Here is a 57,671-nt window from a genome sequence, read left to right on the forward strand (position 1 = left end):
TTCTGGCCCTTGGGGTTGTAGATTTTCGCGGTCGGGAAGAACGCGTCCATGCCGAAGGTGCGTGATTCGTCCGGGACGACGGGCACGAACCGGGCCCCGAAGTTTTTGTCCCGCATGAGGTCTTTCAGGAGCCGGACGAAGGCCATGGTGGTCGCGGCTTGTTGTTTGCCGGAGCCGCGTTTGGCGACCTCGTAGGACTTGGCTTCGGGCAGGGTCACGGGGGTGTGGGTGCGGCGGCGTTCGGGGACGAAGCCGCCCAGTTCTGCCCGGCGTTCCATGAGGTATTTGATTTCCGGGGCGTCCATGCCGGGGTGGTAGTACGGGGGCCGGTAGAGGTCCGCGTCGAGCTGGTCATCGCTGATGGGGATGCGCAGGTGGTCACGGAAGGCCTTCAGGTCCTCCATGGTCAGCTTCTTCATCTGGTGGGTCGCGTTGCGGCCCTCGAAGTGCGGGCCCAGGCCGTAGCCCTTGACGGTTTTGGCCAGGATCACGGTGGGTTTGCCCTTGAACTCGGTCGCTGCCTTGTACGCGGCGTAGACCTTGCGGTAATCGTGCCCGCCGCGTTTGAGGCCCCAGATCTGCTCATCGGTCAGGTCAGCGACCATGTCCTTGGTCTGCGGGGACTTGCCGAAGAAGTGGTCCCGGACGAACCCGCCGGACTCGGCCTTGTAGGTCTGGTAGTCACCATCGGGGGTTTCGTTCATGATTTTCACCAACGCCCCGTCCTGGTCCGCTTCCAGCAGGGAGTCCCATTCCCGGCCCCAGACGACCTTGATCACGTTCCAGCCCGCACCGCGGAAGAACGCCTCCAACTCCTGCATGATCTTCCCGTTGCCGCGGACGGGACCGTCCAGGCGCTGGAGGTTGCAGTTGATCACGAAGTTCAGGTTGTCCAGGTTCTCGTTCGCCGCGAGCTGGAGCAGGCCGCGGGATTCGGGCTCGTCCATTTCCCCGTCGCCCAGGAACGCCCAGACCTGCTGGTCGGAGGTGTCCTTGATGCCGCGGTTGTGCAGGTACCGGTTGGACTGGGCCTGGTAGATCGCGTTCATCGGCCCGATGCCCATCGACACGGTCGGGAATTCCCAGAAGTCCGGCATCAGCCGCGGGTGCGGGTACGAGGACAGGGCATGGCCCTCCCGGGACTTTTCCTGGCGGAAACCGTCCAGGTCCTCCTCCGTGAGCCGGCCTTCCATGAACGCCCGGGCGTACATGCCCGGGGACGCGTGTCCCTGGAAGAACACCTGGTCCCCGCCCGAGGGGTGGTCCTTGCCGCGGAAGAAATGGTTGAACCCGACCTCGTACAGGGTCGCCGCGCCGGCATAGGTGGAAATATGCCCGCCCACCCCGATATCGGCCCGCTGCGCACGATGGACCATGACTGCGGCGTTCCACCGCATGTACGCACGGTACCGGCGCTCGAACTCCTCGTTCCCCGGGAATTCTGCTTCCTGGTCCACCGGGATCGTGTTCACATAATCAGTGGTCGTCACCATCGGCACACCCACCGACCGGGCACCGGCACGCTGCAACAACGAACGCATAATGTACTGGGCACGCTCCGTGCCCTGCTCCGCGATCAACGCATCAAGGGACTCAATCCACTCCGCGGTCTCTTCCGGATCACGATCAGGCAGCTGGGCAGTCAACCCGCTGAGGATGTGTGAGGTCTCTTCTCCTGCAGCCACGTCCAACCTCTCTTCATTGAATGTCTGGGCGCTTGCTCTGTGGGGGCGCTCAAGGAATTTCGTATTGTGAGAATAAAATTCTGCAATTCGAGATTACGTCTGCCGATGGGCAGCGTCAACACGGATTACGTAACCGCAACAGTCAACTGGGAAAGGCCGGGTCATTCAACCAAATGTGACCCTCCATACACTTGTGACGCCTTGACGTGACGTGACCTGGGTCATAGAGTACTTTCACTATTCAATAACTTGTTTCCGCTTTGTGGAAACAGTACGAAGTGGAGATCCACGATGCAGACGACTTCATCAGTCGGCGTCACTGAGACTCCGGAAGACAAAACAGCAGGTGGGCCCAACCACCCGGCCGTGGGCAACACGGACCTTTGCGCTATTGCTTCCGAAGCCGCAGGCCGTACCATCAGCCCCAGTCTTTACAACATCGACCTCGCACCCACCAAGGCTGCAGGCCGTAAGTGGACCAGCTACAGCATCTTTACCCTCTGGGCCAATGATGTCCACAGCCTGGGTAACTATGCCTTCGCCATTGGTTTGTTCTCACTCGGACTGGGCGGCTGGCAGATCCTGGTGGCACTGGGAATCGGGGCTATCCTGCTCTTCGCCCTCTTGAACTTCTCCGGATTCATGGGCCAGAAGACCGGCGTCCCCTTCCCCGTCATGAGCCGGATCAGCTTCGGCATCCGGGGCGCCCAAATCGCCAGCCTGGTCCGTGGCGCCGTGGCTGTCGCCTGGTTCGGTATCCAGACCTACCTGGCATCGGTGGTACTTCGCGTGATGCTCGTCGCCATGGCCCCTGGCCTCAAGGACCTGGACAGCAACTCCATCCTTGGCCTTTCAACGCTGGGCTGGCTCTCCTTCGTGGCCCTCTGGATCGTCCAGCTGGTCATCGTCAGCTTCGGCATGGAAATGATCCGGAAATACGAGGCCTTCGCGGGTCCCATCATCCTGGTGACCATGGCTGCGATTGCCGTCTGGGTCTTCATTGAGGCCGGGGGCGCCATCCAGTGGAGCGGCATCAAGGGACTCGAAGGCGCCGACATGTGGCTCACCATCTTCGCCGGCGGGGCATTGTGGGTTTCCATCTATGGAACGTTCGTCCTGAACTTCTGCGATTTCACCCGGTCGTCTGTTTCCAGGAAGTCCATCGTTAAGGGCAACTTCTGGGGCATCCCCATCAACATGCTGGTATTCGGTGCAATCGTGGTGGTGATGGCCGGTGGACAGTACAAGATCAATGGCACAGTCATCGAGAGCCCGTCGGACATCGTCCAGAGCATCCCCAATACCCTGCTGCTGGTCCTGGCTTGCCTTGCCTTGCTGATCCTGACCATCGCCGTGAACCTGATGGCAAACTTCGTAGCACCCGTTTATGCACTGACCAACCTCTTCCCGCGGCACCTGAATTTCCGTAAAGCGGCGTGGGTCAGCGGCATCATCGGCCTCATCATCCTGCCGTGGAACCTCTACAACAACCCGATCGTCATCGTTTACTTCCTCGGTGGCCTGGGCGCACTGCTCGGCCCGCTGTTCGGAGTGGTCATGGCTGACTACTGGCTCGTCCGCCGTGGCAAGGTCAACGTCCCGGAGCTCTACACCGACGATCCCAAGGGCGCGTACTTCTACAAGCGGGGCGTGAACCCCAAGGCCATTGTTGCCATGCTCCCCGCGGCCGCCCTGGCTATTGCAATCGCCTTCATCCCGGGATTGGCTGCAGCGGCGCCGTTCGCCTGGTTCATCGGAGCCGGTGTAGCCGCGCTTACGTACTTTGCCGTGGCTGACAAGAAGCAGGCCCACGACGACGTCTCCGGCGAACCGATCGCCGTCGCCAGCACCCACTGATATAGAGGAAACCATGCGCATCCTTGTCGCAAACGTGAACACTACGCAGTCCATGACCGATTCCATCGCCGCCCAGGCCAGGGCTGTTGCGGCCCCCGGCACTGAGATCGTTGGCATCACTCCGCGCTTTGGCGCCGACTCCTGCGAGGGCAACTTCGAGAGCTACCTTGCCGCGATCGCCGTCATGGATGCAGTGGTCAACTATCCCGAACCCTTCGACGCCGTTATCCAGGCAGGCTACGGCGAGCACGGCCGCGAGGGGTTGCAGGAGCTCCTCGATGTCCCGGTGGTGGATATCACCGAGGCCGCTGCCAGCACTGCGATGTTCCTTGGCCACAAGTACTCCGTGGTTACCACGTTGGACCGTGCCGTCCCCTTGATTGAGGACCGCCTCAAGCTTGCCGGGCTGGAGGCACGATGCGCTTCCGTCCGCGCCAGCGGTATGGCTGTATTGGAACTTGAGGAACATCCGGACCGCGCGGTCGAAGCGATTGTTGGCCAGGCCGAGCAAGCTGTCCTCCAGGACAAGGCCGAGGTGATTGTCCTGGGCTGCGGCGGCATGGCCGGCCTCGACGAGCAGGTCCGGCAGCGGACCGGCGTGCCCGTTGTTGATGGAGTGGCGGCCGCCGTCACCATCGCTGAGTCCTTGGTCAGGCTCGGCCTCACCACCTCCAAAGTCCGCACCTATGCCACGCCGCGTCCGAAGACTGTCATAGGCTGGCCGATAACAGCAGCCCGAACCATCGCAGAGCAGCCCCCTGCGGCCCAGCCCGTAGAAGCAGCGCACTGACGCTGCTTGCAGCAGCTGTGTTGAAGGCGATTCCCCGAAAGGCCACCACATGACTGACCCACGCCCGCCCGCAGACCCGAGGGTCGCCGTCGTGACCGGTGCCGGTTCCGGCATTGGGAGGGCCGTTGCGCGGCTCATGCTTGCGGAGGGTTACCGCGTGGCGTTGGCGGGGCGTCGCGAAGCGCAGCTGCTGGAAACCGCGGACAACCATCCGGACGCCCTGGTGGTGGCGTGCGATGTGACAGAGCCCGACGCCGTCGCCCGCCTTTTCGCTGAGGTTCGCCAGCGCTGGGGCCGTGTTGACGTGCTGTTCAACAATGCAGGCATCTTCGGGCCAGCCGGCGATGTTGGCGAGATCGACGTCGACGGGTGGGAGGCCACCCTGCGCGTCAATGTCACGGGTTCCATGCTGTGTGCCGCCGAGGCCGTGAGGACCATGAAGGCCCAGGAGCCGCAGGGTGGCCGCATCATTAACAACGGCTCCATTTCTGCGCATTCACCCAGGCCCAGGTCGGTTGCGTACACGGTGACGAAGCATGCGATGACGGGCCTGACCAAGAGCATTGAGCTGGATGGCCGGGACTTTGGCATCACGTGCGGGCAGATCGATATTGGAAATACCCGAACCGAAATCATGGACACCATCGGCGTTGGCTCAGGTGCGTTGCAAGCCGATGGCAGCCGGCGCGTGGAGCCGATGTTTCCCGTGGCGGAAGCTGCCCGTGCTGTGCTGATGATGGCAAATATGCCAGCATCGGCAAACGTTGGTTCCCTCGTGGTAACGGCCGCTGGCATGCCGTTCATAGGCCGCGGATAGTCCACGCCAGGCCTGAGTGTGTTGTCCTGACCCTTTTGCTTCAACCGTGCCCACGGCACGCCCATTTCCCGGGGCGTGCCGTGGGTTTTTCCTTGTCAATAGAGGTCAGGAAGCCACGACGCCGCGGCTTGGCAACCAATTGTGACTTTCCGCAATATGGAAATTCAATTTCCCCTTGCGGAATGATGTGAGCAGGCTTACATTTGAAAACAACCCCCAAGTGTGGGGCTGTTCCCAACTGATTGGTTCAGATCAATGAAGATCCCAGACTCTGCGGCGCTGAAGGCGAGTTCGGCCCCGCTGAAGAAGAAGCCACTGTACAAGTCGCTCTTTTTTCAAATCCTGATCGCCGTCGTCGCAGGTGTGCTCATCGGTCATTTCTGGCCGAACCTCGGGTCCACCCTCCGGCCGCTGGGTGATGGATTCATTCAACTCATCAAGATGATCATCGCCCCGCTGATTTTCCTCGTGATCGTCACGGGCATCTCCGCAGTCGGCGACGTCAAGGCGGTCGGAAGGGTCGGGGTCAAAGCACTCCTCTACTTCACCTGCGCCACCCTCTTCGCCCTGGTCTTCGGACTCATCGTGGGCAACATCGTTCAGCCCGGCGCCGGCCTGAACATCGATCCCTCCACGCTTTCCCAGGAAGCCGTGGACGCAAAGACCGGCCACGCCGTTCCCAAGGACGCCGCTGCCTTCCTGCTGGACGTCATCCCCACCAGTGTGATCGGCGCCTTCGCCAACAACAGCCTGCTCCAGGTGCTTTTCTTCTCCGTCTTCTTCGGCGCCGCGATCGTGGTCATTGGCCGCCAGCGCTGCCTGCCCGTGATCAGCCTCATGGAGACCGTCCTGGAGCTGATCTTCAAGATCATGTCCTGGATCATGAAGGTCGCTCCGATCGGTGCCTTCGGCGCCATGGCCTTCATCATCGGCCAGTACGGGCTTGGCACTCTCGGCACGTATGCGCTGCTGATCGCATCCTGCTACGGAGCCGCGATCGTCTTTATCGGCCTGCTGTTCCTGGTGGCCTGGGGCTTCGCCCGTGTTCCGCTGTGGCACTTCCTGAAATACACCCGCGAGGAATTCCTGCTTGCACTCGGCACGGCCTCCACTGAAGCGGTCATGCCGCGCATCATGACCAAGTTGACCAACGCCGGCTGCTCCCGGGCAACCACCGGCCTGGTGGTTCCCACCGGCTACTCCTTCAACCTTGACGGCGCAGCGATCTACCTTTCCATCTCCCTGCTGTTCCTGGCCCAGGCGTTCGGCCATCAACTGGACCTCGGTCAGCAGCTGGCTGCGCTGGGTGTGCTGCTCTTGACCTCCAAAGGCATGGCGGGCGTCCCGGGCTCATCGTTCCTGGCCCTCTCGGCCACGGCTGCCGCCCTTGGCATCTTCCCGGTTGCCGGCGTAGCACTCCTCCTCGGAGCCGACCGCCTCATGGACTCCATGCGCGTCGTCGTCAACCTGCTGGGCAACTGCGTAGCCACCTTCGTTGTAGCCAAGTGGGAAGGCCAGTTCGACCGCAGCGTCATGGTCCGTGCCTTCAACGGCGAGATTACCAACGAGGATTCAGCCATCATGCTGGGCCAGGAGGAAGTGTTCGAGGAGCAGGAGCTTGAGCGCCTCAGCGAGGGCCACCACCCCTCACCGAAATTCCGTGGAGGTCCCACAGCGGACGAAATCCCGCAATTCGAGATGAGCAAGCCAGGCCAACCAACCACCCCGGTTTGCCCCGACTAACTCCATGGTTTGTGTACGGCCAATGCCCTTAAGACACGGTCTTGAGGGCATTGGCCGTACACAAGACCCGTCAGAGGGGAAGCAGTTCCGAGAGGTCCGCGCGCAGTCCGGACGCGGCAACGCGGCCAGCCGAAACGGCGTCTCCCCACGAGATCCGGCCGGTAACCAACTCAAGCCAGGTGGCGGCGTCGCACTCTATGACGTTCGGGGGAGTGCCGCGGGTGTGGCGGGGCCCCTCCACGCACTGCGTGACGCCGAACGGGGGAACGCGGACCTCCACCGAATTGCCGGGCGCGCGGGCGGTGACTTCCTCAAGTGAGTAGCGGACCGCCGTCGCAATCAAAGAGCGCGACGGCGGGGTCGCGTCTTCACCCGAGTGTCCGACGGCGGATTGCCAGGCTGCCAGCGCAGCGCGGCCCTCGTCGACGTCAATACGGCGTCGTGCAACTGCCATGGATTCTTTCCTTATTAAATAGGTGACTCAGTCGAGCATCGCGGATACGGCGTGGCCCAGGCGGATCTTGCCCACCGGACGTCCGCCGCCCAGCACGGGTTCCACGACGCGTTCCAGGACGTTGGAAACCGCGGGAATGTCCACCGCGCCACTCACGGCAAGAAGTGTCAAGCCCACCAAGGAAGTAGCGCGGAGGTTGCCGTCCAGCATCTTGACCGCCACGGTTGCGCCGGTGGACGTGGCGAGGACCAGGATGCCTTCGGCGCCGATCTTGGCCAGGATGTCCAGCTCTTCCATGACGATCGTGTTTGATTCGCCCTTGCCCTGGACCGCCCACGGGTAGTCCAGCATGGAGGTGGCGATGGTGGCGGCGCGTGCGTTCGAGGAAGAATCGCCCGGTGACTTCGCCAACCGCGAATACGCCCGCGCCAGTCCGGTGAGCGAGATCGCCGCAACGGGTGCACCGCAGCCATCGATGCCCAAGTGCGAGATCGTTTCGCCGCTGTATTCCTCGATGACGGACCGCACACGCTGCTGCAACGGATGATTCGGCTCAAGGTAACTGCGAAGGTCCCAGCCGTTTTCCGTACAGGCCCAGAGGAAAGCCGCGTGCTTCCCGGAACAATTGAAGGCAAGCCTGGTCTGGCCGCGCTCTGAACGGACCAGCCAATTGCGGGCGGTTTCGTCCTGCGGCCAGGCCGTGGGGCACTGAAGCTGATCCTCGCGGACGCCTGCGGCTTTGAGCATTCCCTCCACCACGTCCATGTGGTCCAGTGAACCGGTGTGGCTTCCGCAGGCGACAGCCACCTGCGCGCCCCTGAGCGGGACGCCGGACTGCATGGCAGCGAGGGTTTGGAATGGTTTCAGGGTGGAGCGGGCCAGGATGGGAGCATCGATGTCACCCAGCCGGGTTACCACGCTTCCGTCGCCGGCAAGGACAACGGCAGCACCGATGTGCCGGGACTCTATAAAGCCACTGCGTTCGATGACTGCCAGTTCGACGGCGGACTCAACGTTGAACGTTTCATGCGAACTCATGGGCATGAGCCAAGTCTAGGGCGCGAGCACTGTGTTCCCCGGTCACATGCGAGGTCCGGGCGCGGTCCCGGATCCGGTCATCCGTTGCCGGGAGACGACACAGCTTAGGCCCCGCGCCCTACACAAAGTACCCTTGAAGACTGTGAAGGTACTCGTCATTGGCCCAGGCGGCCGCGAACACGCCATTGTCCGCTCTCTGCTTGAAGATCCCAACGTTTCCGAGGTCCACGCGGCTCCGGGCAACGCGGGCATCAGCAAACTCGTTCCCACGCACGCAATTGACGGGAACAGCCCGGAAGCGGTGACCGCGCTCGCCACCAAGCTGGCCGTGGACCTGGTTGTCGTCGGTCCGGAGGCTCCCCTGGCCGCCGGTGTGTCCGACGCCGTCCGTGCCGCCGGGATTCCGGTCTTCGGACCCAGCAAGGAAGCAGCCCAGCTCGAAGCGTCCAAGGCCTTCGCCAAGCAGATCATGGCTGAAGCCGGCGTTCCCACGGCCATGGCCCGCGTTGCCACCAATGCAGAGGAAGCCGCCGATGCCCTGGCTACGTTCGGGGCTCCGCACGTTGTCAAGGACGACGGCCTCGCCGCAGGCAAGGGCGTTGTGGTCACCAACGACCGCGAGGAAGCACTCGCGCACGCCCAGGCCTGCTTCGACGCCGGTGGAACAGTTGTCATCGAAGAGTTCCTCGACGGCCCCGAAGTTTCCCTGTTCGTCCTCTGCGACGGCCGCACTACCGTTCCCCTGTCTCCGGCGCAGGACTTCAAGCGCATCTTCGATAACGACGAAGGCCCGAACACCGGCGGCATGGGTGCCTACACGCCACTCGAGTGGGCTCCCGAAGGCCTGGTCCAGGAAGTTATCGACCGCGTCGCCCAGCCCACTGTGGATGAGATGGCGCGCCGAGGCACACCCTTCATCGGTGTGCTCTACTGCGGCCTTGCACTCACTTCGCGCGGCACCCGCGTCATCGAGTTCAACGTTCGCTTCGGAGACCCCGAGACGCAGGCAGTGCTCGCCCGGCTCAAGACTCCGCTCGGTGCGCTGCTTCTGGCAGCTGCCAAGGGCGAACTGGACACCGCAGAGGAGCTGCGCTGGTCCAAGGACACAGCAGTCGCCGTCGTCGTGGCCGCCGAAAACTATCCTGATACTCCCCGCACGGGCGATCGCATCCGTGGCCTGAAGAAGGTGGATGAGCTCGAAGGCGTCCACGTTGTCCACGCCGGCACCAAGCTGGATGAGGAAGGCAAAGTGGTTTCGGCCGGCGGCCGCGTCCTCGCCGTGGTCGCGCTCGGTTCCGATCTGGTGGAGGCCCGCGAAAAAGCGTACGACGGCGTGGAGTTGGTTCAGCTGGAAGGCTCACAGTTCCGCACGGATATCGGAGGCAAAGCCGCCCGCGGCGAAATCCGGGTGCCCTACGCAGCAACCGGAACCATCCCGAAAGTACAGGCCTGAGCATGACTGATTCGCTCCCCACGGGCGGTTTCAAAACCGAGACCCTGCAGCTTCCCGGATGGACGCACGTCTATTCCGGCAAGGTTCGTGACCTCTACGTTCCCACCGATGAATCCATCACGGAAAAGGTCGGCCAGGAATGCGTACTGGTGGTTGCCAGCGATCGCATCAGTGCTTACGACCATGTCCTGAGCAGTGAAATTCCTGACAAAGGCCGCATCCTTACCCAGCTAAGCCTGTGGTGGTTCGATCAGTTGGATGTTGAGCACCACGTGCTGGCGTCAACCGTAGAGGGTGGCGTTCCCGCGGAGGTTGAGGGCCGGGCCATGATCTGCAAGAAGCTGGAGATGTTCCCGGTGGAGTGCATCGCCCGTGGCTACCTCACCGGTTCCGGGCTGGAGGAGTACAAGCACTCCCGCACGGTCTGCAACATCCCGCTTCCCGAGGGGCTTGTTGACGGTTCCCGCTTGGAGAAGGCACTGTTTACGCCATCTGCCAAGGCCGACGTCGGGGAGCACGACGTCAACATCACTTATGACGACGTCGTGGCCATAGTCGGGGACGACATCGCCGCCCGTCTCAGCGAACTCACGCTGAAGATCTACACCCGCGCCGAGGAGATCGCCCGCGAACGCGGCATCATCCTCGCCGATACCAAGGTGGAGTTCGGCCTCGACACTTACACAGGCATCATCACGCTCGGAGATGAAGTCCTCACCCCGGACTCCTCCCGCTTCTGGGACGCCGCCACTTATGCGCCGGGCAAGTCGCAGCCCTCCTATGACAAGCAGTATGTCCGTGACTGGCTGACCTCGGCCGAGTCCGGCTGGGACAAGTCCTCGGACACGCCTCCGCCGGCCTTGCCCGCTGAAGTCGTGGAGCGCACCCGTGCCCGCTACGTGGAAGCGTACGAGAAACTCACCGGGCGCACGTTCGCCTGAACCTTCCCCCAACTGGGTAGCAGATAAGGCCGTTTTGAGCTCTCAAAACGGCCTTATCTGCTACTTACTTGGGTTAGCTGGCTTCGGAGTGCGCTTCCGGGTGTGATGCAGCGGCGCGGCGTTCCGCCAGGCGGATCTCCAGGACAGCATCCATGGCTTGCTGGACCCGGTCCGAGGCGCCGGCTGCACTGAAGTCGTGCTGGGCCTCTTCCAGGTAGTGCAGGGCCTCCGTGGTTTCACCCGCTGCCTTCAAGGACTTCCCCAGCAACAGCGAGACCTCTCCTGCCGTGTGGCGGGCCAACACCTTGCGGTCCTTGTAGATCTCGCGAAGCTTGTCCACCGCGGCCGGAATATCGCCCGTCAGGTACAGCCAGCGGGCGCGGATGAAGGCTACTTCAAGCTGATCCGTTTTGTTTCCCCCGACAATGGACAACGCCAGCTCTGCACGTTCAATCGCGGACAGGGTTTCGGGCTCAACAATGCCGGAGGACAACCTGACGGCTGCCGATGCCTTGTTGAAACGGGCCCACAGCTCGATGTCGTTGGCGGGGGAGAGCAGCTTCGCCGCGCGTTCGTGGTGCTTGATGCCCTCCACGTAGTCGTGCCGCATGAAAGCAACGTTGCCCACTACCCACGCGACCTCGCCGGCCAGTTGGGACATGGAGTGCTCGTCCATGTGCTCGATCATGGTCAGGCAGTACTGCCATGCTTCATCCAGCTTGCCGCTCTCCGCGAGGGCGCCGATCAGTGCGCGGTGCGCGCCGATTATCAGCGTGGATCCCTTGGGCAGCTGTTCGGACAGTTGCACGGCCTTCTTTGCATGCTCGACGGCGGTGGCCAGCTGACCCTGTCCGTGACAGACTGCGGCAAGCATCTGCCATGCCCGCACGCCAAGGCCCGCGGATTCCGTGGCCATGGGATGTTCCAGCAAGTGCTCAACAATTTGTTGGCATTCCTTGAGCTGGCCTTGCTTCATCACGCATTCGGCCTGCATGTAGGTCATGTTCCACCAGGCGCTGTTGTTCTTCGCCTCGAGGGCGATCTGCGCCGCAGTGGCTGCGTGGCTTGCTGCGAGTTGGTAGTCGCGCAGGTCCCATGCTTGCCGGGCATACAAGCCGGCGAGCACGTACTCTGCATCGCTCACCGAAACGGGCTGGCTCCAGGCTTCCAACGCCTTGGGCGCCAACTCAAGCCTGCGTGCCAGCTCCTCGATGACCTCGGCAGTCGGCTCGCGTCGACCTGTTTCAAGCAGCGAAATGTAGCTCGGGGAATACAGGTTTTTGCCCAGTTCTGCCTGCGTCAACCCGCGTTCGAGCCGTTCGGCACGTAGCTTCTCGCCGAATCCGTTTCCCACGGGGCCCTCCTACAGGTGTCTTTTGACCTAAACCTTGACAGTCTCTGTGGAAAACATTTTACAATGTATGTCAACAGGGACCGTGCAATTTCCGTAACGAATCCGACTCGCATTGGGGAACAATATGTTCAAGAAAATGGCTGCTTCTGTGGCCTTGGCAGGCGCTCTCGCTTTTACGGTTGCGGCTCCCGCAGTCGTCTCTGCTGCTGCAGCGGCAGATTCCGGCTCGGTAAGTGCTATTGGTAACTGGCCCGATCCTATGAGGTCCACCACCACGGCACCTACCAAGTCAGGTGACACGACGTACACGACGTCGTCCATCGGCAACTGGCCGGATCCTATGTAAATCAGTAACTACTGAGGAAAACCCCGGAGCGTGACGAGCGATGCTCCGGGGTTTTCTTTTGCCCGGGAGTGCTCCGGCGACACCCACATTCGTCCAGGAGCCGGCAACGGGCAGGCGACACCCGGATTTGGGAGTCGCCGTCGGGGACGCGTGGCGCGGGTGAAGATGCGCGACGTGGTGGAAGCGCGTCGTGGGTGGCGGCTCCGGGCGATCCGGCGGATCCGGGCAAACAAAAATGGCGCCGATTTCTCGACGCCATTTTCGTATTTGGTCGGGATGACAGGATTTGAACCTGCGACCTCTTCGTCCCGAACGAAGCGCGCTACCAAGCTGCGCTACATCCCGTTCCGCTGCGAAAGCAACTGTTCAAGGATAGCTGAATCGCTGCGGGATGCGAAATCGAGAAGGCGGTGTCGCTCCTCACACGAGCGAGTCCCTCCATGCACCATGAAGCCGCGCAAACCGGCCGCCACCTGTGATCAGCTCGGCCGGTGTTCCATCCTCGACAATCCGGCCGTCGTGGACCACCAGCACCCTGTCTGCTGTCTCCACAGTGGAGAGACGGTGGGCGATGATGATGGCAGTGCGGGCAGCATTCTGACCGGCGACACCCTCCAGAAGATGCGCAAGCCCTGCCTGGACCATCCGCTCCGAAGGAATATCCAGCGACGACGTTGCTTCGTCGAGAATCAGGACGGCCGGCGCGGCGAGGAAAGCCCTGGCGAAGCCGATAAGTTGGCGCTGCCCCGATGAGACCCGCCCACCGCGCTTATTGACATCCGTGTCATATCCTTCGGGCAAGCTCAGGATGAATTCATGGGCGCCCACTGCTTTAGCGGCAGCCTCTATTTCGGCTCGGGAAGCTTCAGGTCGTCCCAATGCGATGTTCTCCGCCACGGAGCCACTGAAGAGGAAGGCTTCCTGGGTCACCATGACCACTGCGCGGCGTAGGTCGGTGGTAGCGAGGTCGCGAAGGTCAACTCCGTCCAAAGTGATGGCGCCGGACGTGACGTCGTAGAAGCGCGCAACGAGTTTGGCCAAGGTGGACTTACCCGCGCCTGTCTGCCCGACCAGGGCAACGGTTTGGCCAGCCGGAATGTGGAGGTCCAGTTTGGGCACAACCACCTTGCCATCGCTGTACCCGAACTGCACACCCTTGAAGTCGATCTCTCCGCGTGAACTGTTCAGCGGCACAGGGTTCTTCGGAGGCCGGACGGTAGGCACTTCCTCCAGGAGCCCGGATACTTTTTCCAATGCCGCCTGTGCGCTCTGGAAGGAGTTGTAGAACATGGCCATCTGGTCCACCGGCTGGAAGAAGCGCTTGGTGGACAGGATGAGGGCCAGGAGGACGCCCACGGCGAGGTCTCCGCTGAGCACCCTGAACCCGCCGAACAACAGGACTGCAGCCACACACACGTTGCCGATCAGAACCAGTCCCGGCTGGAAGATGCCGTTCAGGTTGATGGAGCGCACGGTGTTCTTGCGGTAGTCCTCAGCCAACGCACCATAGCGGTCAGCGTTCTCACGCTCCTTGCGGAAGGCCTTCACGGCACGGATACCGGTCATGGTTTCCACGAAGTGCACGATCAACCGGGCCGAAACCACGCGGGATTCCCGGAAAGCAATCTGCGAATGCTTTTGGTACCAGCGCGCGAGGAAGAACATGGGCACACCCGCCGCAAGCATGATCAATCCACTGCGCCAGTCCAAGGCAAATACCGTGAAGGCCGTGAAAAGCATGAACAGCATGCCCGACGCGAGGGAGCTTACGCCGGAGTCCAGCAATTCCCGCAGCGCTTCGAGGTCCGAGGTTTGACGGGCGATGATGCGGCCGGACGTGTACTTCTCATGGAATTCAAGGCTCAACCGCTGGGTATGCCTGAAGACGCGGACCCGGAGGTCCAGCAGCATGGCCTGGCTTAATTGGGCTGTGGACGTTACGTAGAGGGCGGTCATAGCAGCAGTGGCGACGGCCGCAGCCAGGTACAAAGCACCGGCGAGCACCAACGGTCCATTGTCACCGGCTTGCAACGCGGGCAAGGCGGTGTCGATCCCAAAGGCGATCAGGGCCGGCCCCGCAACGCGGGTGAGCTGCGAAACCACCACCATCACGATCGTCATCCAGAAACGCAACCGCACCGGGCGGATCAGCGAGCCCAGCAAGGCGAGTGACCGGCGTCGTACTGCTTTGCTGTCTGCTTTGCTCAGGAGCGTATTGTCCTCGTTGGCGGTTCCAAAGGTTGTGGCGCTCACCGGCGGGCCTCCTCGGCGTCTTCGAGCTCGTCCAGTTCGCTGTCCAGGTCTCTCGGACCGGTATCCAGGCTTGCGATGACGTAGCGGTAGTGGGCGTTTTCGGCCAACAGTTCCGTGTGGGTTCCGACTGCGGTGATGGTTCCGTTCTCAAGCAATGCCACGCGGTCCGCCAATGCCACGGTCGAAGGCCGGTGTGCGACGATCAGCGTGGTTGTCTCGTGAAGTACCTCGCGCAGCCTTGCTTCCACGCGTTCCTCAGTGTTGACGTCCAAGGCCGAAAGAGGATCGTCCAGGACCAGGACTTTTGGCTTCGCAGCGATGGCCCTGGCGAGGGCAATGCGCTGCCGCTGGCCACCTGAAAGGCTCAATCCTTCCTCACCAATCAGGGTGTCGACACCGTCCGGCAAAGAGTACGCGAAGTGGGCTTGCGCGACGTCCAAAGCTTCGTCAAGGGCGGCCTCGCTGGGCTCAGCGGCGCCGAGCAGGACGTTGTCCCGTACCGAGCTTGAGAACAATGTGGTGTCCTCGAAAGCCACCGCCACGATCCGCCGGAGTTCCTCGATGTCGTAGTCGCGGACGTCCACGCCGTCAATCGTCACGGAGCCTTCCTTGACGTCGTACAGGCGGGGGACCAGTTGCAGCAGGGCGCTCTTGCCACTGCCGGTGATGCCCACCAGTGCCATGGTTTCGCCCGGACGAATGTCCAGGGTGATGTCGTGCAGGAGCATCCCGCCGTCGTCGAATCCGAAGCCCGCGTGCTCAAAGCGCAAGGCTCCCCTCACCGTTGCCGGCACCTCGGCATGATCCGGCGAAGTGATGGTGTTCTCGGTATCCATGACTTCGAAGTGGCGGTCCAGTGCAGTCTTGGCAGTCAGTGCCATGGCCAGGAGCATGCCGGAAAATTCCACGGGAGTGGCCACCACGGCGGCGGTGGCGAAGAACGCAACCAGCGAGCCGATACTCAACTGTCCGCTTGCTGCGAGCATGATGCCCACCACCAGTCCGACGCCCAGTGCCAACTCAGGCAGCAACGTGACCACCAGCGTGAAGCCGGCTTGCTGCTTCGCCTTGGCAATCTCCGTCTGCCGCAGCTCTTCTGCCTGGCCGTTGAAATTCTCCAGCGCTTCGCGGCTGCGGCCGAAAGCCTTCAGGACGCGGATGCCGTGGACGGACTCTTCCACGGTGGTAGCAAGATCGCCCGCCTGATCCTGGCTGAGGCGTGTGACCCGGCTGAAGCGACGGCGGAAGCGGAACGAATTGACCATGATCGGCACAGCCGCGCCGAGGAAGATCAACGCCAGTTGCCAACTCATGGAGAACATGACTCCGACGCCAATAATCACTGTCAACGTGGTGACCACCAGCATGATCGCGCCGAACGCCATCCAGCGGCGCAGAAAACTCAAGTCCGTCATGGCGCGGGACAGCAACTGGCCGGAGCCCCAGCGATCATGGAAAGACACTGTGAGCTGCTGGAGGTGACCGTACAGCGATACTCGCATCCTCGTCTCAACCGTCGTGGCCGGGTTGATCACGAACTGCCTGCGCAAGGCCACCAGTCCGGCTTCGGCCACACCAAGCGCAAGAATCACGACGGCGGCAATCCAGACAGCGCCTGGGTCACCGCCGGGTTGAAGCGACGTGTTGACCAATACACGCAGCACCTGGGGAATCGTCAGCGCGACGATGCTGGCGAGCAGTGCGCAGAGGAGGCCCATAAAAAGCCGGGGGAGGATGGGCCGCACATGAGGGTAAAGGCGGCCGACGGATGTGAAGAATGACGTTTGTTTGGACATGCCCGCTTCTCAACAGCTGGATCTTCAGATGGTGCGGAGGTAGTTTCCCGTAGCAACTACCCTATGCCATGCCGTGATTCGTTTCACAGGACCACACTTTGCTATGTGGAAAGTTCCCCAGTTATTGGGATTCGTAATGGTCCATGCGTTGAGATGCGCGCGGCGTTTTAGCTGCGCGCGGCGATTAGCTGCGGGCCGTGAGTGTCAGCAGGACCGCTTCCGGGCGGCACGCGATCCGGACCGGGGCGTAGCGCGAGGTGCCAATGCCGCCTGAGACGTTCACCGGCGTCGTGAACCCGTCGCTTTCCCAGTCGTGGAGGCCCTTGGCCCGCCATGTCGGCAGGTCGCAGTTGGAGACGAGAGCGCCGTAACCCGGGATGCAGATCTGGCCACCGTGAGTATGTCCGGCGAGGATCAGGTCTGCCTCGGCTTCGGTGAAGTGGTCCAGGACGCGCTGGTACGGCGCATGGATGACGGCGACCCTCAAATGAGGGCGGGCATCCTGGTTCACGGTGCCGCGGGGCCAACCGGCATAGCGTTCGCGCTTCAAGTGGGGATCGTCTACGCCCGAGAAATCGAAACGCAGGCCGTTCAACACCACCGACTGCGCACGGTTGGTGAGGTCGATCCAGCCTCCCATGCCGAAAGCAGACCGCAATCTGGGCCAGTCGAGCTTGATGGGATCGGTCCTGAGCTTCGACGGTCCGCGGAAGTAGCCCGCAGGGTTCTTGATCCTGGGTGCGTAGTAGTCGTTGGAGCCCGGGACGAAGACGCCGGGAAATTCCATGAGAGGCCGGAGCGCGCTGATCAGTGGATCGACGGCCTGTTCGTGGCTGAGGTTGTCTCCGGTGTTGACTACAAGATCGGGCTTCAAATCCACCAAAGACTGCAGCCACTGGGTTTTCTTGTCCTGTCCGGGAACGAAATGGATATCGCTCAGGTGCAGTACGCGGAACGGTTCCGACCCTTCGGGGAGGATGGGGAGAGTCTCATGACGGACCCCGAACTGGTCCTTTTCCCACCAACCGTAGGCAGCAGCTGCCGCGCCGGCAGTGGCACCGAGGGCAGTGGTGACGGCGAAACCGCGCCCGATAGTGCGGACGCGGTTTGCCAGGGAATCAGGGAACTGCACGGTTAGTCCTTGCCAGGGCCGTTGCCGTTGCCGCCATTGCCGCTATTGCCGCCAGTGTTGGTAGGGGGTGCCGGCGGGGCGGGATTGTTTTGCGTAGGTGCCGGGGCGGTACTGCGCTGTGGAGCGGGGCCTCCGAGGAGGTTGGACGGGGGCGCCTGGAACGGGTTGGTGCCATATGCAGGGGCAACGGCCAGCATGTAGTTGGTGAACTGCGGACCAGCAATCATGTAACCGTCGATCGACTGGTAGAACTTGCCGTTGACGGTCAGGTTCCGGCCCGGTCGCTTCTGGTCACCCAAAGGGTCACCGAACCAGGAAGCCGTTGCCAACCCGGTAGTGTAGCCGACAACCCACGTGGAACCGTTGGTGTCGTTGGTACCGGTCTTGGCGGCTACGGGGAAGTTCCTCGAGTTGAGGGCGGGCCTGATCAGGGATCCCGAGCCTTCGTCCAGAACCTTGCCCATGGCATACGCCACGCCCCGGGCAACTTCAGGTTTGACGGCATCCTTGCAGTTGGAGGATTGCGCCGGGAGATCGGCGCCGGACTGGTCCTTCACCGAAGTAATCGCGATTGGCGCACAGTACTTGCCATCGGCAGCGAACGTGGCGAACGCCGTTGCCATGGTGAGAGGTGCAGTCTGGGTGGAACCAATGAGGTTACCCAGAGTGGTCATGGGCACCTTGGGGTTGGGATCCGTGATCTTACCGGTGTCATCCCTTGCAGGCAGGCCGCCGTGGATGCCCGTGGCATCGACAATGCCCTGGATGCCACACAGGTCCAGCTGGGAAGCCGAAGCAAAGGTGGCGGTGTTAATCGAGTTCATGAGGCCGTAGAGGACCGTCATGTTTCTGTAGTAACCCTCATCCGAGTTCTGCAGGTCGAATGTGCCGTTGGTGGCGTCGTACCAGCCAACGGTGGGTGCAGGACAGGTATTCCGCCACCGGAAGTTCTGGGGGTACCTGCGAACCGAAGCATTAATCGTCGTATTCATCGACTTGCCCTCGTTCAGCCATTCAGCGAACGTAAACGGCTTCATCGTAGAACCGGGCTGGAAACCGCCGATGCCATTGAGGTCGTTGCCCTCGGCATCGAGGACGTCCACATTGAAGTTCTGGGTCTGATCGAACTTGCCCTCTTGGGGGAGCCAGACAGTGTTCTGGGCCATGCTGACGATCTGGCCGGTACCCGGTTGGACCGAGACGATCGAGGCACCCCACTTGTCCGGGTTGGCGCCGGCTGTCCCATCAACCTGCTGCTGGGCAACGGTCTGCGCAGTGGGATCAAGGGTGGTCCGGATGGTCAGGCCGCCGCGCATCACCCGCTTTTCGCGCTCGTCCGAGGTCTCGCCGTACGCCGGGTTGTTCAAAAGCAAGTGGAGCACGTAGTCGCAGAAATACGGAGCCATGGTGGCGTACGCGCAACCCTGGCGTGCGGGAGTGACCTTGGTGGTGACAGGGGTGGCTACCGCTTCGTCGTACTCAGCCTGGGAGATTTTGCCCTGGTTCACCATGGCAGCCAGCACAAGGTCGCGTCGCTTCTTGGAGTTATCCGGGTTGGTGATCGGATCGAAGGCGGACGGGCTGTTCACCAAACCAGCGAGCAAGGCTGCCTGCGGAAGTGTCAGGTCCTTCGCAGTTGTGCTGAAGAAGAACTTGGAGGCAGCTTCAATGCCATACGCGTCACGGTTGAAGAAGACGATGTTGAGGTAGCCCTCAAGGATCTGCTCCTTGGAGAACTTCTTCTCCAGGGCGATGGCCAGCTTCATCTCGCGGAGCTTATCGCCGACGCCCTTGTTCAGGCCGTTCAGCTTGACGTCTTCGTCCTTGCCGGAGGCCACCAGCGACTCATTGATGACGTTGTTAACGTATTGCTGCGTAATGGTGGACGCGCCCTGCTTGTTGCCGCGGGCGGTGCTCACGATGGCTCGCATGATGCCGGTGGTATCGATGCCGCCGTGCTCATAAAAACGGCTGTCCTCGATGGCGATGACAGCGTCCTTGATGAACGGGCTCATTTGGTCCAGCGGAACCTTGGTACGGTTCTCCGCGTAGATGGAGGCGATCGGCGTACCGTCCTTCGCCAGAATCGTCGTGTTCTGGCTGGGCGGATCCACCTGCAGCTCCGCCGGCAGAGTGTCAAAGAACTGGATGGAACCACTTGCGGCACTGCCCGAAACGGCGGCTGCGGGGACCAACAGGCCCGCCACCAGGACGCCACAAATCGCGCTCACGCCAAGGAAACCTAGAATCTTTCCGAGGGTGGTGGCAGTGTCGAATATGGGGTTCTTGCGAGTCACCATGTTTTCCACTTTACCGGCAAGGGCTAGGCTTTCTGTCATGACCAAATGGGAGTACGCCACGATTCCGCTCATTATTCACGCCACGAAGCAGATTCTGGACCAATGGGGCGAGGACGGCTGGGAGCTTGTCCAGGTCGTCGGTGGACCCGATGGCAAAGGCCTTGTTGCATACCTGAAGAGGGAGAAGCAGTAATCATGACAACCCCCGCAGAAACCACGTCTGCCGCGGAATCCGGCGCTCCGACGTCGGCTGTTGAGCAGCGTCTCGCCGAGCTCGGCTTGACCCTTCCCGAGGTCGCCACGCCGGTTGCCGACTACGTGCCGGCGGTCGTCTCCGGCAACTACGTTTACACGTCCGGCCAGCTGCCCTTTATTAATGGCAAACTCGAAGCTACAGGCAAGGTCTCGCTCGGCGAGTTGGGTACCTCCGATGAACCAACCGTCGATCCTGAGGATGCCAAGCGCTACGCCGCTGTTTGTGCCATCAACGCTCTCGCTGCCGTCAAGAGCGTCATCGGCGACCTCGACCGCATCACCCGCATCGTCAAAGTAGTTGGCTTTGTTGCATCCGAACCCACGTTTACCGGCCAGCCCGGAGTCATCAATGGTGCCTCCGAACTTCTCGGCCAGGTATTGGGCGACGCCGGCAAGCACGCACGCTCCGCCGTCGGCGTTTCCGTCCTGCCGCTCGACTCTCCCGTCGAAGTCGAGCTCATCGCTGAATTCAGCTAAGGAACCGGTTCACCCAATTGCCGCAGCTTGCCCGCCGCCTGTTCGCACTCCCCCCGGCACTCGAAGGGGCGGCACGAAACTGGCTTGAGCTCGGCGAGCGGACCCCCAGGGCCGCCCGCTACGCATCATCCGTCGTCCTCTTGCGGGACTCACCCACCGGTCTGGAGACCTGGCTTGGTTACAGGCCAGGCTCCTCGCCGCTGGGTGTCGTCGCGTTCCCCGGCGGATCCCTGGACCCGTCCGACGACGACCCCATCGATTGGTTGGGTCCCTCACCGCAGTCCTGGGCTGAGCACATGGGAACGGACGACGTCGGACTAGCCCGCCGCCACGTGGTGGGCGCAATCCGCGAACTCTTCGAGGAAACCGGCGTCCTCCTTGCCGGCCCCGACGCTTCCTCCACCGTGGAGGCCAACTCCACAGTGGAATGGATGAAAGCCAGGGAAGCCGTATCCAGCCAGGAGAAGTCCTTCAGCGAAGTGCTCGCCAAGCGTGGCCTTTCACTGCGCACGGACCTGCTGAAGCCCCTGGTCAACTGGCTCAGCCCCGACTTCGCGCATACCCGTTTCAACACGCGCTATTTTGCCGCCACGGTCCCCGTGAACCAGCAGCCGAGCATCCTGGGCAGCAAGGGAGTCTGGGGCCGTTGGGTGTGCGCCGCGGAAGCCATCGCCCTCCGCGACACCACGGCCCTCGGTGACGAAATAGCCCAGGAAAACACGGTCGGACTCACCCTCGGCCAGCTCCTGGTCCCGGGGTCCGAAATCATGCTCGAAAAAATGGCCCACGCCAACGGCTGCATCGCCTACCTGAGCTACAAGCGCAAAGCCCACGTGTACCAACCCAAACTGGTGGACGAGGGCGGAATTCTCATGCTCGAGGTCGAAGCCGCCAGGACTGTAGCCGGAGAGCCGCAGCGGGAGCGCTAACGGATCCGCTCTCACATCCCGACGGGTTTTGGCGGATCTTCTCTCACATCCCGACGGGTTTCGACGGATCTTCTCTCACATCCCGACGGGTTTTGACAGACGCTCTCTCACATCCCGACGAAAAAAGCCGCCCCGGTTCATCACCGGAGCGGCTCTTTTGTAAGGACTAGCGCGAACGCTGGCGGAGTCGCTGCATGTCCAGAATGACGACGGCGCGCGCTTCCAGTCGCAGCCAACCGCGCTGGACGAACTCGGCCAGTGCCTTGTTGACGGTTTCGCGGGAAGCGCCCACCAGCTGGGCGAGTTCTTCCTGCGTCAGTTCATGGGCAACCAGGACGCCGTCGGTGGCCGGACGGCCGAAGCGGTCAGCCAGATCCAGGAGCGCCTTGGCGACGCGGCCCGGGACGTCCGAGAAGACGAGGTCGGACAGGGAATCGTTGGTGCGGCGGAGCCTGCGGGCGAGGGCCTGCAACAGCTGCGCGGAAACCTCGGGACGTGTGCGGAGCAGCGCGTTGAGGCTTTCGTTCTTCAATCCTGCCAGGCGCGTTTCGGAGACGGCGGTTGCCGTGGCGGTGCGGGGGCTGGGGTCGAACAACGCCATTTCGCCGAAGAGTTCTCCCGGGCCGAGGATGGCCAACAGGGACTCGCGGCCATCGGGGGAGGTGCGGCCGAGCTTTACCTTGCCGGAAACGATGAAGTACAGCTGGTCACCCTGGTCGCCTTCGCGGAATACCGAAGCCCCGCGTGAGAGGTCCACCTCGGTGAGTTCGTCCGTCAGCAAGCGGAATGCGTCGTCGTCAAGGGTGGCGAAGAGGGGTGCGCGGCGCAATACCTCGATGTCCATGAAATCTCCTGAATATAAGTTTCGGTCGTGGCGCTCCAGCCATTGTTTCAGAATTTTTAAGCTTCTGTGACGTACTTGGCAGGCGAAACGCTGAAACGGCGCGGTTTTTGCCCCTATCGGACCTTGTTTGCCGTGCCTTTGAAGGCTCGGAGCGACCCCTTATCGTGATGGGACTAACGGTTCCCTGTCAGGGTGCCCATCTACAATTGGCGCTACCCGGTTACGAGGAGCATTGGTGTTTGGCTTGACGATTTTGGATTTGGCATTGATCTTGATGCTGCTGTCCTACCTGATCTATGGCCTGCGAAATGGCTTCTTGGTGACACTGGGCGGAATTGCCGGTTTTGTGGTCGGCGCGATTGCTGCATTCATGGCTGTTCCACTGGTGAGCGGCTGGGTGAGCGACAGCGGTTGGAGGCTCACCGCAACGGTGGGTGCCGCCGTCGTGCTCATTGCTTTAGGCCACGGGCTGGGGACCATGATCGGCCGAAAAGTCCGCCATGCTGTGCGGATCAAGCCGTTGCACGCCGCTGACCGGTTGATTGGCGGCGTTGTCAGCGTGGTGGTTGCCGCTCTGGTGATGTCTATGCTGGCGTTCAGCATCAGTTCGCTTGGTGTGCCGTTTGTCTCACAGCAGTTGGCCCAGTCGCGCGTCATCCGATACATCGATTCGTTGACGCCGACGCCGGTGAAAACCACGATGGCACAACTGCGATCAACGGTGATCGGCGACGGTATTCCCAAGCTGATTGAGGGCTTCGGCCCAGCGACGCCGGTTCCGGTTCCCAACGAGTCCACTGACACTCCAGCCCTGAACCAGGCCGCCGAGTCCGTCCTGAAGATCGCGGGCACGGCCTTTGAATGCGGCCAGAACCAGACGGGATCCGGATTTGTGGTGGCGCCCGGGCGCGTCGTGACCAATGCACACGTTGTGGCGGGCGTGTCGCAGCCGGTGGTCGAGATTCCCGACGGCGGCGCGTTGCCGGGTCGGGTGGTCTACTTCGACTCCCAGCGGGATATCGCGGTTTTGGCCGTAGACGGACTTTCGTCGGATCCGCTTCAGCTGAGTCCAGACCTGGCCGCCGGCAGCCCTGCAGCTTTTGCCGGCTACCCGCATGGAGGTCCGTTCCAGTCCAAACCGGCAACCGTCCAAGGAATTTCGACCATTCTTGTTCCTGATATTTATGGCAGCAATCCCTCTCCGGAGTTGGTCTACAAGCTTGCGGGCGACGTTCAACCCGGTAACTCGGGAGGGCCGCTGCTCACCATGCAGGGGCAGGTAGCCGGCTTGATCTTTGCCAAGACCACTACTGATGCTGCGGTTGGCTTCGCACTCACCATGGAGGACATCCAGCCGGTGGCTGCCCAAGCTCCAGGTCTTAGTGCGCCGGTTTCGCCCGGGCAGTGCACACGCAAGTAACTTTGAGGGCAATTCCCGGACATTCTCCCGTCGCCTAATAGATTGGGAGTCATGACTGAAGCCACCCCCGCCACCGAAGCTGGTCGCGGCACCATTCTTGTGATCAACGGACCGAACCTTAACCTTTTGGGCACCAGGGAGCCCGAGAAGTACGGCACTTCCACGCTCGCCGACGTCGAGCAGCTGGCAATGACAGCGGCGGCTGCGCATGGCTTCACGGTGGACTGCGTTCAGTCCAACCACGAAGGGGACCTCCTCGACGCCATCCATGCAGCACGCGGAACGGCGTCGGGAATCGTCATCAATGCCGGTGCCTTCACCCACACGTCAGTGGCACTTCGTGACGCCCTGGCCGCAGTTCAGCTGCCCGCCGTTGAAGTACACATCACCAACGTTCATCAGCGCGAAGAGTTCCGGCACCACTCGTACTTGTCCGGCGTGTGCAACGCGATCATCGTGGGCGCGGGCGTGCTCGGGTACAAGCTGGCCATTGATTACCTGGCTGAAACGGTATAGCCGGGCGGATGTGATGGAGGGTTCCCGGGGGGGGCCGTCAGGACGTGAGAGAGGGCTACAGGGCAGTGAACCGCAGCAAAAGCGCGTGCTCCGGGTTCAAGACGGGCGTCGGAAGGCCCACCTCGCCCAGGAAGCGTCCCGAAGCTTCAGCCCCGGACGCCACCCACGGCGCTGGCTTTGCCTCAGTGAACGTGTGCCCGTAGTCGGCATCCCCGGGTGCTGGGAAGATCGCTTCTACCCTGTATGAGCGGGCAGGATCCAACCCTGGAATGGTCACCCGTCCGGGCAGTTCGCTAAAGCCTGTCCGGGTCTTCACCACGGCGAACAGAGCAGCCGTGGCACCGGACGTTGGAGCGTCAGCCACCACGCCGTGCAGCATCATGGACTCGTCCGGCACATCGGCCCGCACCATCCGTCCACTGTGGATCAATCTTCGGTGCTCTTTGTACAGGGTGATGAACCGCTTGAGTTCCTCACGCTCAGCCCCCTGGACTTCCCGGATGTCCCATTCCATACCGAAATGGCCAAAAAGCGCCGTGATGGCCCGGAACGACAAGTCATGCGTCCGGGCCGTGGTGTGTGAGGTGGTGGGTCCGATGTGTCCGCCTACCAGCTCCGGGGGAATCACCATTCCGGTCCAGCGCTGGATGGTTTGCCGCTCCAACGCGTCATTGCAATCCGAGGCCCAGATCCGGTCGGTCCGCTCCAGGATCCCAAGGTCCACGCGGGCGCCACCGGAGGAGCAACTTTCGATCTCGACACCCGGATGTGCTGCACGGAGGGCATCGAACAGCCGGTAAGCGGCGAGGGTCTGTTCATGCACGGAGGAGCGGCCCGCATGGCCGTGCTCCACGAGGTCCCGGTTTTGGTCCCACTTGAGGTAACTGATGTTGTTTTCCCGCAGCAGGCTGTCAATCCGATCGAAAACGTAATGCCACGCCTCGGGGTTCACGAGGTCAATGATGTGCTGGTGTCGCCATTCGAGAGGCAGCCGGCCACCGTCCTTGAAGGACAAGGCAGAAGGTCCAACGATCCACTCGGGGTGGGCGCGGGCGATGTCGGAGTCAAGGTTCACCATCTCCGGTTCAACCCAGAGGCCAAACTCCATCCCGCGCGAAGTCACTGCATCAATTAATGGCGTCAGGCCGCTTGGCCAAAGGGTTTCATCGACGTACCAGTCACCCAGCCCGGCGTGGTCGTCCCGGCGTCCGCGGAACCACCCGTCGTCGAGCACGAAACGCTCAACGCCAAGGTCTGCAGCCGATTCCGCCAGCTCGATCAGGGTGTCCAGTTTGTGGTCGAAGTACACCGCTTCCCAGGTGTTGAGGACCACTGGCCTTGGTTTTGCAGCGACGTCCACGTGGTGCGGGCGGGACCGGAACCAGCTGTAAAACGCTTCACTGATGCCGTCCAAACCGTGGCCGGAGTAGGCGGCAAACAACGCCGGCGTCGTGTAGCTTTCACCGGGTTGCAGCACTACTTCTGCGGGACCAAGGAGTTCGGAACCGCCGATCATGGTGCGGCCATCGGCCACGCTGTCAGCAAATTGCTCGTGGTTTCCGCTCCACGCCAAATGCGTGGCCCAGACTTTGCCGTGCCGGTTGCCGAAGCCTGCGGTTCCTGCCGCGAGCAGCAGCGAGGAATCGTGCCCAGTGCGGCCGTGACGGCCAGTGCGGACCCAGGTTCCTTGCTGGATGGCCCTGCGCTGTGGGTGCCGTTCGCGGCACCAACGGCCGGTAAGGTCCAAAAGCTCGACGGCGTCCGGTGCCACCGGGAGCATCGTCGCCAATTCGTCCACCTGGAAAGGCGACGTGCCATCGTTAGTGACGGTGTGCCGCAGTTCCAAAAGCCCACCGGGGTGCAAGGTGAGGTTGCTCGTGACCGTGATACCGGCGTCGGGATCTGATTGCACGATCACCGCCGACCCCCCGTCCCCGGTGGCGCTCACCGCCCGCAGACGTACGGAGAAGTCATGCCCGGGAACGCCATCCGTGAACCGGTGTCCGCGCAACCCCGTCCTGCCCTGCCACGAGGAGGAGGCCTGCGGGAGGAGCCCCGCCGGTACGTTGGCATCGATCGAGGAAGGAGGGATGGGCTCATTGAGGATGGAAAGATCCGGAAGGGCATCGCCCAGGTCTGCTCCCCAGTGGGATATTTCGGCCTCTCCTCGGTGAGTGCTGATCACCAGGCTGGTACCTGCGGAACGGAGATGGAGCGGGTGCATGGGTATGAGTCGCTTTCAAAAGATGGTGCTGGACTTGTGAGGCCTGCTCTGCGTCCCAACGGGGCGTCAAAGAGCGCAGAGCAGGCCTCACAACGGGAGGTTTTACTTGAAGAGGGCGTTGACCTGTTCGTTGGCGGCCGTAAGGGAACTGGCCGGGGACTTGCCGGCGATCACCGCGTCCATGGCCGGCTTCATGATTCCCGCAACCTTGGCGGCGTTGTCCGTGATGGGGAGCATGAAGGTGGTCTTGTCCTTCACATGCTGGGTGAAGGCGCTGACGTCCACGTTCTTGGCCTTGAAGGCGTCAGCGGCCTTCTCGGAAGAGGTGGTGATGGCCGGGAACACGACGGCCTTGGAAGCGACGACGTCCTGGCACGCGGCAGAGCCGAGGTACTCGACCCACTTGATGGAAGCATCCTTTTTCTTCGTGCCGGCCCAGATGGAATCGGCCAGGCCGTTGAACATGGAGGCGCGCTTGCCGTCGGGGCCCTGAGGGGTGGGGGCGATGCCGACGTCGATGCCCTTGTAGCCGGTGTATTGGCCGATCATCCAGGAACCATTGCTGTTGATGGCAGCCTTCCCCGCGCCGAAGCTATCGGCAGCGTTGGCGCCCACGGTGGTTTCAAGCTTGGGCATGTAGCCCTTCGCAGCGAGTGAGGCCCACCAGTCAATGGTGTCCTGGAGTTTCTCGTCGTCGTAGTTGAAGTGGGTGCCCCAGGGGTTCTTGTCCGTGGTGGTCCAGCCCGTGGTGGCGGACAGGTAGCTCCACTGCGTCTGGCCGGCGTTCTCGGCGTCGGAGCCTGGCAGCCCCAATCCGTAGACGGCAACGTTGTTCTTGTCGAAGCCTGCTTCGTCGCCGCGCTTGCCGTTCTTGTCCACGGTGAGGCGGGCGATCGCCTTCTCGTACGTTCCGCCGTCCTGCGGGTTCCAGTTCAGGGAGCCCATCTGTTCCGGGGTGATGCCGGCGTCCGTGGCCATCTTCTGGTTGTAGAACAGTGCGATGGTGTCCCAGTCCTTGGGCAGGCCGTAGCGCTTGCCGTCCTGGCCCACCCAGAGGTCGGCGAGGCCCTCGTTGTACTGCGAAAGCTCTACCTTGTCTTTGGTGACGGCGTCGTCAAGTGCCACGAGCTGCTTGGTCTTGAGGAAGTCCGGGTACTTGGACAGGTGGTCGGTAAAGACGTCCGGCGCGGTGCCGGAGGCCATGCCGTTGGTGATCTTGGACCAGTAGTCATCCCAGCCGGTCTGGGTGATCTTGACGGTGATGTCTGGGTTGGCTTTGGTGAAGTCCGCGGCGCACTGTTGGTAGGCGGGGAGCTGGTTGGCGTCCCAGAGCCAGTAGCTGATTTCGCCCTTGGCAGCATCTCCTCCGGCGCTTCCGCCCGAACAGGCGGACAGGGCGAGAGCGGCGGCTGCTGCTACGGCGACAGCGCCGAATGCCTTCTTGTTCATCATGGTGTGTCCTTTCAGGACGGGATGGGGTGCGGTCCGGCACATGCCGGTGCCGCGGGAGTGCGGTGGAGAAAGCTATTTGGTGCCGTTGAAGCCGATGGAGTTGACGATCCGTTTGCCGAAGATGGCGAAGAGGATCAGCACGGGCGTGGCGGACACGAGCGTAGCGGCCATGAGCCCGGACCAGTCCGGTGCGCCTTGCGGGGACTGGGATTTGAAGACTCCCAGACCCACGGTGAGCACCCGGGATTCTTCGGAGGTGCCCACGAGCAGGGGCCAGAAGTATTCGTTCCACTGGCCCATGAAGGTCAGCAGTGCCAGGGTCGCGATCGGTGCGGCCGCGTTGGGCATGATGATCTGGAAGAAGATCCGCCAGTGCTTGGCGCCGTCGAGCATGGCCGCCTCTTCGACTTCCCGGGACATGTTCAGGAAGAACTGGCGCATGAAGAAGATCGCGAACGGGGTCATGAACAGGTAAGGCAGCACGAGCCCGAGCATGGAATTCAACAGGCCCAGGTTCTTGATGAGCAGGAAGTTGGGCAGGGCGGTGAAGATCGGCGGGACGAGCATGGTGGCAAGGAACAGGGAGAAGACGGCGTCGCGGCCCTTCCATCGCAGCCGGGAGAAGGCATAGGCGGCCATCGAGCTGAAGAACACGGCGCAGGCTGTGGTGATGCCGGAGAAGAGCAACGAATTCCACAGGTACTGCCAGAAGTTGATCGAGGCACCGGAGCCGCCTTCTGCGATGGCTTCGGAGGCACTTTGGAGGCCGAAGACCCGCTTGAAGGCGCCTAGGTTGAAGTCGGCCGGCAACAAGTTGCCGGAGTTCGCTGCGAGGGATCCATTGGAGGACAGGGCCGTGCGAAGCACCCAGTAGAAGGGCAGGATGCTCACGGCGATGGCAACGGCGAGAAGGGTCAAGGCGATGGCGCGGCGCCAGTTGAAGGGGCGGCTGGAAGGACGACGGCGGGCGCCGTTCTTGTGGGAGGCAAGAGTGGTCATGGCGTGTCCTTAATCCAGGTCAGACTGGTTGCCGCGGAGGAACTTCATTTGGATGAAGGCAACGATGGCGAGGATGAGGAAGAGGATGACGGCCAGGGCGGATCCGTAGCCGAAGTCCTGTTCGTTGAACGCGCGTTGGTAGATGTAGAACTGCAGCACGCGGGTCGCGTTGACAGGTCCGCCAGCGGTGGTGACGGCAACGGTGTCGAAGACCTGGAAGGAACCGATCACGGTCACAACGAGGACAAGCACCAGGACCGGGCGCAGCAGCGGCAGAGTGATCCGCCAGAAAGTGCTCACGGCCTTGGAACCGTCGATGCTTGCAGCCTCGTAGACGCTGTTGGGGATGGCCTGCAGGCCGGCGAAGATCAGTAGTGCTGTGTAGCCCATGTGCCGCCAGGTATTGATGAGCGCCTGGGTGGGGATGGCCCATTGCTCGCTGCCGAAGAAGGCCACCCGAGGCAGCCCGGTCCATTCGATGACCTGATTGATGATTCCGATCTGGTAGTCAAGCATCCAGAACCACAGCAGGGCCGCGATGACGTTGGCCATCAGATAGGGCATCAGGAGTGCACCGCGGATAAGGGTGGACTTTGCCACCCGGTGCATCAGGATTGCCAGGCCCAGGGCCAACGCCGTCTGAAGGACAATGTTGATCACGACGTATTCAGAGGTGACGCCCAGGGCGTTCCAGAACAGCGGATCCTTGGCTATGCGTTCGTAGTTCCTGGCACCAATCCATTCCGGGTCACCCAGGATGCTGTACTCGGTGAAGCTCAGGTAGATGCCCCGGATGGTCGGCACGAGGTAGAAGAGGATCAATCCGACCATCGCGGGAGCGATGAAGAAGAGAGCGACCTTCAGGTCCCCGATGCCGCGGAAGCCGTCGGACGGTTTTCCCCGTTTCCGTGACTTTCGGGGCCCCCCGGGGACGGAGAGCCCCGGATCGGGTTGCTTGGTTAGCGTGGTCATCGTCGACCCTTTCCTAGCTGTGATGTGAATAACAACTGGGATAGAATCTACACGAGTAGATTTAGTTTGTGCAACCTTTTTGGGATTTTTTGTTCGTTTATGTCCAATCTGTTGACTCGAGTAGATCGCAATGGAAGACTCAAGCGAACCCACTAAAGGTCACAACAAACTGCTGCCGAGTCAGCTTCAGGGAAGGCAAACGATGACGTTTTCGATCGGTGTTCTAGGTGTCGGGCAATTCGGCAGCCAGTTCGCGCACCTCTTCAAGCTCCACCCCGGCGTCAGTGCCGTCTACGTGGTGGATGAACTACCGGAGCGAGCCACGGCGGCTCAGGAACGCTGGGGCCTTGATGGCGTGTTGGGAAGTTTTGAAGAACTCCTGGAGTCCGACGTCGATGCTGTCGCCATCTTCACGCAACGGTGGACTCACGGACCCCTCGTCGAGCGGGCGCTGCGCGCCGGCAAGCACGTGTACTCCGCCGTGCCGATGGCGATCTCCGAAGCCGAAATCGAACGGATCATCCAAGCCGTGCGCGACACCAAGCTTGTTTACGCCATGGGGGAGACCAGCTACTACAACCCTGCAACAGTCTTCGCCCGCCAACAGCATGCCGCAGGGAAGTTTGGCCGGATCTTCTACACCGAAGGCGACTACGTCCACGACATGGACCTGGGTTTCTACGAGGCCTACCAGTACAGCGGTGGCGAACGGTGGAAGGAAACGGCGAGCTACCCGCCCATGCTGTACCCGACCCACGCCATCGGCGGCGTCCTCGGCGCAGTGCCAGCCCACGCTGTCAGCGTCAGTTGCATTGGGGTCAAGGACGATCGCGGCGATGGCGTCTTCGATAAAGACGTCAGCATGTTCGCCAACGACTTCTCGAATGCTACGGCCTTGTTCGAAATGAACGACGGCGGTGCGATGCGCACCAACGAGATGCGAAGGGTCGGCTATCCCTCACATCTACGCGAATCCCGTTTCCGCTTTTTTGGCACGGAAGCCAGTTTCGAGCAGCTCGCAACCACCACGGTGTGGCAGGACAAGTCTTCTGTGCAAGACGTGTCTGAGCAGGTGGAAACCAAACCGACCATGTCCGCGGACGACCCGTCCCTCGCAGACGTCGCACCCGAACTGCGGGACGCCTTCATCTCAGGCCTGGCACCCGTGCACGACCAATCACGGCTTCCGGAAGAATTCCTCGGAGCGCCCAACGGACACGAAGGCAGCCACCAATTCCTGGTGGACGATTTTGTCACTGCGGTCAACAACAGGACCTTGCCGCCCGTGAACGCCTGGGTTGCGGCCCGGTTCACCTTGCCCGGCATCGTCGCCCACGAATCCGCCCTCCGCGGTGGCGAACGCCTTCCTATCCGCGACTTCGGCGACGCTCCCTCCTTGTAGCTAGCATTTACCTCATGACAACTTCGGCAGTACAAACCCCGCGCGGACCGGTTACACGCAAGGACGTGGCCCGGTACGCCGGGGTGAGTACCGCCGTCGTGAGCTATGTTGTAAACGGCGGGCCCAAGAACGTGGCCCCGGCGACGGAAGCCAAAGTGCGCGATGCCATCCGTATCCTTGGCTACCGTCCCAACGCTGCGGCGCGGGCTCTGAAGCTTGGCTCAAGCGAAACCGTGGGCGTGATTGTTCCCGACAACACCAACCCCTTTTTCTCGCAGCTCGCCCACGCTGTTGAAGATGCTGCGGCAGAACTTGGCTACGGCATGGTCCTCACCAACTCCGGCGGCAGCCTGGCCAAAGAGCGCCAAAACATCCGCAACCTTGCCGCACGGCAAGTGGATGGAGTGTTCCTGGCGAGCTGCGTATTCGACCCCGATCTGACCGACCTTGAAGCCTCTGAAATCCCGTCAGTGTTGCTGAACAATGCCGGTTCGCCCCCAGGGTTTACCAGCGTAGGTGTGGACCTCGAAGCAGGCGCCCGGGCCGCCGTCGAGCACCTCATAGGCCACGGCCACACAAACATTGGCCTGGCCATAGGAACCAACACAGGTAACCAGCTCGACGGGCGTGAAGTGGGCTGGCTACGAACTTTGCGCGACGCTGGACTGCCGGATGGCCCCATGCTTCATGGCGAGTTCAGCAGGCCGGGAGGCTACGAGGTTGGCAAGCGTTTCCTCGCCATGGCCAATCGACCCACGGCAATTTTCGCCAGCAACGACATGCAAGCCATCGGAATCCTCCGCGCCCTCCATGAGGCGGGCGTTCGGGTGCCTGATGACATTGCCTTGGTGTCCTTCGACGGTTCCCTTGATTCCGAATACAGTTGGCCGGCGTTGACCACTGTGGCGCAGCCCGTTGAGGCCATGGCTGAAGCCGCTGTTCGGGCGCTCGTGGGGGAGGGCCGGGGAGAGGCACTGCAGCACAGCATCCTGCCCACCGAATTGATCGTGCGCCAGTCCTGCGGCTGCAAGTAAGCTTCGAACGTTCTCTCACATCCTGCCGTGTTGGTGCGGATGTTCTCTCACTTCCTGCCGTCTGGAGGGCGGATGTTCTCTCACATCCTGCCGGTCGATGTGAGAGAACATCCGTCAAAAAAGGCCCCGATGTGAGAGAACATCTGTCAAAATAGGCTCCGATGTGAGAGAACATCCGTCAAAAAGGGCTCCGATGTGAGAGAACATCTGTCAAAAAGGGCCCCGATGTGAGAGAGCATCGGGGGTTACGAGTCCATGTTGGCGTAGCGTTCGGGCCGGGCGAGTACTTGGCTGATCTGCGCCGTGCCCGCGGCCAGGGCAAGCCGGACCAACAGGAAACCGGCCGCAAAAACTGCACCGACGGTCAGGAACACCACGGGCCGGGTCAACAAGGCAGGACCCGCCAGTGGGAGAACCAACGCTGCTGCTGCGGCCGCAGAGATGCCCGCCACAAGGAGCAACGGCGACATCACTGCCCTGACGCGTGCAGCCACCATAAGTTTCTGCGGCATCCCAACCCGGTCCAGGGCGACGAGGGTGGAGGCGCGGTCGAGCACGGCAGCGGCCTGGTTCACGCCCGAGGAACAGGCCACCATCAGGAATGAGCCCAGCAGGGTGATCATCACGCCGGTGTTGATATCACGCACCAGCAGCGTGGTTTCATCCGACGTGCTGCCGCCCATCGTGTCCGCGACCGCCATGCCGACGCCCACGAACACTCCCACAAAACTGGTCATCGCGACGCCCCCAACTTGTCGCCACGATTCCTTGGGACTTTCCAGGACCGTGCGGGCAGCGAGCAGTTGTTCGGGACGCCTTGCCCTCTTGAGCTGCGACGACGCCTGCAGCCGTAACACCCACGGCCCCATCAGATTCAGTGCAAGCAGCGCCAGTCCGAAGCAGCTGCCCATGACGGCGATGATCACCAGAAACGCGCCCAAGCTGCTGAGCATGCCCATGGCCACAACTCCGAACACCACCACCACAGCCGCGATGACACCGCGGACCCAGTGGGCGCCGTCGGCCGTTTGCCTGGTCCGCACGCCCAGCGGCGTCAGTACCACCTTCCGCAGGCCAAGCGCAGCGCTCGCTCCGGCAAGCAGGCAAACCGCCAGGATACAGGCCAGGATGGACGGCACGGACAACCAGGCATGGCTGCCGATCGCCTGTCCACGGAACTGGATCAGCCCGAGGAACGGCGCCGCGCAGGCGTACAGTCCCGCGCCCGCCACGGCCCCGATTGCCGCCAGGATTGTTGACTCCATGATCGTCATCCACATGACCGTGGCACTGCTGGCGCCCAAGAGGCGAAGGGAGGCCAAGCGGTCATCACGACGACGGGCGGCGAGTCGCGCTGCAGAGGCACCGAGCGTCAGCAGCGGAATAACGAGCAAAACCATGGCGACGACGGCCAGCGCCTGGTAGGTGCCCGCGATGTCATCAGACCAGGACCAAAAAACTTGGGAACCGCCGGCCACCGTTAAGAGAAGTGCCGTGACGGTGCCGAACGCGAGAACAGGCAACCCGGCGTCGCGCAGTTTGGTTTGGTGCAGCCCGGTTTGACGAAGGCTGCTGCCCCGGGAAAGGTACGGGGCGAGGCGAAGGGCAAGGGCAAGGCTAGACATTGAACGCACCCTTGAAGTCAGTAGCGGCAGGAACCGGCTGGCTGGGAGCGGCAACAGCACAGCCAGTGTCCGCTACGATTCGGCCGTCACGCAGCTCAACGACGCGCTGGCAGCGTGCTGCCACGTTGGGATCGTGCGTGACCACCAGCAGTGTTCGGGCATTGGATGCGACGGATTGAAGCAACACGTCCAGAACTTCACTTGAGGTAGCGGAGTCCAGGGCACCTGTGGGTTCGTCGGCGAAGACGATGCGTGCCCCTGTGACCTGGGCCCGGGCGATGGCCACCCGCTGGACCTGCCCGCCGGACAATTCACCGAGCCTGCGCTGTTCCATGCCGGCCAGGCCAAGGGCCGCCAGCCACTCCGCGGCACGGGCCTCGGAGGTAGTCCGATCGGTGCCGTTCAGCATCAGCGCCAAAGCCACGTTCTCAAGGGCGGTCAGTTCCTGGAGCAGCATGCCCTGCTGGAAGACGAAACCGAATTCCTCCCGGCGGAGACGCGAAAGCGCCCCATCTCCGAGGGAATCCAACCGGATCGGTCCGGCCGCCGAGCTCAAGGTGACCGTACCGGCGTCGGGCTTCAAAATCCCGGCCAGGCAGTGCAGAAGGGTGGTCTTACCGGAACCCGACGGCCCAACGATTGCAATGGATTCACCCGCGATTGCGGCGAAGTCCACGTGGTCGAGGGCGATGTTGCCGGGGTAGTGCTTGGTGAGTTGCTGGGCGTGGAGGATGGCGTTCATGAATCCAGCATCCCCAAAGGCCCCATCCCTCGGCGTCAGCCCACTGGTTGAACTCCCCGGGCAGGCCTCCACCCGCGGTATGAGAGCCTACTTGGCCTGGACGTCCGCGATTCTCAGCTTTGCAACATTCTCGGCGAGTACGCGGCGGGCATCCTCACCCAGGTTCGAATCGGTGATGAGCTCGTCGGCTTCTTCCAACTGGGCTATGGAGGCTATGCCCACTACGCCCCACTTGCTGTAGTCGGCCAGGACCACAGTGCTGCGGGCTGATGCCATGAACGCCCGGTCCGTTTCGGCCTCGAGCAGGTTGGGGGTGGTGAAACCGGCTTGTGCGTCCATGCCATGGACACCAAGGAACAGGACATCCAGATGAAGCTGCTTGAGCGAGGACGTCGCAATCGGCCCCACCAACGCGTCCGACGGCGTGCGCTCGCCGCCAATCAGGATGACGGTGGAGCCGAACCGGGCCGGCCCTGATGAAGACCCATGATGGAAGAGATCGGCAATCCGCACGGAGTTGGTGACAACTGTGATCCGGGGACCATGGACGAGCTCCTGCGCCAACGCCCATGTGGTGGTTCCTGCGCTGAGCCCGATCGCCATGCCTTCGTGGACCAGCGAGGCAGCCTCGACCGCAATGGCATGCTTTTCCGCGGTCAGCTGTGTGGACTTGAGCTCAAAGCCGGGCTCGTGGGTGCTGGCATCGCCGGGAAGTTTGGCCCCGCCGTGGATGCGCTCCACCCGGCCCGTTTCCTCGAGGGCTTCGATATCGCGCCTCACCGTCATGGGAGAGACCCCCAACAGCTGGGCGAGGTCCGATACCCGCACAACGCGTTCGCGCTGGACGGCATCGATGATGGCGGAGTGGCGTGCTGCCTGAAGCATCAGGGCCTTTCTGGAGAGCCTCATCAAACATGAGGCTGATTCTGGCTCCAGTCTAGGACGCGACGCTGCTGCGGGGTGGCAAATGCCGTCGCGGCGTCGTCACGATCCTTTTGAACGCACGACGGCGCCGCTCACCGTGGGAGGGGAGCGGCGCCGTCGACCAGTGGGACCGGGTGACGCTACTTACGCAGCGATTCCGCGATCTGGGTCATGATGCCCGGGTCTGCCAGGGTGGTGGCGTCGCCGGTGTCGCGGCCTTCTGCGATGTCTTTTAGGAGGCGGCGGACGATCTTGCCCGAGCGGGTTTTCGGCAGTTCCGGCACGATCAGCAACTGCTTGGGTTTGGCGATCGGGCCGATTTCCTTGCCCACGTGGTTGCGGAGTTCCAGGATGGTCTCTTCACCGTTGTTCACGGCGTCACCGCGGAGGATGACGAACGCGACGATCGCCTGCCCGGTGGTCTCATCGGCGGCACCAACCACGGCGGCTTCAGCGACGGAGGGGTGCGAGACGAGGGCGGACTCGATCTCCGTGGTGGAGAGGCGGTGGCCGGAGACGTTCATGACATCGTCCACGCGACCCAGGAGCCAGACGTCGCCGTCTTCGTCCTTCTTGGCGCCATCGCCGGCGAAGTACATGGTGTCGAAACGGGACCAGTAGGTGTCTTTGAAGCGCTCCGGATCGCCCCAGATGCCGCGAAGCATGGAGGGCCAGGGTTCGCGGACCACGAGGTAGCCGCCTTCGCCGTTGGCCACGGACTCGCCGGTTTCGTCCACCACGTCCACGGCGATGCCGGGCAGCGGAACCTGTGCGGAGCCGGGCTTTGTGGCGGTGACGCCGGGCAGCGGGGCGATCATCTGCGCGCCGGTTTCGGTCTGCCACCAGGTGTCCACGATCGGGGCGGGGTGTTCCTTCTTTTCGCCGTTCTTGCCGGCGTTTCCGCCGATGACTTCGCGGTACCACATCCACGCTTCGGGGTTGATGGGTTCGCCCACGGAGCCCAGGACGCGGATGGAGGACAGATCGTACTTGCCCGGGATCTCCCGTCCCCACTTCATGAACGTGCGGATGGCCGTAGGGGCGGTGTACAGGATGGAGACTTTGTACTTCTCCACGATTTCCCACCAGCGGCCCTGGTGCGGGGAGTCCGGGGTGCCTTCATACATGACCTGGGTGGCGCCGTTGATCAGCGGCGCGTAGGCGACGTACGAGTGGCCGGTGACCCATCCGACGTCGGCGGTGCACCAGTACACATCCGTTTCAGGGTGGAGATCGAACACAGCCTTGTGCGTGTACGCGGTCTGCGTGAGGTAACCGCCGGTGGTGTGCAGGATGCCCTTGGGCTTGCCGGTGGTACCGGAGGTGTAGAGGATGAACAGCGGATGTTCGGAGTCATGCCCGACGGCGGTGTGCTCGGTCGCGGCCTTGTCAACGGTGTCGCTCCACCAGAGGTCGCGGCCTTCCACCCAGTTGACGTCCTCGCCATTGCGCTTGACCACGACGACGTTCTGGACGGTGTGTCCTTCTTTACTGAGGGCTTCGTCGACTGCCGGCTTCAGCGGGCTGGGCTTGCCGCGGCGGTAGGTGCCGTCCGCGGTGACCACGAGCTTGGCTTCGGCGTCCTCGATCCGGGACCGGAGCGCGTCTGCGGAGAAGCCGCCGAATACCACGGAGTGCACGGCACCGATCCGGGCGCAGGCTAGGAGCGTGATGACGGCCTCGGGGATCATCGGCAAATAGACGGCCACGCGGTCACCCTTGGCCACGCCGAGGGATTCGAACGCGTTCGCTGCCTTCTTGACCTCTTCGGTCAGCTCCGCATAGGTGTACGTGCGCGTATCGCCGGGCTCGCCTTCGAAGTAGATGGCAACGCGGTCTCCCAAGCCGTTCTCCACATGGCGGTCCAGCGCGTTGTAGGCAGCGTTAACCTCACCGCCAACGAACCACTTGGCGAACGGCGGATCCGACCAATCCAAAGGCTCGCCGAAGTCTTTGTCCCAGCTCAACAGCTCACGGGCCTGCTTGGCCCAAAACGCGGGACGGTCCGCTTCGGCCTCTTTATACTCATCGGCGGTAGCCACGGCGTTCGCGGCAAATTCAGGTGATGGCGGGAATTTACGGTTCTCGTGGAGCAAATTCTCGAGAGCCTCGACGTGCGGTGCCCGACCGTTCTGCGGCGTCGACGCTGCAGCGGTGGTCGTGGATCCGGTGGTGTCCTGGGACATGGTGAACCTCATCATTCATCGATCTTTGCTGCGCGGACGCCGCCGGCTAAGTCCGCACTCCGGCCGTGAGCCGTTGTAGTGCGTCCCGCGGAGGATCCGCAGAGTGCTGTCCGTCTTCAACATTATCGCTTCGGGAGGTCCTACGTGTGCGTGGTCACAAATGGGTCAGCGAGCGGTACGGATTCGGCGACGAATGGCTGCTTTGGTTGTCAGGAAACGTTTACATGACGACGATTGGCAACGCTTGTTTGTAAGGAACCTTGGAGTTTCCTGTGGACGGCGCAGCGTGGCCGATTTCAGCTAGAAGACTGTCAGTGGCGTGGCATAGGCTGAATAAGTCTTGGGACGCATCGTCAGGTGTGCCCGGTTTTCCGCGGAAACCCTGCGGAAAATACCGGTCCGGACTGTCCAAGGCGCCGCCGTACGAAGGAGAAATAGATGAACCAGCTGAGCCCAGGCCCGCACGACTCACACCCAACGGGACCGGACACCGCGGCTGGAAAGGCGAACGACGCCGGTACCACCACTGCTGCGAAGTCCGCCTCAGGCGCACCCACCAAATACGAGGCGGTTGCCGGCCCTTTCACCATTCGTGACCTCACGGTTTTCGGTTCTGTACTCCTGATGTTCATCGCCTCGCTGCTGCCCATGTTCGGTGGCCGCTTCAACCTGTGGAACCTGGACAACCTTTTCTTCCTGCTCCTGGGAATCATCCTGCCGGTAGTGGTTGTGGCGCTTTTCGTTGCCCGTCGGCTGCAGCCCGGGACCATTGTCCGCGTCGGCTCGCTGTCGATTGACCAGTTCGCTTCCGTGACCGCTGCATTCGCGGTGCCGCTGTTCTTCCTGACGATCGTCGACTCCTTCAACGGCAGTGTCCTGCTGGGCCTGGTGGGTTCCGTGGGTCTGCTGGCGGCCACCGTTCTGGCCCCGCATCTGCCATTGCTGTCCGCTGATTTCAAGGGCCGCGCTGAAACGCCGGCGCACATTGTTGCCCGCCAGGCAGCGATTCCCACCCGTAAACCCGCTGCCCCGAAGCCCCCCAAGGAACCCAAAGCGCCGAAGCAGGCCAGCGGTCTCTCGACGCCTGGCTCCCAAGCAACGGGGTATCAGGCACAGAGTGCAGGTTCTGCCGGTTCCCATCCGTATGCTCCGCCAGCCGGTGCGAGCCCCTACGCTCCACCAGCCACCTCCGGCCCCGCTGCTCCGGGCCCAACTGGTGGGCCCGCCGTCGTGCATTCGGCTGATGCCGCGCCTGCTACGGAAGCTCAAGCTGCCGCCCCGGCTACTGGTCCCTCGCCCGTCGCTGCCGCCCCAACCGCCGCAGCCCCGGCTGCATCCGGGTCGGCCGCCCAGGCGTCACCGGCAGAGCCTTCACCGGCCGAGCCCGACGTCGTCGTGGAAAACCCGGTCGTGGAAAACCCGGTCGTAGGAAACTCGGGAGAACCGCAGTCGCCGACACAGGCACCGGCCACTACCCAGCACGCCCAGCAACCCGCTGCCCAGCAACCGGCCTCCCAGGCGCCCGGCAATGACCGCGGATGGGCTGCCACCATGGCCACGCCTATCGTGTCCCCGAATACCCGTTCCGTGAGCGACTCCATTGGTGCCACCGTGGATCCGTCCAGCCGACCTGATGACTCCGGGTCCTCTCCTGCCTATGAAGCCTTCTGGTTTGCCGTAGCCCAGCCCCGAACTGCGTATGACGAACGGACAGGTGCTCCGGCGTTCACCATTGAGCCGGGCGGTTGGGTTCTGGCGCTCGAGGACCGTGGCGACGAATTCCTGGTTCAGGACACCGATGGCAAGGTTGGGGTCCTGCGGGAGCTCAGCAATATCGAACGCGGCTGAGACCGACGCTGTGGCCATCGCTGAAGCTGGTTCCCTCCTCGCCCTGAAACGCCGGGCACGCAAGATCAACAGGATCCTGGCAGACAAATACCCTTATGCCCACGCGGAGCTGGATTTCCGGAACCCGTTCGAGCTTGTGGTGGCTACGGTCCTCTCAGCCCAGACTACGGACGTGCTGGTCAACCAGGTCACCAAGATCCTGTTTGCCCGCTACCCTGACGCCCGTGCCTTGGCGGAAGCGGACCCTGCTGAGCTGGAATCGATCCTGCAGCCCACTGGTTTCTTCAGGGCAAAGGCCAGGAACGTCCTGGCTCTTAGTACCCGTTTAGTGGACGAGTACGACGGCGAGGTTCCGGGTCGCCTTGAGGATCTGGTGACGCTTCCGGGCGTCGGGCGGAAAACAGCCAACGTGGTCCTCGGGAACGCCTTTGGTGTCCCCGGAATTACTGTTGATACGCACTTCGGGAGGCTGGCACGCCGTTTCGGGTGGACGGTATCCGATGATCCGGTGAAGATCGAATTCGACGTCGCTGAGCTCTTTGAACCACGCGACTGGACCATGCTTTCGCATCGCGTGGTCTTCCATGGCCGGAGAATATGCCACGCTAAGAAACCGGCCTGTGGAGCGTGTCCGGTCGCCAGTCTCTGTCCCAGCTATGGCGACGGCGAGACGGACCCTGTTAAGGCTGCAAAGTTGTTGAAGTACGAGCTCGCGCCCGGCAACGAGGCCCTGTTGGAGAAGTTGCTGGCCGAGACGCACAGGGCGGCGGAGATCCGGATGGAATCACAGAGGAGGCCCGGGTGACCGCGTTTGAGGACCTTGCCACGCTGGTAGCGCGCTTTGAAGCCGGCGAGCAGCAGCATTCTTCCCATTGGTCGCAGTTGCCCGTCACGCCGGAAACCAATCGCGCCGCAGCCGTGCTGATGCTCTTTGGTGTGCTGGACAACATCCCGGCAGAATCCGGACGCCCCTTTGCACCAGCGGACCTCGACGTCCTCCTGCTTGAACGGGCGCACACCCTGGACGACCATCCGGGCCAGGTAGCGTTTCCGGGCGGGAGCGTGGATCCGGAGGATGATTCCGTCGTGTCCGCCGCCTTGCGTGAGGCTGTGGAAGAGACCGGGTTGGACATCAGTGGCGTGAAGGTGCTGGGCGTCATCCCCGAGCTCGGGCTCATCCGCAGCAATTTCCGGGTGACACCCGTACTTGCCTGGTGGGACTCGCCATCACCCGTTCGCGTGGTCGATTACGCTGAGTCCGCCCAGGTGTTCCGGGTACCGGTTCGGGATCTCCTGGACCCCGTCAACCGGGTAACCGCCACTCTTTCCCGCTTCGGCCGGACTTTCAGGAGTCCGGGTTTTACGGTCAACGGCGTCGTGGTCTGGGGCTTTACCGGGATGGTACTCAGCGGTTTGTTCGACGAACTGGGATGGACGGTCCCCTGGGACCAGGAGAAGCTGTACGAGATCGAGCTTTAGCAGCTCCACCGCAGGCGCCGTTCAGGCCGCCCGTCGGTTCGCCGTCGAGCGGTCTACGATCAGCCCTGTTGCAGCGTTTTCACGCACTGCATTAATGCCGTCCACCACGCCTTTGAGATGTTTGAACGTTGGTGACTCCGCTACAACCGTTCCGTCCGCCGCTGTAAGGCGAAACCGGTACGAGCCATCGCTGTCTTTGAGAATTTCGAACCTGCCAGCCATTTTGTGCTGTCCCCCTTGATGCTTCCTTGCAACAGTCGTGGGCCGGTGTGCCGGTCCCACCTAGAGAACGTATCCAGAAGCCGGCGGGAAAGGAAGTTACTTGGCGGTACTGGTCATGGAATTGTCATGCACCATCACACTGCGGAATGTGACTGGCTTGTTCTGAGGCTGGCAGCTAATCTGGGCTGCTCTCTACTCCATCTACTCCGTCGACGGCGAACGGGGGGAATGATCAACTTGGCAGCATTCGGCGAGGCTCGGGGATAGGGGAGCTGTGCAATGCTGCCTGGAGGCTGGCCTCGGTCTCGACGAGCCGACGCAGTTCCATGCTTTGAAGGGCCTCGACATCCAGGGGCTCTACACCGGGCATTTCTGCGAGGCTTTTTATCCACGCCTGGCCACCCACGCTGTCGTGTTGTTCCCCGAGGAGACGCTGCAGGACCATCGATGGTTGGATGATCGCCGTGGCGCCCGCACCCAGGACATGGGCCACAGCCTCCACGGAATACCGCAATACTTTGATGTCCTTTCGCGCGCCGTGGAGCACTTCATTGCGTTCTGCTTCATCAGGATGCCCGCTGTCCGCTTCCAGGCTTCGTCGCGTACTGTCCAAGCTCTTTTGGACCGTCTCCCAACGCGGCTGCAGGAGTTCTGCCACCTCGAGGAGACTGGGATGGTTGTCAATCTCCCGTGCCGCCGAATGGGCCGTTCCAGGAAGCAGGGCTTGCCGGGTTGCCCGGACGATTCCCTGCCAACGCTTTCCGGTCCCGATGCGGGTAGCCATTTCGTTGCTGCCGGCCAGGAGCTGATTCACGGCTTCGTGGAGTGCTTCCGGCGACAACCAGGCTTCTGACGCGTCCAGCCATAGCGCCATCCGCTGGGACAGAACGTATGCGTCGCGGGCTTCGCCGAGCGAGCGCGCCAGCCACCGGACGTCCCGGCCCGTGGGCTCAGGGACGGCAGGGAGAACGGATTTGTAGCACGAAAGGACAGAACGGAGCCGCCGAAGGGCCAGCCGGGCGCCGTGGACGGCCTCCTGGTCAGCAGCGCCAACCAACGGCAAGCAGCCCTCCAGCTCAGCAAGTTGGAAAGCGATGTACGAATCCACGGAATCACGCACGTCCGAACCCACGTGGCCAGTTTCCCCCGGACAGCCGGGGCGGACAAGCAGGCGCCTACTTTGCTTTGTCGTAAGAATCGACGACGGCGACACTCACCGGGAATTCGACCGGAATCCGGCCGAACATCAGCTCTTTCGCTGCGTTTGCGGACTCCTCGATCGCCTGGATACAGGCTTCTACGGCTTCTTCCTGGGCATGGACCATCACTTCGTCGTGGAGGAAGAATACGAGTTCCCCTGAGGGTAAGCCTTCGGCATCCAAGGCCCGCAGCCGTCGTCGTAATTCCGCCAACCAGCAGGAAGCCCATTCCGCGGCCGAACCCTGGACCACGAAGTTTCGCGTGAAGCGGCCACGAGAGCGCGCCAGGTTGTCGGCCCGCCGCTGCTCCTCGGCCGTGGTGGACTGTTGGCTCCGCAACCAGCCCTGGGATGGGGGTGGGCTGCTTCGTCCCAAACGGGTGGTGACGGTCCTGCCCGCCTCGCCTTCCCTGGCTGCTTGCTCCACAAAGCCCACCGCTCGCGGATACGTCCGTGCCAGTTGCGGCATGAGCCTGCCCGATTCACCGGTGGTGGCGCCGTAAATGGCGCCGAGGAGCGCAACCTTAGCCTTGGACCGATCCCCGCCGAACCCTTGTGCTGCTATGCCTGCATAAAGGTCCTTGTCGCGTGCGGCCTCGGCCATTTTTGTGTCCTGGGCGAGCGCTACAAGGACGCGGGGTTCCAGTTGGGAGGCATCGGCGACGATGAGCTTGTGGCCAGGGTCCGCACGGACTGCGGCCCGGATATTTCGGGGAATCTGCAAGGCACCTCCGCCGCGTGAGGCCCATCTTCCGGACACCACGCCTCCCACCACGTACTCGGGATGGAACCGGCCATCCTGGACCCAGGCATCCAGCCAGGCCCAACCATTCGCCGTGTGCAGGCGGGAGAGCTTCTTGTACGCAAGCAGAGGCTGGATCGCAGGATGTTTGGACTCCTGAAGCTCCCATTGCCGGGTGCTTTTGACTTCGATTCCGTTCCGATGAAGGGCCCGCATAAGGTCCTGAGGGGAGTCCGGGTTCAGCCCTGGTGATGTGAGGATCTCCCGTAGCTCGTTGCACAGCATCTCAAGTGCCGGGGGCCTGTGGCCAAGTGGCGGACGAGGCCCCAGGACGTCGGCAAGGATTTGCTCGTGCACCTCTTCCCGCCATGGAACACCGGCGTGCTGCATTTCCACCGCAACGATTGCACAGGCGGACTCGGCCGCGAGCAGCAATTGCAGGCGTTGCTTTCGTTGGTCGTCTGCAGGGACCTGGGCGATCGCTTGCTGTTGCGCAGCAAACTGTTCCCGCAGTTCAGCCAGCCCCGGACTTTTGGACGTCGGGGTGAAGTCGTCAAAGAGTGCGCCTTGATCGGCGGGCGGGGGTGGGGGCTGCAGTGCCCGGGGCGGCGTTGAATCGTCGTCCTGCGTGAGCTTTTCTGCGTTCTTTGCGTAGTCTGTGTGCGCCGTGAAAGAGGAGTGCGCCAGGATAGCTCCGCAGAGAACGAGGTCGTGGCAGCGTTCCAGCTTCACGCCGTTCCTCAGGAGCTCCGGGTAGAAGTCCTGCGCGCGATGCCACACCCAGCGGGGCCGCTGGCTTTCCAGTTCACTAACGACGCCGGGCAACTCACCTCGCGTGACGACGCGGGGGTCGGTGGTGGCCTTCCCCGTGGGAGAGACTCTTTGTATGGCTGCGCCGTCCGGATGGGCGGCGAGCAGCAAATACATGGTTTCCATTCTGCCCTGTGGGAATACACCAACTGTTCCTCCACACCCCTTGTTTGGGCCGGTTTGTCCACATAGGGCGTTTGAGAGCTTATGTTCCAGGGTTCGACGCCGGGAAAGTGGCTTCATGAGCAAGCGACATCTTGGGCACAGACGGTCCGGCAACGAACTCCCGGGGCAGGCTGCGGACGATTCCTGGATGCCGGGGGAAGCTGCCGATATCCTCCTCGTCACCGGCGACGCCTATCTTCAGGAGGAGGCGCGAAGAATCGTCGCTGCCGCAGGTGGCAGCCTCCAGTTGGCTGCCGACGTCGGAGCGGCAATGCATGGCTGGGATGGTGCCGACGTAGTCCTGGTGGGCAGCGACATCCGCGAGTTGCCGCCTCGAAGACAGGCGCCCACTGTGTTACTGGGCAGGTCTGTTGAGGGCGATGGTTTGTGGCGGCTGGCTGCTGCCTTGGGCGCAGAGCGCGTAGCTGTCCTGCCCGAGGCCGCAAACTGGTTGGCCGAGTACTTGAGTGTGTCCGGTTCGCCGGAACCTGGCGGGTTCGTTGTCGGGATTGTGGGCGGCTGCGGCGGGGCTGGAGCCTCCACCACAGCAATTTGGCTTGCCCAGGCAGCGGCGGGCCACGGCGTCAGCACCATCCTGATGGACGGAGATCCCCGGGGCGGCGGCCTGGAACTGGCAATCACCGTTCAAGAGTTGGCTGGCCTGCGCTGGCCGGACTTCGCCGAAACGCGGGGAAGCATTGATCCTATCCAATTCAGGGACTCCCTGCCGGTGGCTGGCGGCTTCGCGTTCCTGTCCTGGCCGGGTACACGTGCAGCGTTCACAACACCGGATGCCGGTTCTGTGGCCGCTGTCATGGATGCCGCGCGACGTAGTTTCGAACTCGTAGTGGTGGACATTGGCCGAAGTGAGGACTGCCTGCGAACCTTTGCGTGGGACTGCGAGAGGATCCTTTTGATGACCACAGCCCACCTGAAACCGGCTGTTGCCGCGGCACGCATCCTCAACGAGTTGCCGCCCCTGGATACGGGATTGGTGGTCCGGGGTGGTGGCCCTTCTGCCGTTGATGCGCAACTCATTGCCGAATCGTTGGGACTGCCGCTGTTGGGGATTCTTCCGGAGATTCGAGGAGCAGCCGCAGGGACCGAACTCGGTCGGCTCCTTGATCTGGGGCGTCGCAAGTCCGTGAACCGGTTTGCCCGGGGCGTGCTGGAATTGAACGGCATGGTTGAATGACCCGTCAGGACAGAAGCGCGCAAACCTTCACCCGGACACCCTTCACCGCGGGCCGCCGGAGTCAGAGCCGTCGGTTGGACTCAGTCCTTCTTGAAACTGTCCGGGAGTCTGTCCTCTCGGGAAACGGGCCAGTAACACCCTCCACTGTTGCGGCCGCCGTACAGGCCAGCGGCAAACTGTTGGGTACCGCCGGAGCGCTGGAAGCCGCAGAATCCATCAATGCTGAATTGAATGGCCTGGGGCCCCTGCAGCAGCTTGCGCACGATCCCTCGGTCACAGACATCTTCGTCAATGGCCCGGAGTCCGTCTGGCTCGACCGGGGACGCGGCCTGGAACGGTCCCCGGTGCATTTCGATTCTGAACAGCAAGTCAGGGCGCTGGCCGCAAGGCTGGTCTCTGCAGGTGGTCGCCGGCTGGACGACGGCTCTCCCTGCGTAGATGTCAGGCTCAAAGGCGGCTATCGCGTGCATGCAGTTCTGGCGCCGATATCAACCGCGGGGACTCTGTTATCGATTCGAATTCGACGCGAAGAAACCTTCACAATGGCTGAACTGCGCGAAGGTGGCATGTTCGATCACCACATCGAGGCTCTACTCCGCGCGATTGTGGAACGGCGCCTGAGCTTCCTGGTCAGCGGTGCCACGGGATCAGGGAAGACCACACTCCTGTCTACCATGCTTGGGCTGTGCCACCCGTCCGAACGATTGGTATTGATCGAGGACGCCGCCGAACTCAACCCTGTCCACCCGCACGTACTCACCCTTGAATCCCGCCATGGAAACCTTGAGGGAGGTGGAGCGATGGATCTTGGCGAGTTGGTCCGTCAAGCCCTGCGTATGCGTCCGGACCGGCTCATTGTGGGGGAGTGCCGCGGCGCCGAAGTCCGCGAGTTGCTCACCGCGCTCAATACCGGTCATACAGGCGGTGGAGGAACGATCCACGCCAACACTGCGGAAGCAGTTCCGGCACGACTGACAGCCCTCGGTGCGCTCGCAGGGTTGAACGCCGAGGCCGTAAGGCTGCAGGTCTCAAGTGCATTGGACGTTGTGATTCATGTGGAACGGACGCCTTTGGGCAGGAAAGTAGGCTCGATCGGTCTGCTGAGTGACTCCTTGCATGGCCAACGAGTAGTGACTGCACTGCAATGGAGCCCCGAAGGCCTGGTGCATGGACCAGCGTGGGCGGAGCTGAGTTTACGGCTTGCTCCTGGACTATCCGGGGAGGCGGACTTATCTTTGCAGGGCCTGGCCGTCGGCTCGGACGTGCCCGCAGTGACGGGCCTGGACTTGTGATCCCCACCCTGGTTCTAGCACTGGCGCTGGCGGCATTGCTCCAGCTCAAGCCGCCCCAGGCAGGCAGTCGGCGAGTGCGGGCGAGACTCGCCAAGCCCCCACCCCTGAGCGGGACCGGTGTTCGGAAAGAGCACGCAACACCAGGAGCGGGCAAAAGGCCGTGGCGCCGGCTCTGGCGGACAAAGGTAGAACCCCTATCCCTGGTGGTGCTGGTGCAGCAGCTCGCTGCACTCCTGCGAGGAGGACGCGGACAATCGCAGCTTTGGGAAGAATTATGGCTCGTCCACGGCCCGGGACAGGGCTTGGAGGCCCAGACGAGGACTACAACCCACCGTCCGACCCCGGGAATCTCAGTGGAATCGGCCAGGGTGCTGGCTTCAGCGCGGGCAGCCTCAACCATTGGAAACTCCCCAGCAGAGGCCATTCGCAACACCTCCGCGAAGGTCTATCCCGGCCGGGGAAGCACAGAACGCCGCATCTGGATGGAATTGGCTGCATGCCTCGATGTAGCCGAAACCAGCGGCTGTCCACTCGCAGAGCTCCTCACCCGGTTCGCAGCACAGCTCGAGGCTGAGGAGGATTCTGAAGCAGCGCGTCAAACTGCCCTCGCTGGACCTAAAGCCACTGTGAGGCTGTTGTCCTGGCTCCCGGTCCTTGGCTTGGTACTGGGGATGGCCCTCGGAGTGGACCCGTTGGGAATCCTGCTGGGTAATATCCTCGGAGTGGCCACTCTGGTCAGTGGCCTTCTGCTGACCGTTGCAGGGCGTGTGTGGTCCTCCCGACTCGTCGCTTCAGCGGTCGGGGCGACATGATGCTGTCTGCGCTCGTGGCTGTACTGGCTCTGGCAGCGTTTGTGGGATTCGCCAGGCCTGCAGGGCTTCGAAACCGGATGTACGCTAGTTTGGCCGAGGACCCCAACTCCAAGGACGACCCCAGCCTTCAACCGGAGGCCGCCACTGCCGGGGACGGGCTTCGCGACACGGCGATGATGCTGGAACTCGTAGCTTCCATGCTGGATGCAGGTGCCGGAATCGGGCGGGCACTGGAACTGATTTCCCTTTGTGCCGCACCGAAAATCAGCCAGGATCTCCGTCCCGTCGTCGCTGCGCTGGCCATGGGGGCCGACTGGGAGGCTGCCTGGCGAAACCCTACGCGGCGTCAGCCCGAGGTAGCGCGCTTGAAGGATGCTCTGTCTTTCGCCGCATTGACCGGTGCGCCCTCGGCTTCCATTCTTTATGCCCAAGCAGCCAGGGAACGCCGCGAGCAATTCCGAGCAGCCGAGAAGCGAGCTGCCGCCCTGGGAGTGAAGCTTGTGGTTCCCCTGGGCCTTTGTTCCTTGCCGGCCTTCATTTGCCTGGGAATCGTGCCCGTCCTCATTGCCATGCTCCCGGCTGGATAAGGGAAGGGCATCAGCGCATGCGCGTCTCTTCCTCGACAGGCCTCTCTCTTCCTCCACAACCAGTCCCAGCGGGTCTTTATCCACTTGGATGAACCAGGGGCTTCAGGGGCGGCCCGAGTCAGGGAAGAGTCGATGTCACCCGGCAGACCTGCCGGATCATTTGAAAGGAACACACTATGGAAACTCCCTCGAGCACCCTCCCCGCCCGGCGCTCCGGGCGACGGAACGGTTCGCGTGCGCTGGCACCAACTCCGGCCGGTCTTGCATCGGTGGGAAATGGCAGCGGCCAGGATGAGGACCCACAATACAAGAGTGGCAACCGCGCGGGTGTGCAGTTCGGGATTGAACAGCGTGGGATTGACCAGCGTGGGATTGAACAGCGTGGGATGGAGCAGTTGGGGATGGAGCTGTTCAACCCAGTAGAACCTCACGGCCAGGCCGCAATCCCGCGGTTGGACAACCAACGGGTTGGGACAGCTTGGACCAGCAAGTGGACCAACTACCTGCGCTGGCGTACACCCAGCAGGATCCGCCGACGGGCCAGCTCGAAGCCGACCGCTGCCAGTCAGACCACTCTCAGCCAGACAAAACAGAACACTCTCAGCCAAACCATCCCCATGCGGACCCCTCTCAGGCAGACGACCCTCAGGCGAACCCCGCTCATGGGGTCCGAAGGCGGAATGGCGACGGCGGAATACGCCATAGCAACGCTAGCGGCCGTGGGGCTCGCTGGTTTGCTGGTGGTTATCCTTCGGAGCGAGGAAGTGCGGGGCTTCCTGCTCAACCTGGTTCGCACCGCGCTGTCCTTGCCATGACCTCGTTGGCGCCTCTCCCAATCAAGCTGGTGTCTCTCCCAATCAAGCTGGCGTCTCTCCCAATCAAGCTGCCGCGTCTCCCAATCAAGCTGTCGCGTCTCCCAATCAAGCCGGTGACTCTCCCAATCAAAATGCCCGCAAGACAGAAGCAACGTGGTGCCGTGACAGCTGAGTTCGCAGTCGCTCTGCCGGCGGTGATTTTGCTGTTCGCCTTCTTGTTGGCTGCCGGTGCAGCAGGGATAACGCAGCTGCGGTTGGAGGAGGCGGCCAGGGCCGGTGCTCGAAGCCTTGCGCGGGGTGAGAGTTCCGGCGAAGTGCAGGGCATCGTCAGGCGCTTGGCGGGCGAGGGAGCGGCTGTGGGGGTGGCAAGCGACGGCGATTGGGTGACTGTGACAGCCTCCGCAGCGGTAGGAGGTTCGCTGGGCTCACTGATCCCCTGGACGTTGTCGGCTTCGGCGTCTGCCCGCGGTGAAGCAGCTGGGGCAGCTGTTCGGAGCGACGCTAGCGACGTGCCGGTGGTCTCGGTGGTCGGTGCACCGCCACTGGCATCACCGCGGAACATGCCACCGGGGGATGCTGCCTCACGGGTTGCGGCGAACCCTTGGATTCCGTTGTGAGGGTGCGCTGCCTACCACTGCTGCGAACCCTCAAGGGGCGTCCTGTAGCGTCAAACCCCCAGCAAGGATCCGGCACAATTCTGGCTCTAACGCTGGGGTTTGTAGTCTTGGCGTTGCTTGCCGGGCTGCTGCTTCTTGCCCAAGCGGGGGTCATTGCGTCGCGGGCTGCGTCGGCAGCAGACCTGGCAGCACTCGCTGCGGCCGATGCTGCGCGTGGAATAGCCTCGGGTGATCCTTGTGCCGTGGCGGCCGGCGTGGCAGGACGGCAGGGGGCCACAGTGACAGCCTGCGACGTCGTCCGGGGCGAAGTGGTGGAGGTCGCCACCGAACTGGAACAACCGTTCCTCCTCGGCAGGGCTACAGGCAGGGCGCGGGCTGGGCCCCCTCCATAGGCAAGGGGCTGGGCCGCCTCCTTAGCCGAGCGGGCTGGGACTTCGTGTTGGTTGGGACTGCCCCAGGCTAGACCGCATCTTTCAAGAGGACATCCAGAAGTGTGATGGCGGCTGCCTTGTCCAGTGGGTTGTTCTTGTTGCCGCATTTTGGCGACTGCACACAGGACGGGCAGCCGGCGTCGCATTCGCACGCCTTGATGGCCTCCCGGGTGGCTGTAAGCCACACCTTGGCCTTCTCAAAGCCGCGCTCGGCAAAACCGGCGCCACCGGGGTGCCCGTCGTAGACGAAGATCGTTGGTACCCCAGTGTCAGCATGCAGTGCGGTGGAGACACCGCCAATGTCCCAACGGTCGCTGGACGCCACCAGCGGAAGGAGGCCGATCGCTGCGTGTTCCGCCGCATGCAGAGCGCCGGGGAACTGCGCTTCTACCAGACCGGCACCATGCAATGACCTGTTGTCCACAACGAACCACACCGCTTTGGTAAACAGATCCCTTGCCCCGAGATCGAGCGGCTCCTCGCCCAGGATCTCGTTAGATATCAATGCCTTGCGCTGGAAGGAAACCACTTGGGTTGTGACCTTGACGTCCCCAAAGTGTGCAGTGATGTCGCCCCACTGAACCGAACGCAAGGTTTCCAGGACTTCGATCTGCGTTACATCCCGGGCTGTGGTGTAGAAATCGGGGTTCACGCGCCTCACTATGACGCAGTGGTCGGCCTCGTTGAGTTCCTCCACCAGGTAACTGTCCCCCTGATGGACATAGATCGCTCCAGTGTGGGCCTGATAGTGCGTTTGCGGCGAGTCCATCGTGCCCAAAAGGGAACCTGTCCCGGCGTCGACGATGCTCACAGGTCCGCCACCGTCGGCCCGCAGATTTACCATCCCGGCTGCACTCTCCGGATGGGTCCAGAACCATCCGGCCGGGCGTTTGCGGAGATACCCCTGCACGACGAGCCGGTCAAGGAGGCTTTCCGCTGTGGGCCCGAAGAGTTCGAGCTCAGACGGACCTACGGGCAACTCCGCTGCTGCCGCGCACAGGTGAGGTCCCAGGACGTACGGGTTTCCCGGATCAAAGACTGTGGCCTCGACCGACACATCGAAGATGGCTTCCGGATGGTTCACAAGGTAAGTATCCAAGGGGTCGTCGCTTGCCACGAACGCCGCTATGGCATCCTGGCCAGCCCTTCCTGCGCGTCCAATCTGTTGGAAGAGCGAGGCCCTGGTCCCGGGCCAGCCAGCGACCAAAACCGCATCAAGCCCGGAGATATCGATGCCGAGTTCCAAGGCCGAGGTACTGGAAACCCCCAGCAGCTGTCCGGACCGCAACGCCTTTTCCAAGGCACGCCGTTCTTCAGGCAGGTAGCCCGAACGGTAGGCCGCCACGCGGCTGGGCAAGCTGGGATCCACCTCGTCCAGGAGCCGCTTGGTGATGGACGAAATCGATTCAGCACCGCGCCGGGACTTGATGAAGGCAATGGTCCGTACCCGCGAGGAAACAAGGTTTGCCAGGATATCGGCTGTTTCGGCCACGGCAGTCCGACGTTGCTTCGCTCCGTTTTCGCCCTTGACGTCTGTCAAAGCAGGCTCCCAGAACGCGACGGTTGTAGAGCCATGTGGAGAACAGTCTTCGGAAACTTCCCTCACTGGAGCACCGATGAGCCGTCCGAAGGAGACAGCGGGCTCGGAAGCAGTGGCAGAGGCGGCGATGAATACGGGCTCAGGGAAGGAGCTCCCGGCGCCGTAGTAGGTGCAGATCCGGCGAAGGCGCCTCATGAGGTTGGCTACATGCGAGCCGAAAACACCCCGGTAACTGTGCGCCTCATCCACGATCACATAGCGCAGCCTGCGGAAGAACCGCGCCCACCACGCGTGGTTGGGCAGAATGCCAAAGTGCAGCATGTCCGGGTTTGCCAGGATGAAATTGGCATGGTCGCGGATCCAACGGCGCGACGCGACATCGGTGTCGCCGTCGTATGTTTCTGCTCGAACCGTAGGGAGCTTCAGCGCACGGATGGCCGCCAATTGGTCCGCCGCCAGTGCCTTCGTGGGGGACAAATAAAGTGTCACGGCACCGTCGTCGTGAATCTTTCCGGGCTCGGACAATACCCGCAGCTCCGAGCGGTGGATCGCGTCCAGTGCGGGTAGTTGGTAGGCGAGCGATTTCCCTGAGGCGGTTCCCGTTGCGATCACCACATGCTGGCCCGCCTGGGCGAGGTTGGCGGCCTGGACCTGGTGTCGGTACGGTTCGTGGATGCCAAGGGAGCCGTAGGCCTGGACGATGTCCGGGTGCACCCATTCGGGCCACGGTTCGTTGACGGCCTTGCGGGCAGGGATGGTGTGGACATGGCGCAGCTGCTCCGGATCCGGGGTCCGGCCCAGCAGGGAGATCAGCGAATTTGGTGCAGCCACCAAATCATTCTGTCACTCTGCGGCGGCGCCTACGGCGGCACCCGAAGGGACCGGCGTCGACGAGGGCCGTTAAACAAGCGTTTTCACGCTACGGAAAGGTCCGAACCCTCACCGGTGCTCACTGACATCATCAGAACGTGGCACACAACGTCCCACCCCAGGTGGGAGTAGAGCTTCTGGCCGTCCAAGGATGCGAGGAGGAGGCCGTTTTGGACGTCGTGCTCAAAGGCCTGGGCGGCAAGGGCTTTCATGATGAAGCTACCCAGGCCACGCCGCTGAAAGGCAGGCTCAGTAACGATCTTGTCGAAGACTGCAGTGCCGTCTACCACGAACACCCGGCCGCTGGCAGCAACTTGCTCTCCCGAGTGGACCACCGCGTGGTGGACTCCGTTGGATTCTGAAGTAGCAAGTTCCAGGTCGTCATCCGGCAGCCAGGGATCCTCGGCGTCCTGGGTTTCCATGTCCACGATCATCATGGTCTGGGAGGCCGAGTTGACGTTCAACCCATGCTGTTCGGCCAAGTACTTATAACGCTGGACGTCATTGGTGAGTACCGTCAGAATCCGTGTCTCGGCTTCCGCGGTCTTCGCTGCGAGGGCGGCAAACTCTTCGTCGGACGGATCATGGGCGAAGTACTCCCAGTCACCGGTTTTATCGGCGCGCAGCGCGGCAGGGAAGCGTCCCTCTTGACGTGACTCGTAGCCCCGGCAGCCGGACCAGCCGGCCACCCAGACTTCCAAGAGGTGCGCGATGTCTTCAACCAAGGCGTCTGGACTCATGTAGAGAGACTATGCCAGCGCCCGGGGAAGCAACAGAGGCCGGTCAGGGGAAGAATCCGTGCTTATGAAATTGTGACTTCGGCGCTGGGAGCGTGTCAGGGTTCTCCGGGCCTTCAGTGCGTCCGTAAGCGTAGCGCAGCGGATTTTAGTACACCCAGTACCCTTTAATAGTGGCTTTGAACCGAATTGTGCTTTTCTATGGCTTTACCCCGATCCCCGACCCCGACGCCGTGCGTCTGTGGCAGCGTGCCCTCTGCGAGAAACTGGGGCTCACCGGCCGGATCCTGATCTCCAAGGACGGTATTAACGCCACGGTTGGTGGCGAGCTCAACAACATGAAGCAGTACGTGAAAACCACGCGCGAATACAAGGGCTTCCATGACATCGACTTCAAGTGGTCCGAGGGCGGGGCTGCCGATTTCCCACGCCTCAGCGTTAAGGTCCGCGACGAAATAGTTTCCTTCGGGGCTCCCGGTGAGCTGAAGGTCGACGAAAAGGGCGTGGTGGGCGGAGGCAAGCATCTCCAGCCTGAAGAACTTCACTCCCTGGTGGACGCAAAGAAGGCGGACGGGGAAGAGGTGGTGTTCTTCGACGGCCGCAACGCCTTCGAGGCGCAGATCGGCAAATTCAAGGACGCCATCGTTCCGGACGTCGCCACTACGCATGACTTCATCAAGGAACTCGAATCCGGCAAGTATGACGCCCTTAAGGACAAGCCCGTTGTCACTTACTGCACGGGCGGCATCCGCTGCGAGGTGCTCTCAAGCTTGATGGTCAATCGCGGTTTCAAAGAGGTGTACCAGCTCGATGGCGGCATTGTCCGCTATGGCGAAACCTTCAAGGACAAGGGCCTCTGGGAGGGGTCGCTCTACGTATTCGACAAACGGATGCATGTGGAGTTCAGCGACGAAGCCAAGACCATCGGCGAGTGCGTTCGCTGCGCCTCGCCCACCAACAAGTTCGAGAACTGCTCCAACCTGAGCTGCCGGACGCTGACTCTCTACTGTGCAGAATGTGCCTCAAGTCCTGAAACCCTTCGCTGCCCCGGAGGCTGCGAAGCCGCCTGAGCTCCAACCCCCTTCAGAGCCTGCTGACCCGATATGCAAAGTTCGCGTCGGATCGGGCGCCCACAGTGATGGCCAGGATGGCGTCCTTTTCCAACTGCACCACGCTCACCCGGGCATTGGCGCATCCCAAGGTCAGGTCAACCAAGTCCGTCTCGCCTACGCTGACTGCGAATGAAACGCGGCGGGTGCCGCGGCACGCCAGCGTCACCGCGTACGTTCCGCCGGGCAACTGCACGGTCTGCTCAGTTCTGGACTCACCGGAATTCAGGAAGCCGCTGCTCGAATAGAATGACTGCCCCTGCGATTCCGGCAAAGCCGCTTTGGCCCACTCTTTCAGGGCCTCACCTGTAACGGTTTGCTCCAGGGCTGGGTCGGGAGGAAGCACGACATTGCTGCCGGTAGTGTCTGTGGGGCTGGAATCCGCACGCCCGCCGTCGTCATAGGTGTACTCGCACGCCGTCAGCGCGCCACCCAGCACGAGCAAGAGCCCGACGGCGGCACTTGCCAGCCGTCTGGACACAACCGAGCCAGCCACCTTGCTGCCCATACGTTGACTTTACGCTGGCCTGGAAGCGCACCATAGTGCTGGCGCAAGGGGCTAATTAGCGGCGGGCACCAGCTGGTAAGCAAAAATCAGCGGGGCATCCACACTACTCGTGGAGATAGTGAGGGCGGCGGTGGCGGGGACTTTGATCTTCACCACTTCAAGGCTGCCGTTGCAGGCGGCTCCCGCATCGGCGATTTGCTTTCCACCGGAAGATACGGCGAAGAACACCTTTCCTCCTCCATCACAAGCCATCGTCAGTGTGTAATTCCCGGCGGGAACGCCCGGTGACTCCTTGACCAGCGGGTCCCGGTTCAGGATCTTGCCGGAATCCTCCAACGTCACGGTGCTGGCGGTGGGCAGGACTTTATCTTTCCACGCCGGCACATCGGCATGTTCGACGCTGACCGGACCCTGGCAGGCTGAGGCCGCCAGGAGCGTCCCAGCAGCAATGACAACAAGGCCTGCGCGGCGCCTTGTGGAGGAATGGTTGAGCATGCTTCCACGCTACCGGGTCCCCAAACAAGGTTTTGTCCACATAGCCCAAACCGGAAACGTCTCCCATGAAGCGGCGCCCATAGACTTGCAATGTGACTCAAACCCCCGAAATATTTACCGCTGGCAATACTGACGACGCCCCGCGCAGCGACCACCCTGAGCTCCTTGCGTCGCTGGCCTCAGACCTTCGCGCCATCTCATACACGGTCGACGGCGTTGCGGAACTACTGGGGGAATCCGCCTATGCCGCATTGAACAGGGACCAAATCATTCCAGCGTTGTTGGTGAGTGAACGCATGTCCAAGAGCGGCGTGGAAAGCACCCGGGCGCTGTCCGTCATAGTGCGGCTGTGGTTGCTTGCTGTCCCACAGCCGCAGTCCGATATTGACCTTGCACTCCCCGGCGTGGGCGCCCAAGGACTCGCCCGGCTTGGACTTATCACCCTGGACGCCGGTGTTGCCACGGCCAAGGTGGATCTACGTCCCTATGGCTGGGAGGCCAATGCGGACGGCAGCGGGGGAGCGGAGCTTTGGGTAGCCAGTGATCTCGCTGCCCACCAACAAGCCGGGGTCCTAAGGCACGACCACGTGCTGGGGATAGGACGGGCATCAACAACCCTTGTCCAGACAACCATCAGGCAGCACACGCACCGTGCGCTGGACCTCGGGACAGGCTGCGGCATCCAGACGTTCCATTTGTTGCATCACTGCGAACATGTCACGGCAACGGACATCTCCGGGAGGGCGCTCGCCTTCACCCGTTTCAATCTGCTCCTTAACGCTCAGGAACTGGACCTGGATCCGAACAACCTCGAAGCCCGCGTCAGCCTGCGCCTGGGCTCGCTCCTGGAACCCGTGGCGGGGGAACGTTTCGGGCTCGTCGTCTCCAACCCGCCCTTCGTCATTACCCCGCGCAGCGCCGGTGAATCCTTGGCTGATCAATTTACATACCGCGACGGCGGCCTGCCCGGCGATGAGATCGTCGCCTCGTTGGCGCGGACCCTGGCAGGCGTCCTTGAACCCGGCGGCACAGCCCAAATGCTCGGCAACTGGGAGATCCACACAGGGACACCATGGCATGACAGGCCTTCCTCATGGCTGAAAGGTTCAGGCCTGGACGTTTGGTTCATTCAACGTGAGCAGCTGAGCCCGGAGCAGTACGCAGAGACCTGGCTGCAGGACGCTTCGGAGAACCGGGACCGCACTCACTATCAGCAGTCATACGCCGCGTACCTCGAGGACTTCGCATCGAGGGATGTTGAAGGAATCGGCTTTGGCATGATCTGGCTACGCCGCCCACAAACTTCAAACGAAGCACGCATCAGCCGGTTTGAGGAGATTACTTACCCCATTGAGCAACCTATCGGTCCCCATCTGGGCGCGGCCGTGGAACGCGCGGACTGGCTCGCTGGCAGTACTTTGCCGGAAGTACACCTTGTGGTGGCCGAGGACGTCACCGAAGAACGCCATCAGCGTCCCGGGGCGGTGCATCCAGGCGTGATCCTCCTCCGGCAAGGGGCCGGCCTTCGTCGAACAAACCTGCTCAGCACGGAGCTGGCGGGCTTTGTTTCTGCTTGTGATGGCCAATTATCCGTACGGCAGATTGCCGGAGCCTTGGAAGCACTCCTGGGCGGCGCGGACGACTTCGATTCAGGGTCCTTCCAAGAAGGGCTTCTTGCCGAAGTACGGAATCTCGTCCTGGACGGGTTCCTCCTCCCGGATACGCAAGAGGCGTCCGTATGAACAGTGCACGGCCGCCGCGCCCGCTCGGTAGCAAGTCCTCAGTTAGTGACCCTGCTTACACTGATGAAGTGATTGCGAACAACCAGACATCCCAGGCGTCGGGCGATGCCCCTCGGCGAAAGAGGGCCGAGAAAACGGTTGAGATAACCGATCCCAAGGCTATCCGTGCATTGGCGCACGCCGCCCGCCTGGAGGTCATCTCCGAGCTCTACGCAACACAGGTAAGCCACACAGCCACTGAGCTCGCTGCCCGCACCGGCCTGACGCCCAGTGCCATGAGCTACCACCTCCGCGCGCTCCAGAAATGGGGGATCGTTGCCCCGGCCGAAAATGCCGGCGACGCAAGGGAACGCCGTTGGAAGGCTGCTGGAACTGACTTCAGGATTTCAGGCGGCAGCGTGGCCAGCCCGGAGATCGCAGTGGTCGATCTTGAGCTGGATGCCTTCCGGCGCAGGGCGTCCGCTTTTGCCAAGGCCCGCGGAGAACGCCGGCAACGT

Annotated in this window: 50 protein-coding genes, 1 tRNA gene and 1 pseudogene (1 of these 52 running past the window's edge); 27 read left to right on the forward strand and 25 right to left on the reverse strand. The window is 62.4% G+C overall.

All coding sequences use genetic code 11. The features are described 5' to 3' along the window. Positions 1-1,685: pyruvate dehydrogenase (acetyl-transferring), homodimeric type (aceE, locus tag J2Y41_RS00005; protein WP_309925027.1), on the reverse strand; the 1,685-nt coding region annotated here is incomplete at its 3' end. Between the two features lie 291 nt (positions 1,686-1,976). On the opposite strand from aceE, the gene J2Y41_RS00010 reads away from it, so the two are divergent. The 4 genes from J2Y41_RS00010 (at position 1,977) to J2Y41_RS00025 (ending at position 6,892) form a co-directional block, all read left to right on the forward strand. Then, a complete protein-coding gene (locus J2Y41_RS00010; protein WP_309925029.1) occupies positions 1,977-3,542 on the forward strand; it encodes an NCS1 family nucleobase:cation symporter-1 in 1,566 nt (521 codons plus the stop codon). A gap of 13 nt (positions 3,543-3,555) precedes the next feature. Next, the gene (locus J2Y41_RS00015; protein ID WP_309925031.1) at positions 3,556-4,332 is read left to right on the forward strand and encodes an aspartate/glutamate racemase family protein; all 777 of its coding nucleotides are present in this window, start codon (positions 3,556-3,558) and stop codon (positions 4,330-4,332) included. Between the two features lie 49 nt (positions 4,333-4,381). Then, the gene (locus J2Y41_RS00020; protein ID WP_309925033.1) at positions 4,382-5,149 is read left to right on the forward strand and encodes an SDR family oxidoreductase; all 768 of its coding nucleotides are present in this window, start codon (positions 4,382-4,384) and stop codon (positions 5,147-5,149) included. 255 nt (positions 5,150-5,404) lie between these two features. After that, positions 5,405-6,892, forward strand: a complete 1,488-nt coding sequence (locus J2Y41_RS00025) for a cation:dicarboxylate symporter family transporter (RefSeq protein ID WP_224088871.1) — start codon at positions 5,405-5,407, stop codon at positions 6,890-6,892. 70 nt (positions 6,893-6,962) lie between these two features. Here J2Y41_RS00025 and J2Y41_RS00030 read toward each other — a convergent pair whose 3' ends face one another. After that, positions 6,963-7,346 (reverse strand): sterol carrier family protein, encoded by a 384-nt coding sequence (locus J2Y41_RS00030; RefSeq protein ID WP_309925035.1) that lies wholly within the window; start codon positions 7,344-7,346, stop codon positions 6,963-6,965. A gap of 27 nt (positions 7,347-7,373) precedes the next feature. Continuing rightward, positions 7,374-8,390, reverse strand: a complete 1,017-nt coding sequence (locus tag J2Y41_RS00035; RefSeq protein ID WP_309925037.1) for an asparaginase — start codon at positions 8,388-8,390, stop codon at positions 7,374-7,376. A 136-nt stretch (positions 8,391-8,526) separates the two neighbouring features. On the opposite strand from J2Y41_RS00035, the gene purD reads away from it, so the two are divergent. After that, the gene (purD, locus tag J2Y41_RS00040; RefSeq protein WP_224167573.1) at positions 8,527-9,837 is read left to right on the forward strand and encodes a phosphoribosylamine--glycine ligase; all 1,311 of its coding nucleotides are present in this window, start codon (positions 8,527-8,529) and stop codon (positions 9,835-9,837) included. Positions 9,838-9,839: 2 nt separating this feature from the next. Continuing rightward, positions 9,840-10,778 (forward strand): phosphoribosylaminoimidazolesuccinocarboxamide synthase, encoded by a 939-nt coding sequence (locus J2Y41_RS00045; protein ID WP_309925039.1) that lies wholly within the window; start codon positions 9,840-9,842, stop codon positions 10,776-10,778. Between the two features lie 73 nt (positions 10,779-10,851). On the opposite strand, the gene J2Y41_RS00050 is transcribed toward J2Y41_RS00045, so the two are convergent. Next, complete coding sequence (locus J2Y41_RS00050; RefSeq protein ID WP_224165321.1) at positions 10,852-12,132, reverse strand: helix-turn-helix transcriptional regulator; 1,281 nt, start codon at positions 12,130-12,132, stop codon at positions 10,852-10,854. Positions 12,133-12,256: 124 nt separating this feature from the next. On the opposite strand from J2Y41_RS00050, the gene J2Y41_RS00055 reads away from it, so the two are divergent. Continuing rightward, positions 12,257-12,478: a hypothetical protein gene (locus J2Y41_RS00055; protein WP_224088866.1), complete on the forward strand. Its 222-nt coding sequence runs from the start codon at positions 12,257-12,259 to the stop codon at positions 12,476-12,478. A gap of 268 nt (positions 12,479-12,746) precedes the next feature. Here J2Y41_RS00055 and J2Y41_RS00060 read toward each other — a convergent pair. From J2Y41_RS00060 to J2Y41_RS00080, 5 genes are all read right to left on the reverse strand, one after another. Continuing rightward, positions 12,747-12,823, reverse strand: a tRNA-Pro gene (locus J2Y41_RS00060). Positions 12,824-12,898: 75 nt separating this feature from the next. Further along, the gene (locus tag J2Y41_RS00065; protein ID WP_224165319.1) at positions 12,899-14,731 is read right to left on the reverse strand and encodes an ABC transporter ATP-binding protein; all 1,833 of its coding nucleotides are present in this window, start codon (positions 14,729-14,731) and stop codon (positions 12,899-12,901) included. Beyond that, positions 14,728-16,527, reverse strand: coding sequence for an ABC transporter ATP-binding protein (locus J2Y41_RS00070; protein WP_309925044.1), 1,800 nt, complete (start codon positions 16,525-16,527; stop codon positions 14,728-14,730). Before J2Y41_RS00070 ends, J2Y41_RS00065 begins: the two co-directional genes overlap by 4 nt. Positions 16,528-16,711: 184 nt before the next feature. Continuing rightward, on the reverse strand, positions 16,712-17,659 hold the full coding sequence (locus J2Y41_RS00075) for a metallophosphoesterase (protein ID WP_309925046.1): 948 nt from the start codon (positions 17,657-17,659) through the stop codon (positions 16,712-16,714). Between the two features lie 2 nt (positions 17,660-17,661). Next, a complete protein-coding gene (locus tag J2Y41_RS00080) occupies positions 17,662-19,959 on the reverse strand; it encodes a transglycosylase domain-containing protein (protein ID WP_309925049.1) in 2,298 nt (765 codons plus the stop codon). Positions 19,960-19,996: 37 nt separating this feature from the next. Here J2Y41_RS00080 and J2Y41_RS00085 point away from each other — a divergent pair, with 37 nt between their 5' ends. From J2Y41_RS00085 to J2Y41_RS00095, 3 genes are read left to right on the forward strand one after another with little or no spacing between them, the layout of a single operon-like run. Beyond that, positions 19,997-20,152 (forward strand): DUF4177 domain-containing protein, encoded by a 156-nt coding sequence (locus J2Y41_RS00085; RefSeq protein ID WP_011775990.1) that lies wholly within the window; start codon positions 19,997-19,999, stop codon positions 20,150-20,152. 2 nt (positions 20,153-20,154) lie between these two features. Next, the gene (locus J2Y41_RS00090) at positions 20,155-20,691 is read left to right on the forward strand and encodes a RidA family protein (RefSeq protein WP_224088861.1); all 537 of its coding nucleotides are present in this window, start codon (positions 20,155-20,157) and stop codon (positions 20,689-20,691) included. A 17-nt stretch (positions 20,692-20,708) separates the two neighbouring features. Next, positions 20,709-21,620, forward strand: coding sequence for an NUDIX hydrolase (locus J2Y41_RS00095; protein WP_224165315.1), 912 nt, complete (start codon positions 20,709-20,711; stop codon positions 21,618-21,620). A 166-nt stretch (positions 21,621-21,786) separates the two neighbouring features. Here the strand turns inward: J2Y41_RS00095 and J2Y41_RS00100 are convergent, their stop codons facing one another. Continuing rightward, complete coding sequence (locus J2Y41_RS00100) at positions 21,787-22,464, reverse strand: Crp/Fnr family transcriptional regulator (protein ID WP_011775987.1); 678 nt, start codon at positions 22,462-22,464, stop codon at positions 21,787-21,789. Positions 22,465-22,699: 235 nt separating this feature from the next. Between J2Y41_RS00100 and J2Y41_RS00105 the strand changes: the two genes are divergently transcribed. Then, positions 22,700-23,884: a MarP family serine protease gene (locus tag J2Y41_RS00105; protein WP_309925054.1), complete on the forward strand. Its 1,185-nt coding sequence runs from the start codon at positions 22,700-22,702 to the stop codon at positions 23,882-23,884. A 51-nt stretch (positions 23,885-23,935) separates the two neighbouring features. After that, a complete protein-coding gene (gene aroQ / locus J2Y41_RS00110) occupies positions 23,936-24,400 on the forward strand; it encodes a type II 3-dehydroquinate dehydratase (RefSeq protein WP_309925056.1) in 465 nt (154 codons plus the stop codon). Between the two features lie 55 nt (positions 24,401-24,455). Here the strand turns inward: aroQ and J2Y41_RS00115 are convergent, their stop codons facing one another. The 4 genes from J2Y41_RS00115 to J2Y41_RS00130 all read right to left on the reverse strand — a co-directional run bounded on the left by J2Y41_RS00115 (position 24,456) and on the right by J2Y41_RS00130 (position 30,047). Next, a complete protein-coding gene (locus tag J2Y41_RS00115; RefSeq protein ID WP_309925059.1) occupies positions 24,456-26,624 on the reverse strand; it encodes an alpha-galactosidase in 2,169 nt (722 codons plus the stop codon). Between the two features lie 102 nt (positions 26,625-26,726). Then, entirely contained in the window at positions 26,727-28,076 is a 1,350-nt protein-coding gene (locus J2Y41_RS00120) for a sugar ABC transporter substrate-binding protein (protein WP_224088857.1), read from the reverse strand. A 72-nt stretch (positions 28,077-28,148) separates the two neighbouring features. After that, the gene (locus tag J2Y41_RS00125) at positions 28,149-29,075 is read right to left on the reverse strand and encodes a carbohydrate ABC transporter permease (RefSeq protein ID WP_224088856.1); all 927 of its coding nucleotides are present in this window, start codon (positions 29,073-29,075) and stop codon (positions 28,149-28,151) included. 9 nt (positions 29,076-29,084) lie between these two features. After that, entirely contained in the window at positions 29,085-30,047 is a 963-nt protein-coding gene (locus J2Y41_RS00130) for a sugar ABC transporter permease (protein WP_309925061.1), read from the reverse strand. 202 nt (positions 30,048-30,249) lie between these two features. On the opposite strand from J2Y41_RS00130, the gene J2Y41_RS00135 reads away from it, so the two are divergent. After that, complete coding sequence (locus tag J2Y41_RS00135; protein WP_309925063.1) at positions 30,250-31,449, forward strand: Gfo/Idh/MocA family oxidoreductase; 1,200 nt, start codon at positions 30,250-30,252, stop codon at positions 31,447-31,449. 14 nt (positions 31,450-31,463) lie between these two features. Further along, complete coding sequence (locus tag J2Y41_RS00140; protein ID WP_309925065.1) at positions 31,464-32,483, forward strand: LacI family DNA-binding transcriptional regulator; 1,020 nt, start codon at positions 31,464-31,466, stop codon at positions 32,481-32,483. A 245-nt stretch (positions 32,484-32,728) separates the two neighbouring features. On the opposite strand, the gene J2Y41_RS00145 is transcribed toward J2Y41_RS00140, so the two are convergent. The 4 genes from J2Y41_RS00145 to acs all read right to left on the reverse strand — a co-directional run bounded on the left by J2Y41_RS00145 (position 32,729) and on the right by acs (position 37,960). Further along, positions 32,729-34,108, reverse strand: a complete 1,380-nt coding sequence (locus J2Y41_RS00145; RefSeq protein ID WP_309925066.1) for an FtsX-like permease family protein — start codon at positions 34,106-34,108, stop codon at positions 32,729-32,731. After that, a complete protein-coding gene (locus tag J2Y41_RS00150; RefSeq protein WP_224088851.1) occupies positions 34,101-34,850 on the reverse strand; it encodes an ABC transporter ATP-binding protein in 750 nt (249 codons plus the stop codon). The genes J2Y41_RS00145 and J2Y41_RS00150 overlap by 8 nt, the downstream gene beginning before the upstream one ends. An 87-nt stretch (positions 34,851-34,937) precedes the next feature. Continuing rightward, positions 34,938-35,735 (reverse strand): DeoR/GlpR family DNA-binding transcription regulator, encoded by a 798-nt coding sequence (locus J2Y41_RS00155; protein ID WP_216927051.1) that lies wholly within the window; start codon positions 35,733-35,735, stop codon positions 34,938-34,940. Between the two features lie 179 nt (positions 35,736-35,914). Beyond that, positions 35,915-37,960, reverse strand: coding sequence for an acetate--CoA ligase (gene acs, locus J2Y41_RS00160; protein WP_309925970.1), 2,046 nt, complete (start codon positions 37,958-37,960; stop codon positions 35,915-35,917). A gap of 438 nt (positions 37,961-38,398) precedes the next feature. Between acs and J2Y41_RS00165 the strand changes: the two genes are divergently transcribed. The 3 genes from J2Y41_RS00165 to J2Y41_RS00175 are packed head-to-tail and all read left to right on the forward strand — an operon-like array spanning position 38,399 to position 41,287. After that, on the forward strand, positions 38,399-39,808 hold the full coding sequence (locus tag J2Y41_RS00165; protein WP_309925069.1) for a hypothetical protein: 1,410 nt from the start codon (positions 38,399-38,401) through the stop codon (positions 39,806-39,808). Positions 39,809-39,818: 10 nt separating this feature from the next. Continuing rightward, positions 39,819-40,613: an endonuclease III gene (nth, locus tag J2Y41_RS00170; RefSeq protein WP_224088849.1), complete on the forward strand. Its 795-nt coding sequence runs from the start codon at positions 39,819-39,821 to the stop codon at positions 40,611-40,613. Further along, positions 40,610-41,287, forward strand: coding sequence for a CoA pyrophosphatase (locus tag J2Y41_RS00175; protein ID WP_309925071.1), 678 nt, complete (start codon positions 40,610-40,612; stop codon positions 41,285-41,287). Before nth ends, J2Y41_RS00175 begins: the two co-directional genes overlap by 4 nt. Positions 41,288-41,308: 21 nt before the next feature. On the opposite strand, the gene J2Y41_RS00180 is transcribed toward J2Y41_RS00175, so the two are convergent. The 3 genes from J2Y41_RS00180 to J2Y41_RS00190 form a co-directional block, all read right to left on the reverse strand. Beyond that, the gene (locus J2Y41_RS00180; RefSeq protein WP_223934443.1) at positions 41,309-41,509 is read right to left on the reverse strand and encodes a DUF1508 domain-containing protein; all 201 of its coding nucleotides are present in this window, start codon (positions 41,507-41,509) and stop codon (positions 41,309-41,311) included. Positions 41,510-41,741: 232 nt separating this feature from the next. Next, positions 41,742-42,641, reverse strand: coding sequence for a CHAD domain-containing protein (locus J2Y41_RS00185; protein ID WP_309925075.1), 900 nt, complete (start codon positions 42,639-42,641; stop codon positions 41,742-41,744). Between the two features lie 43 nt (positions 42,642-42,684). After that, a complete protein-coding gene (locus tag J2Y41_RS00190) occupies positions 42,685-44,376 on the reverse strand; it encodes a bifunctional 3'-5' exonuclease/DNA polymerase (RefSeq protein ID WP_309925078.1) in 1,692 nt (563 codons plus the stop codon). Between the two features lie 124 nt (positions 44,377-44,500). Between J2Y41_RS00190 and ssd the strand changes: the two genes are divergently transcribed. From ssd to J2Y41_RS00225, 7 genes and pseudogenes are all read left to right on the forward strand, one after another. Then, the gene (ssd, locus tag J2Y41_RS00195) at positions 44,501-45,619 is read left to right on the forward strand and encodes a septum site-determining protein Ssd (protein ID WP_309925081.1); all 1,119 of its coding nucleotides are present in this window, start codon (positions 44,501-44,503) and stop codon (positions 45,617-45,619) included. After that, positions 45,616-46,911: a TadA family conjugal transfer-associated ATPase gene (locus tag J2Y41_RS00200; protein WP_309925082.1), complete on the forward strand. Its 1,296-nt coding sequence runs from the start codon at positions 45,616-45,618 to the stop codon at positions 46,909-46,911. Before ssd ends, J2Y41_RS00200 begins: the two co-directional genes overlap by 4 nt. 212 nt (positions 46,912-47,123) lie before the next feature. Further along, positions 47,124-47,723 (forward strand): hypothetical protein, encoded by a 600-nt coding sequence (locus J2Y41_RS00205; RefSeq protein WP_309925084.1) that lies wholly within the window; start codon positions 47,124-47,126, stop codon positions 47,721-47,723. Next, complete coding sequence (locus J2Y41_RS00210; protein WP_309925086.1) at positions 47,720-48,310, forward strand: type II secretion system F family protein; 591 nt, start codon at positions 47,720-47,722, stop codon at positions 48,308-48,310. Before J2Y41_RS00205 ends, J2Y41_RS00210 begins: the two co-directional genes overlap by 4 nt. A 650-nt stretch (positions 48,311-48,960) precedes the next feature. Further along, positions 48,961-49,125: pseudogene (locus J2Y41_RS23070) on the forward strand (DUF4244 domain-containing protein); the annotation flags it as partial. Positions 49,126-49,286: 161 nt separating this feature from the next. Further along, positions 49,287-49,742 (forward strand): TadE family type IV pilus minor pilin, encoded by a 456-nt coding sequence (locus tag J2Y41_RS00220; RefSeq protein WP_309925088.1) that lies wholly within the window; start codon positions 49,287-49,289, stop codon positions 49,740-49,742. Between the two features lie 2 nt (positions 49,743-49,744). Beyond that, entirely contained in the window at positions 49,745-50,134 is a 390-nt protein-coding gene (locus J2Y41_RS00225; RefSeq protein WP_309925974.1) for an Rv3654c family TadE-like protein, read from the forward strand. A 67-nt stretch (positions 50,135-50,201) separates the two neighbouring features. On the opposite strand, the gene J2Y41_RS00230 is transcribed toward J2Y41_RS00225, so the two are convergent. Beyond that, the gene (locus J2Y41_RS00230) at positions 50,202-52,544 is read right to left on the reverse strand and encodes a DEAD/DEAH box helicase (protein WP_309925090.1); all 2,343 of its coding nucleotides are present in this window, start codon (positions 52,542-52,544) and stop codon (positions 50,202-50,204) included. Between the two features lie 83 nt (positions 52,545-52,627). Beyond that, positions 52,628-53,323, reverse strand: a complete 696-nt coding sequence (locus J2Y41_RS00235) for a GNAT family N-acetyltransferase (RefSeq protein ID WP_309925092.1) — start codon at positions 53,321-53,323, stop codon at positions 52,628-52,630. A gap of 170 nt (positions 53,324-53,493) precedes the next feature. Here J2Y41_RS00235 and J2Y41_RS00240 point away from each other — a divergent pair, with 170 nt between their 5' ends. After that, the gene (locus J2Y41_RS00240; RefSeq protein WP_309925094.1) at positions 53,494-54,390 is read left to right on the forward strand and encodes a rhodanese-related sulfurtransferase; all 897 of its coding nucleotides are present in this window, start codon (positions 53,494-53,496) and stop codon (positions 54,388-54,390) included. 13 nt (positions 54,391-54,403) lie between these two features. Here J2Y41_RS00240 and J2Y41_RS00245 read toward each other — a convergent pair whose 3' ends face one another. Together J2Y41_RS00245 and J2Y41_RS00250 are read right to left on the reverse strand one after the other, a co-directional pair. Next, positions 54,404-54,937 carry a DUF6023 family protein gene (locus tag J2Y41_RS00245; RefSeq protein ID WP_224088834.1) on the reverse strand — a complete coding sequence of 178 codons (534 nt, stop codon included), beginning with the start codon at positions 54,935-54,937 and terminating at the stop codon, positions 54,404-54,406. A 51-nt stretch (positions 54,938-54,988) separates the two neighbouring features. Further along, the gene (locus J2Y41_RS00250; protein WP_309925097.1) at positions 54,989-55,432 is read right to left on the reverse strand and encodes a hypothetical protein; all 444 of its coding nucleotides are present in this window, start codon (positions 55,430-55,432) and stop codon (positions 54,989-54,991) included. Positions 55,433-55,524: 92 nt separating this feature from the next. Here J2Y41_RS00250 and J2Y41_RS00255 point away from each other — a divergent pair, with 92 nt between their 5' ends. Together J2Y41_RS00255 and J2Y41_RS00260 are read left to right on the forward strand one after the other, a co-directional pair. Beyond that, positions 55,525-57,174, forward strand: a complete 1,650-nt coding sequence (locus J2Y41_RS00255) for a methyltransferase (RefSeq protein ID WP_309925100.1) — start codon at positions 55,525-55,527, stop codon at positions 57,172-57,174. Continuing rightward, positions 57,171-57,671 carry the 5' portion of a helix-turn-helix transcriptional regulator gene (locus J2Y41_RS00260; RefSeq protein WP_224165300.1) on the forward strand. The gene runs 210 nt beyond the window's last position, so the window shows 501 of its 711 coding nt (coding positions 1-501); the start codon lies at positions 57,171-57,173; the stop codon falls past the right edge of the window. The genes J2Y41_RS00255 and J2Y41_RS00260 overlap by 4 nt, the downstream gene beginning before the upstream one ends.

Source organism: Arthrobacter sp. 1088 (genome assembly GCF_031455315.1).
In the GTDB taxonomy this organism is placed as follows: Bacteria; Actinomycetota; Actinomycetes; order Actinomycetales; family Micrococcaceae; genus Arthrobacter.

What these genes read in the sequence shown, in the direction of transcription:
- J2Y41_RS00010 (WP_309925029.1), top strand. Translation starts at nt 1,977, where the DNA reads ATGCAGACGACTTCATCAGTCGGCGTCACTGAGACTCCGGAAGACAAA.
- J2Y41_RS00015 (WP_309925031.1), top strand. Translation starts at nt 3,556, where the DNA reads ATGCGCATCCTTGTCGCAAACGTGAACACTACGCAGTCCATGACCGAT.
- J2Y41_RS00020 (WP_309925033.1), top strand. Translation starts at nt 4,382, where the DNA reads ATGACTGACCCACGCCCGCCCGCAGACCCGAGGGTCGCCGTCGTGACC.
- J2Y41_RS00025 (WP_224088871.1), top strand. Translation starts at nt 5,405, where the DNA reads ATGAAGATCCCAGACTCTGCGGCGCTGAAGGCGAGTTCGGCCCCGCTG.
- J2Y41_RS00030 (WP_309925035.1), bottom strand. Translation starts at nt 7,346, where the DNA reads ATGGCAGTTGCACGACGCCGTATTGACGTCGACGAGGGCCGCGCTGCG.
- J2Y41_RS00035 (WP_309925037.1), bottom strand. Translation starts at nt 8,390, where the DNA reads ATGCCCATGAGTTCGCATGAAACGTTCAACGTTGAGTCCGCCGTCGAA.
- J2Y41_RS00045 (WP_309925039.1), top strand. Translation starts at nt 9,840, where the DNA reads ATGACTGATTCGCTCCCCACGGGCGGTTTCAAAACCGAGACCCTGCAG.
- J2Y41_RS00055 (WP_224088866.1), top strand. Translation starts at nt 12,257, where the DNA reads ATGTTCAAGAAAATGGCTGCTTCTGTGGCCTTGGCAGGCGCTCTCGCT.
- J2Y41_RS00070 (WP_309925044.1), bottom strand. Translation starts at nt 16,527, where the DNA reads ATGTCCAAACAAACGTCATTCTTCACATCCGTCGGCCGCCTTTACCCT.
- J2Y41_RS00080 (WP_309925049.1), bottom strand. Translation starts at nt 19,959, where the DNA reads ATGGTGACTCGCAAGAACCCCATATTCGACACTGCCACCACCCTCGGA.
- J2Y41_RS00085 (WP_011775990.1), top strand. Translation starts at nt 19,997, where the DNA reads ATGACCAAATGGGAGTACGCCACGATTCCGCTCATTATTCACGCCACG.
- J2Y41_RS00090 (WP_224088861.1), top strand. Translation starts at nt 20,155, where the DNA reads ATGACAACCCCCGCAGAAACCACGTCTGCCGCGGAATCCGGCGCTCCG.
- J2Y41_RS00100 (WP_011775987.1), bottom strand. Translation starts at nt 22,464, where the DNA reads ATGGACATCGAGGTATTGCGCCGCGCACCCCTCTTCGCCACCCTTGAC.
- aroQ (WP_309925056.1), top strand. Translation starts at nt 23,936, where the DNA reads ATGACTGAAGCCACCCCCGCCACCGAAGCTGGTCGCGGCACCATTCTT.
- J2Y41_RS00115 (WP_309925059.1), bottom strand. Translation starts at nt 26,624, where the DNA reads ATGCACCCGCTCCATCTCCGTTCCGCAGGTACCAGCCTGGTGATCAGC.
- J2Y41_RS00120 (WP_224088857.1), bottom strand. Translation starts at nt 28,076, where the DNA reads ATGATGAACAAGAAGGCATTCGGCGCTGTCGCCGTAGCAGCAGCCGCC.
- J2Y41_RS00125 (WP_224088856.1), bottom strand. Translation starts at nt 29,075, where the DNA reads ATGACCACTCTTGCCTCCCACAAGAACGGCGCCCGCCGTCGTCCTTCC.
- J2Y41_RS00130 (WP_309925061.1), bottom strand. Translation starts at nt 30,047, where the DNA reads ATGACCACGCTAACCAAGCAACCCGATCCGGGGCTCTCCGTCCCCGGG.
- J2Y41_RS00135 (WP_309925063.1), top strand. Translation starts at nt 30,250, where the DNA reads ATGACGTTTTCGATCGGTGTTCTAGGTGTCGGGCAATTCGGCAGCCAG.
- J2Y41_RS00140 (WP_309925065.1), top strand. Translation starts at nt 31,464, where the DNA reads ATGACAACTTCGGCAGTACAAACCCCGCGCGGACCGGTTACACGCAAG.
- J2Y41_RS00145 (WP_309925066.1), bottom strand. Translation starts at nt 34,108, where the DNA reads ATGTCTAGCCTTGCCCTTGCCCTTCGCCTCGCCCCGTACCTTTCCCGG.
- J2Y41_RS00150 (WP_224088851.1), bottom strand. Translation starts at nt 34,850, where the DNA reads ATGAACGCCATCCTCCACGCCCAGCAACTCACCAAGCACTACCCCGGC.
- J2Y41_RS00155 (WP_216927051.1), bottom strand. Translation starts at nt 35,735, where the DNA reads ATGCTTCAGGCAGCACGCCACTCCGCCATCATCGATGCCGTCCAGCGC.
- acs (WP_309925970.1), bottom strand. Translation starts at nt 37,960, where the DNA reads ATGTCCCAGGACACCACCGGATCCACGACCACCGCTGCAGCGTCGACG.
- J2Y41_RS00165 (WP_309925069.1), top strand. Translation starts at nt 38,399, where the DNA reads ATGAACCAGCTGAGCCCAGGCCCGCACGACTCACACCCAACGGGACCG.
- J2Y41_RS00180 (WP_223934443.1), bottom strand. Translation starts at nt 41,509, where the DNA reads ATGGCTGGCAGGTTCGAAATTCTCAAAGACAGCGATGGCTCGTACCGG.
- J2Y41_RS00190 (WP_309925078.1), bottom strand. Translation starts at nt 44,376, where the DNA reads ATGTATTTGCTGCTCGCCGCCCATCCGGACGGCGCAGCCATACAAAGA.
- ssd (WP_309925081.1), top strand. Translation starts at nt 44,501, where the DNA reads ATGAGCAAGCGACATCTTGGGCACAGACGGTCCGGCAACGAACTCCCG.
- J2Y41_RS00200 (WP_309925082.1), top strand. Translation starts at nt 45,616, where the DNA reads ATGACCCGTCAGGACAGAAGCGCGCAAACCTTCACCCGGACACCCTTC.
- J2Y41_RS00210 (WP_309925086.1), top strand. Translation starts at nt 47,720, where the DNA reads ATGATGCTGTCTGCGCTCGTGGCTGTACTGGCTCTGGCAGCGTTTGTG.
- J2Y41_RS00235 (WP_309925092.1), bottom strand. Translation starts at nt 53,323, where the DNA reads ATGAGTCCAGACGCCTTGGTTGAAGACATCGCGCACCTCTTGGAAGTC.
- J2Y41_RS00245 (WP_224088834.1), bottom strand. Translation starts at nt 54,937, where the DNA reads ATGGGCAGCAAGGTGGCTGGCTCGGTTGTGTCCAGACGGCTGGCAAGT.
- J2Y41_RS00250 (WP_309925097.1), bottom strand. Translation starts at nt 55,432, where the DNA reads ATGCTCAACCATTCCTCCACAAGGCGCCGCGCAGGCCTTGTTGTCATT.